Genomic DNA, 57671 nt, shown 5'->3' on the forward strand with positions numbered 1-57671 from the left:
CTTGCTCAGCTTTCCATCAAATTTAACTTAAACCGCTAGTTTTTGCAGCAATATGAAGCCTTCCGCTTCAAGAACAGGACGTAATGCCTGTGTACTTTCATCCATTAATAAACAATATGCAAAATCTAGCTCATTAGAATGCGTGATTTCTGCTTGGTTATTTATCAGCCATACCGTTCTTCTGGCTATCGCCGAACCTGAATCAATGAATCTTGTTCCATTAGGTAAGACTTTTTCTAGCTCTTCTATTAATAGAGGGAAATGCGTGCAACCTAAAATAACCGTATCCGGTGGCTCAGACATTCTTAGCCACGGTCTTACCGCTTGAGCAACTTCATCTAATAATAACGTTTCGCCATGCAATTTCCTTTCAGCAAGTTGAACTAACTCCGCCGAACCTAATGAAACCACATTGCAATCTGTCGCAAAGCGTTCAATGAGCTCTTTGGTGTATTCTCGATTTACCGTACCTTTTGTTGCTAATAACCCAACAACCCCATTTCGCGTCAGTTTAGTTGCTGGCTTTATTGCTGGTACCACTCCCACCACCGGAAAACTGAAGTGGGCACGGAGATTAGGTAAACTGACGGTACTTGCTGTATTACAAGCGATGATGGTGATAGTGAGTGGATGCTTTTGCGCGACGGCATTAACGATTTGGTAAACCCTATCGATAATGAATTGCTCACTTTTTTCACCATAAGGGAATGCTTCATTGTCGAATACATATATATAGTGCGCATTCGGGATCAATTTTTTGACTTCACGATAAACAGATAACCCGCCCACTCCTGAGTCAAACACAAGAATGGTCGGGCGAATAGATAGGTTGTTATCAGAAGTTGTAGCTTCCTGTAAGGAAATATTCTCTTCCAGCGGTGCGATAACCATACGCGGTCTCATAGTCTTTATCGAACATATTAGCTATTTTACCACGAATTGTGAGATGTGAAGTAACTGGATATGCGGCGGTTAGATCCCAAAGGCTAACGCCGCCGACTTTGATACGTTGACCATTACCCATTTTGTCATAGCGAGACCCTATATATTGATAAGTCAGTCCCATGTCTACGTCATAAATAGCCCAATCAAGTTGGTATTTTACTTGCTGTTTTGCTCTTCTCAGTAAAACTTCATCTTTTTCTTTATCTCTTGGGTCAGTATATTGATAAGTTACTTGATGATGGAATATTCCCGTCTCGACTTCACCAACCCACTCAACTCCTTTAATTTTCGCTTTACCAATATTTTCATAAGTACTAATTGGATAACCATATTTATAGTCAATTAAATTATCGATATCATTATGGTATGCATTAACTTGCCAAAATAATGGTCCTGTCTTACCTTCAAATCCTATTTCCCACTGTTTACTCTCTTCGGGTTTTAAATTTGGGTTACCTACAGTTGTGCCATATATCGATGATGAGTATGCATATAACTGACTTAAATTAGGTGCTTTATAAGCCGTTGCATATGAACCTACAAGTTTATACCCTTCATAAAATTCCCAACTCAATCCTGATTGCCAAGTCGTATGCCAATTAAATTCAGAATGATGGTCTGAACGAACAGCCGCTTCGGCTACCACTGAGTCTATCAATGTATATTGCCCAGTTAAATAAAGTCCTGTGTTATTTAACGTTTGTTTATCACTTATCATTGTATAGCTACTTGGTTCGATGCTCTGACGTTGATAGTCAATACCGGTACTAATATTGCCCTTATCTAGAAGATAATTATTTCCCCACTGAAGATTATATTGCTTAGATTCATCTAAATTCGAGAATGTTCCATACTGGCCATATTTTGGATCATAGTTATAATCTTTTGTTGTGCTGTAACTACCCATCAATGAGGTTGAGTATTTATCATTATGATATTTCAAACCAGTTTCATAGGTACGGCTATATAATTTACGGGTATCAACTTGAGAATCCGCAGATTTATCATAATAAGCGTCATAGTCGGTTCTATTGTCGTATCCATATGCTCTCGCATAAGCCACAATATCTGATGAAAACTGATGTTCAACACCCAACCATAATGATTTACTCAAAAAACCATCTTTATCTGGCTGCACCCTATCACCACTAAATCCCCTAGCCTCAATATCAAACCCTGTTGTATGCATATAAGCAGCCGCAGCCGTCACAGTGGTATTTTCACCGACTTTTTGCTGTGTTGACCCATTATAATTTTGATAGCCATGAGAACCAATGCCTGCATTTAAGGTTGTGCCATCGTCATTACGACGTGTGATAATATTGACCACACCGCCAATAGCATCAGAACCATAAACGGCTGAACGGGCACCGCGAATATATTCAATACGCTGAACCAGTGAAATTGGAATTTGGCTCATATCTGAAGAACCCGAAATACCCGCTTGATTAAGCCGAACCCCATCAATCATAACTAAAACATGCCGCGATTCCGTTCCCCGGATAAATAGCGAGCTTTGTTGCCCCATTCCGCCATTTTGTGCCACATCCACACCTGGCAACCGTCTCAACACATCAATCACGGTATTTGATTGCCAATGGTCAATTTCTTCACGCGTCACAACCGTTACAGGGGCTAATATAGAAGAAAGTGGTTGTTCAAAGCGATTTGCTGAGACAACTAACTCGTCAGACTTATTATTTGCATTTGCACTTGCCAGAGAGGAAATACCACACAACACGGCTATAGCAGCGACCGATAATGGCAGCAACTTTTTATTGTTCATTATTATTACACTCGGAAAATCAATAAAATTAAAATTTCCGCGAGGCCGAATATAAGGTTCGCGCTAATATTCAACGAAGCGATTTGAAACGTGGCAGGTATCGGACTCATAAGTTTACAAGCTTTATTTCTATATTGAATTGAGTGAAAACGAGGCTTGCTATATCCCCTAAATAATTCAAGTTACATGTAGGCGGCAAGCGAAGATATCCCTAGGAGCATACTGGAGTATGTGACTAGGGTAGCTGAGAGATGCCAACACCCATGTAGTTTGAAGTATGACGGGGATATCCTTAATAACCGTTGCGCGTCAGCTTTGGATTCGCACCAAATTCCCTAAAACCACGAACTATTATCCTAAGTTGAATGACGCTCAGTGTCTACGGATGCATAATGAAAACTGGACATCTTCGTCGCTTTCCCTACAATTTCGCCCCTGATACGAATTTTACTGTTTTATGGGGCCTATATCATGCACAACACGTTGCCTACCAAAGATTATGAACTGCAACTGGCAGGAAAAGTTGACCGATTAAAAACGATGATGGCCCCTTATGCAGCGCCTGAACCTGAAATTTTTTCATCACCAAAATCCCATTACCGGATGCGAGCCGAGTTCAGGCTGTGGCATGACAATGATGACCTATTCCATATTATGTTTGATAAAGAAACAAAAGAACGTATCTATATTGATCAGTTTCCTGTGGCTAGCCAATTAATTAATCGAATGATGACTGAGCTTTTGCCATTAATTAAACAAAGTGAACTTCTACGTCATAAACTCTTTCAGGTCGATTACCTCTCAACCTTAAGCAATAAGCTGATAGTCTCTTTGCTGTATCACAAAAAGCTAGGGGAAGAGTGGGAGCTTGAAGCCAAAGAACTAAAAGCGACATTAATTGCCAAAGGTTTTGATGTGCAGGTTATTGGTCGCGCGTCTAAAACAAAAATCATGTTGGATAATGATTATGTGGATGAGGTTTTACCGATTAATGGTAAAGAAATGATTTATCGCCAAGTTGAAAATAGCTTCACTCAACCAAATGCACATGTAAATATTAAAATGTTGGAGTGGGCAATCTCAGCAACCCAAAATTCTACTGGTGATTTATTAGAACTCTATTGTGGCAATGGTAATTTTTCGTTGGCATTAGCTCAAAACTTTAACCGCGTATTAGCCACTGAAATCGCCAAACCGTCGGTATCCGCAGCTCAATATAATATAGAAGCCAACAATATTGATAACGTGCAAATTATCCGAATGTCTGCAGAAGACTTTACTCAAGCGATGCGTGGTGCCCGTGAATTTAGACGTTTAGAAGGAATTAATCTTTCTGATTACCAATGCAATACTATTTTTGTTGACCCCCCTCGTAGTGGGCTAGATGACAAAACAGTGCAGTTAGTACAGGAATACGACAATATCCTTTATATTTCCTGTAACCCTGAAACTTTGTGCGATAATTTAACTACGCTGAATGAAACCCATAAAATAGAAAAATTGGCACTGTTTGATCAGTTCCCTTATACACACCATATGGAAAGCGGCGTTTTACTAACTCGTCGCTAGAAGCTGTTTGCCTTAAAATAAAAATGCCGCAACTCAAAATATGAACTGCGGCATTTTTATTTTTTAGAATTCGACGAAATTAATTTTCAGCCTCTTGTTCCAACGCTAATTCTAATTGTTCTCTTTTACGTGCTTTCCAACTGGTATACATCCATAGAGCTAAAATGACAATCACCGTTGAAGGGATGAAATTGGAGCCAACCTCAGGATGCTGAACGCGTAAAATCGCCGCATAACCAAAAATACCAATAAAGAAACTACCTGCAACAAATTTTGGTAATCCCATCGGCATCGCCTGATGTAAATAACGTTGGTGTAAACAATAAACAGCGAGCACTAAAGCGATGACTGGAAAGATAGAAAATTCGACAAGAGAGTTGAACAATGCAGAGAAAGTTCCATGCGTCGATAGGCCAATCACTAATGCTAGGAGTAATGTACTTCTTTCATAACTTTTGTGATCCATCATTGATTCTCCTTTATTATTTGTTTAGATCTGGGGCAGTTTGATTTTGTTTTTCTTGTTCGCGGCGATACCAGTAATAAGCACCCTTTGCGATCATTCTTAACTGTAGTACCAAGCGTTCTTCAAGGTACTGCCGCTTTTCTTCATCGATATCAAGCGCTTCAGCACCGGCGCTAAATACAATTGTCACCATGGCTTCTGCCTGCATCTCGGTAAAATGGCGTGGCATATGGTTTTCTAACTCAAGGTAATCGGCTAGTTCGGCAATAAAATGCTGGATTTCTCTGGCAACGGCGGCACGAAACTCCGCAGATGTCCCTGAACGCTCACGCAATAATAACCTAAAGGCATTTGGGTTATTACCAATAAACTCCATAAAGGTTGAGATTGATGTACGGATCACACTCCCACCTTTTGCAATACGTTGACGAGCTTGTCGCATAAGCTGACGCAACATAAGCCCACTTTCATCAACCATTGTTAACCCGAGCTCATCGACATCTTTGAAATGACGATAAAATGAAGTGGGTGCAATACCAGCTTCTCGTGCGACTTCTCGTAAGCTAAGACTAGTAAAACTTCGTTCAGCACTTAATTGGCTAAATGCAGCTTCGACGAGCGAACGACGAGTTTTTTCTTTTTGTTTTGCTCTAACGCCAATAGTGTTACTCACGATGTTCCTAATTTCTATGTTATTTATACTCTTAAGGGACCAAATTATGTGGTTGTAAGCGACATGTATTTTGAATCATTTTGAGTATAAACATTAATGAATATACCAATAATAAACATTTTGAATGCAATACTCTCCTTAGCATACCTGAAATTTATTATTCTGGTTCAGGGAAAAGATGACTCTATAGAGCAAATACCTGATTTTCAGATTTTGACTTACTCTCTTTTCGTTCTATAAATGAAAAAATATTCCTCTACCATAGCGTAGCGCCCAAAAATAGATTCACCAAAAATGCACTGTGTTTCTTTTACTGGATTTGAATAGAGACAAGGCGGCAAAATTGCAGCCAACGCTGTATCTATTTGAAAGACGACGAGGATTAGGTTAAATATGCAACTGATGATAAGATAATGTTGTCATTTTGTACTAAAAGCAGGTCTTACCTCATGCAACATACCCATTTTGATGCAATTGTCATTGGTTCTGGTCCTGGTGGTGAAGGTGCCGCTATGGGACTCGTGAAACAAGGAAAAAACGTTGCTGTTATAGAACGTTATAATAATGTCGGCGGTGGCTGTACCCATTGGGGAACCATTCCCTCTAAGTCACTCCGTCACGCGGTTAGTCGAATTATCGAATTTAATCAAAACCCTCTTTATAGTGATAACTCCCGCAGTTTGCGATCGTCTTTTGCTGAAATCCTTACCCATGCTGAAACAGTTATTAGTCAGCAAACGCGTATGCGCCAAGGGTTTTATGAACGTAACGGTTGCCAAATGTTTTCTGGTGAAGCAACTTTTATTGATGACCAGCATGTTAGTGTTCGCTATACCGATGGAAGCTGTGATGTCCTGAGCGCTGATAAAATTATTATCGCCACAGGGTCTCGCCCTTATTGCCCTTCAGATGTCGACTTTAATCATTCCCGAATTTATAACAGTGACACTATTCTTAATCTAACTCATGAACCTCGCCATGTAATTATTTATGGTGCGGGTGTTATTGGTTGTGAATATGCCTCTATATTTCGTGGATTAGGTGTCAAAGTTGATCTTATTAATACTCGAGATCACTTGCTAGCATTTCTTGATCAGGAAATGTCAGACGCCTTGTCGTATCATTTTTGGAATAGTGGCGTTGTTATTCGCCATAATGAAGAATATGAAAAAATCGAAGGGTTAGATGACGGTGTTATTGTTCACCTGAAATCAGGTAAAAAAGTCAAAGCAGATTGCTTACTTTATGCCAACGGCAGAACAGGTAATACCGACGGTATAGGTCTAGCGAATGTCGGTATTGAAGCTGATGGCCGTGGTTTAGTGAAAGTTGATCATGCATATCGAACAACCAATGAGCACATTTATGCGGTCGGCGATGTGATTGGTTACCCAAGCTTAGCTTCTGCTGCTTATGACCAAGGCCGTATCGCTGCACGCGCGATCACTTGCGGTTTAGGTAATGCACACTTAGTTGAAGATATTCCGACGGGAATTTACACCATTCCTGAAATTAGTTCTGTCGGTAAAACTGAGCAGCAATTAACTGCGATGAAAATACCTTATGAAGTAGGTCGTGCCCAATTTAAACATTTAGCACGAGCTCAAATTGCAGGTATGAATGTGGGTAGTTTAAAAATCTTATTCCATCGAGAAACGCTACAAATTCTCGGTATTCACTGTTTTGGTGAAAGAGCGGCAGAAATTATTCATATCGGCCAAGCTATCATGGAGCAAAAAGGTGAAGGGAATACGATCGAGTACTTCGTGAATACAACATTTAACTACCCAACGATGGCGGAAGCCTTTCGCGTTGCAGCATTGAATGGTTTAAATCGATTATTCTAGCTACCTTCAATTAATGGTTGCCGGCACAACTGGCAACCATCATGTTTTTCTTCTTTAATTTGTTTAATTACACCTACATTTTATTTTTATAGTAATTATCCATCGAATTATAGATAGTTTCTGCTAATTGTTCGTAACGACCACGTAATGGTGAGCCTGGGCGGTAAACTAAGACAACGGTGCGTTTGGGTTCAGGTTCAATGCAGTTTAAATAACAAACCCCATCACGACATGCTTCATTTGGCACAGCCAAGTCAGGTAATAATGTAATTCCACTTCCCGCTGCAACCATATTCCTCAACGTTTCTAAGCTCGTTGCTCTGAAATGTGTATCCTCTTTTGCCCCAGCTTGAAAACAAAAACCCATTGCTTGGTCACGTAAACAGTGACCATCTTCCAACATTAATAGCTTTTCGCCCGCTAATTCGCCCATTTCAACCGTGTGGCGGTCATGCCACGGATGGCTTTCATAAATAGCCAACTTCATTGGCTCTTCAAATAAAGGCACGACAATAAAAGGTGCCGTTTCTTTTACTTCCGCAAGGATTGCACAATCTAATTTACCGCTATCTAACTGAGCCAATAATTGTTGGGTTTGTGCCTCATGTAGATATATTTCAAGCTTTGGATGAGCTTGGTGTAATTGAGGAATAATATGCGGTAATAAATAAGGGGCAACCGTCGGAATTAACCCAATATGCAAAGGGCCAGACATGCTTTCACCTTGTAATGCTGCCATTTCTTGCAATACTTTAATTTCACGCAAAATTGTTCTGGCTTGTTCAACAAGTAATAAACCTTGCTGGGTAAAAAGAACTTTACGGCTTGTTCTTTCTAAAAGCATTACACCTAATTCATCTTCTAACTTACGAATTTGACCACTTAATGTCGGTTGACTTACATGGCAAGAGTCAGCTGCACGTCTAAAGTGTTTATGTTCGGCAAGTGCAACTAGGTACTCCAAGTCTCGAATGTTCATATCTCTTTTCCTTTGGTCAATTCTTGGGTAAACTCTATTCAAGATAGATAATACCAATCACTATAGCGATATTGTATTGTTTTATCTATTGATATGTTGATAAAAGTACCTAAAGTGATACCTTAAATAGAATTAATAGCCACCATTTGAAACAAATTGTAATATTTAGAAACAAAATGTATCAGCTTGAATTGTTCATAAATAACATTTCGTCATCAAATATATAAATTTTATTTAACATATATAAGGTAAGTATAATCGCACGGTTAGAATTAAAAAATTTTTATGGCAGCAATAAACTAATTACCTATTTTTAAGTGACATGAGCGATGTGAATCATAAAATAAAAAAAATTATAAAAGGTTCGATTTAAATAAACGATAACCATTAAAATAATCTACACACTCACTTTCAGTTAATATCACTAAAATTATCAATTTAACAAAGTTTTATACATATTTATTCACACTTCAATTATTCCATTCCCAAGCATTTTTATATTATAATTTACGTAGAGAAAAATAAAAAATTCCAATTAAATCATGCAACTTTATGATTTCATCAATTTAGCGGATTCCGAAAAGCTCTTTCACTCACAATGATCTAGCACAGGAGAAAACGCTATGCGCACCACCAAAACTGTCCACTTCCATTCACTCTTTACCAAGTTATCGGTATTAACACTTGTATCATTATTATCTCTAAGCCCATATGCAGCATCTAAAGAATATTCGGGGACAGTTACTTTCACTGGAAATATCGTTCATACACCATGTTTAATTCATCAGGAAACTACTGAGGATCTACGATTCTCTTGCCTAGATAATCACGCGAACATGCAAACAAGTTATATTGATACTAGCACGCTTATGAATACGACTAAGAAAGCAATGCTCTCAAACCAGCTAGGAAGCTATGAAGTTGAGTGGGTCAAGAACGACCACAATAAAGGACTCGTAAAAATCCAATACCAATAGTCTGAGTAAAAGAGTTTGCTACTTATAGGGGATTCATCAATAAGAATCCCCTTTTATCAAAAATACGCATCAAGTGTGTTTAATTGAATTCAATGTTACATTTTTTAATATATTTTTAATATATTTTTAATTTTCACTATTGATATATAACTATAGCGTGAGGAACATGACTATATTCGATTGTTCTAATCAATTACTGAAACATTTTGTTATATTTCCTTTCACTTATAATTAAACTTTGTAAGTTTTTATATAAAAGTAAATAAAAAATCGTAAAGTAATTTTGTTAATACCAACCAAAATCACGGCTACAAACCCCTAACCTAATAAGACAACCTGGTAGATTAATCTAATAAAACCGTATTAAAAACCTCAAACTCGGGGTATTTAGTGTCAATTACACAGATTAATCAGCATATTACTTCATCTGGCTTTGGGTTAATCCTTCATGAAAATTCAATTACATTCACAAGTTTTCTTTATATTTTAATACATTTCCTTGTTAAGATTTACACCTTAAACGGGATTTTGCCTTTATAATCCATCCCATCAAAAGCACTACGATAATTTAATTCGCCTTACCTTAATAACTAGATTCAGAAACTTAAAGTTTTTTACTTAAAACACACAGCAAGTTGATTATTCAAAATCAGCGATAGGATACTATTATGAAAAATTTATTATCAATGACTAAAAAAGTATTTATTATTTCATTAACTGCATTATTATTAATTCCTGTACTTAGCACAATGAGTGCTCATGCAGAAACTAACCAACACTCGGGAACGATTAACTTTAGCGGGTCAATTGTTCATCCACCGTGCTTCAATGAAATTAATGAGCAAAAAATTACACTAAACTGTCTTAATGACAAAGCAGATATGACGAGTAGCCATTTAGATCTTAATCATGTAACGAAGACTGAAGGTTGGAAAGTGATTAATGATGGACGAGGTGAGTATACTTATAACTGGGTCAATGAAGAGCAAAAATTAGGTATGTTAACGATTAAATATATCTAAAAAACTCGTGTTATGGGAATTGGGGTAGCATCGCTACCCCCCATTTTTTCTAGCGACAATCAATTACATCCCTAAGCGACTTTTCGCATCCTCAATCGCTTTTGCAACCTGCTTCTGTGATACCCCACCCTTCGCAAGTCTTTTATCTAAACAGGACTGCAGCGATAAAATTTCATACACATCAAGCTCGATAGTCTCACTGAATTTTTGTAAATCACTTAATGCCATTTCTTCTAATGCTTTTCCTTGGCCTATCGCAGTAACAACGGCTTCGCCCACAATATGGTGCGCTTCACGAAATGGAACACCCTTGGCCACTAAATAATCCGCCAGTTCAGTAGCATTTGCGTAGCCTTGTTTCGCGGCTTCTTCACAGCGCCCACGACGCAGTTGAATACCCTCCAAAACTAAAGCGGCCATATGCATACAATCTAACCAAGTATCAAGGGCATCAAATAACCCCTCTTTGTCTTCTTGCATATCTTTGTTATAAGCCAGTGGCAACCCTTTAAGGGTCATCATCATGCCGGTAAGCGCACCTTGTACACGCCCACATTTGCCACGAATAAGCTCCAATGCATCGGGATTTTTCTTTTGCGGCATCAATGAAGAACCCGAGGTTACTTTGTCCGAAAGCTCAACAAACCCTGCTTCACCGCTATTAAAGAAAATTAAATCTTCAGCAAAACGTGATAAATGCACCATCCCAATACTGGCGTCAGATAACAGCTCAAGGACATGGTCTCTGTCAGAAACGGTATCAAGGCTGTTACGTGTTGCCGATGAAAAACCTAACCATGATGCGAGTTGATCACGATCGATATCATAAGCTGTTCCTGCTAAAGCGCCACAACCTAACGGGCTGACATCCAAACGTTTGAGGGTATCTTGCAAACGGCTTTCATCACGGGATAGCATTTCACTGTAAGCCAAGCACCAATGTGCAAAAGTAACCGGCTGAGCGCGTTGTAAATGTGTATAACCTGGCATCACCGCATCTTGATTATTTTCAGCGGTGATCACTAATGCTTTTTGTAGTTCGCTTACCGCTTCAAGTAACAGCGCTACCTGATCTTTACACCACAATTTTAAGTCAGTCGCGACTTGGTCATTACGGCTACGACCGGTATGCAATTTCTTACCTAAATCACCAACTTTATCAATCAGTTTGCCTTCAACCCAGCTATGGATATCTTCTGCGTCACTTTGCAATACAATCTCAGGATTATCTTGCACTTCTTTCAATAGGGCATTTAATGCCTGCTCCAGAGATTGTTGTTCATCTTGAGACAAAACACCCACGGTGACCAACGCTTTTGACCACGCCACTGAGCCGATAATGTCTTGTTGCGCTAAGCGATAATCAAAACGCAATGAATCATTAAATTGTTTAAACCGCTGATCGGCTTGTTGACTAAAACGTCCACCCCAAAGTGCCATAACTGATCCCTACCTGATTGATAAAATAAGTTTTGCGCCCGACAGCGAAACTCACTGTCGGGGTATTACACGAATAGATTTACTTCGCTTTGTTTTGCTCTTTCAACGCACGGATACGTGAAGACAATGAATATAAACGAATAAAACCACCAGCATGGCTGTGATCGTAAACTTCATCTTCACCAAAGGTGGCGAATTCTTCAGAGTACAAGCTTTTATCTGCTTTTTTCTGAATCGCACTGACTTGGCCTTTATACAGTTTCAGAACAACTTCACCGGTAACATCTTGCGCTAATGATTCCGCAGCGGCTTGTAATGAATGACGTAAAGGCGCAAACCAGCGTCCGTCATACACCACATATGACATTTCAAGACCTAGCTGCTCACGCCATTTAAAGCAATCACGGTCTAAAACGAGTTGCTCTACGCCACGTAGTGCCGCCATCATGATAGTGCCGCCGGGGGTTTCATAACAACCACGTGATTTCATACCCACTAAACGGTTTTCAACGATATCGATACGACCTACACCGTGTTTTGCGCCTAATGTATTTAATGTTTCTAAACAACCGAGTGGAGACAATGTTTTACCGTTAACAGAAACAACTTCGCCGTGTTTCACGCCGACCGTAACCAATTCAGCTTCATCAGGTGCATTTTGTGGATCAACGGTCCATACCCAGCAATCTTGGTTAGCCGCATTCCACGTACTTTCTAATACACCGCCTTCTGTTGAGATATGCCATGCGTTTTCATCACGGCTATAAATTTTTTCAAGACTTGCGGTGGTTGGAATATTACGCTCTTTTAAGTAATCAAGCAGCGCTTCACGGGAACGCAAATCCCACTCACGCCATGGAGCCACAACTTGCAGCTGTGGTGCCAGTGCGGTGTAAGTGCTTTCGAAACGGACTTGGTCATTACCTTTACCCGTTGCGCCATGCGCTACCGCATCTGCGCCCACTTTTAATGCAAGCTCAACTTGCGCTTTCGCAATAATAGGGCGGGCCATCGACGTTCCCAACAAATAACTGCCTTCATACAAAGCGCCCGTTTTCAGTACCGGATAAATATAGTCTTTGATGAATTCTTCACGTAAATCAGCAATGTAACATTCAGATGCACCGGATTGCAGCGCTTTTTGCTCTACGCCAACCAACTCTTCTCTGTCTTGCCCCACGTCAGCAACAAATGCGATAACTTCGCAGTCGTCATAGTTTTCTTTCAACCATGGAATAATTGCTGATGTATCTAGACCACCTGAGTATGCTAATACAATCTTTTTAATGCCCTTTTTCATAACGTACCTATCCCGCTTAATTAATATTTAATTCCATGGCTCAATTAAGATGCCAAGATCCTTGTTCCTATTGCCGTTCCATTGAACAGCTCAGGAAGTTGTTCTGCATGACGCCAACTCGCAATATCCACTGGGCGTCGCAATGTAGTCGCTGCATCTAAGGCCGCGTTTACCTTCACTATCATTCCATCGGTGATAATGCCTTGTTCAATCAATTTTTGGGCTTTTTGGGTGGTCATCTCATCAATTTTTTGACCTTTGCCATCCAAAATACCGCTCACATCCGATAACAAAACAAGGTCTGCATCCAGTGCTTGCGCAATCGCCGTCGCAGCTTGGTCGGCATTAACATTCATCAATTCCCCTTCTGGCGTGATACCGATGGAACTGATAATGGGTAAATACCCTGCACTCAGTAATAATTTGAGTAACTTTGCATCTCCCGGCTTAGCATTACCAACATGACCGAGCTCATCATTCAATTTAGTCACAACTGCACTTTGCCCATCACCTAAAGATAGCCCAACCGCGTGTAACTTAAATTTTATTGCCCACGCTAAGAGTGTCTTATTTGCGGTGCCTGCAAGTGCTCCTGTGATGATGTCGATTTGATCAGCTGGAGTGACGCGTAACCCTTGCTTTTTGACAACTGGTAATTGCAACTTTTGCATCAGCTCATCAACCAAGCAACCACCGCCATGAACAATGACTAGCTCACGCTGATGAACCTGACGATAACGTTGAATGGCAGTAAATAATCTTTCCAGTGCTTCTTCGCTATCGAGTAACACGCCACCTAATTTAATCACTAAGGGTTGCATGGGGTTTTGTCCTTAATAAAATTTTTTGCCCACAAGAGCATTAAAGTAATGACTCTGTTTCATCAAAACCGAAACGAATATTCATGCACTGAACGGCTTGCGCTGCGGCCCCTTTCAATAAATTATCTTCTGTGCCGACTAAAATCAGGTGCTCACCTTTCAATGCAAAACCAATATCGCAAAACGGTGTACCGACGACTGATTTCAATGCCGGAATGCCTTTATCATATAAACGTACTAACGGTTTATTCTGATAGGCTTGTTTAAACGTTTGGCTAATTTGTTCTGCGGTAACGCCTGATTTCACTTTACACGTAATTGTCGCCAGTATACCCCGGGCAAAATTACCTAGATGAGGGGTGAAAATGACGTCTCTACCCAAGTGTGTCGCAATTTCAGGTTGATGACGATGAGTGAAAAGCCCATAAGGCTGTAAGCTCACTTCACAAAAGCTGTTAGCCATCGATGCCTTACGTCCTGCGCCTGAAACACCGCTGGTAGCATTAATGACTGGCCACATGTTTTCATCGAGTAAATCAGCGTCAATCAAAGGCTTAAGTGCGAGTTGTGAAACGGTTGGGTAACATCCTGGCACTGCAATCAGCTGTGCTTGGCTAATTTTATCTGCTTGCCACTCAGCCAAACCGTACACTGCTTGCATTAGCCATTGTGTATTTGTATGTTCGAAGCCATAGTATTGAGGATAAAAAGCCGCATCTTGTACACGATAAGCGCCAGAAAGGTCGAATACCACGCAACCTGCTTCAAGAAACTGAGGGGCGATGTCATGGCTAACTTCATGAGCGGTTGCAAGAAATACAATATCAATCCCCTTTGTCGCCGCAGCCACATCGGTTAATGGTTGTACTGGAAGGTCAATGACCCCTTTATACTGAGGATGTAAGTCAGCAAAGCATTTACCCGCATCCACACTTTGTGCTGAAACCATCAGTCCTTGAAGGTTTATTTTAGGGTGACGTTGTAAATAAGCAGCTAATTCCGCTCCAGTATAGCCACTGGCTCCGATAATGATTGCGTTCAACATAAGTATTCTACCTTGTACTCGTGACCCAAATAGTTGAATGTGTATTTTTATTCATATAAAGTGAATGAATATTGATACTATTAAGCATAAAGGCTGTCAACAGTGAATATTAAATTACCTGCATTTATTGAGATTTATCGTCAATTAATTGCCACTCCGTCGATTAGTGCGACTGATTCTCATCTTGATCAGAGCAATAAAGCCCTTATTGAATTATTAGGGGGATGGTTTGAGACGCTTGGATTTTCAGTCAATATCCAACCCGTCCCTGAAACTCGAGATAAATATAATCTTCTCGCCTCTATTGGCGGAGGAAATGGTGGGTTGATGCTTTGTGGTCATACCGATACCGTACCATTTGATGATGGCCGCTGGAGCAAAAACCCCTTTGAGCTCACAGAGCACGATGGCAAGTTGTATGGCTTGGGTACTGCCGATATGAAAGGCTTTTTTGCTTTTATTCTCGATGCATTGCGCGACCTAGATTTAACCAAACTCAAGCACCCTCTTCATATATTAGCCACTGCGGATGAAGAAACATCCATGGCTGGTGCCCGCTATTTTGCAGCGAATACCACGCTACGGCCAGATTTTGCCATTATCGGTGAGCCAACTTCACTACAACCTATTCGTGCACACAAAGGCCATATCTCCAATGCGATCCGCATAACGGGTCAGTCAGGTCATTCAAGTGATCCTGATCGCGGTGTCAATGCCATTGAATTAATGCATGAGTCTATTTCGCATTTAATGGCTTTGCGAAACACCCTCAAAGAGCGTTTTAATAATCCGGCGTTTATGATCCCTTATCCCACCATGAACTTTGGTCATATTCATGGTGGGGATGCCGCAAACCGAATTTGTGGATGCTGTGAATTACATATGGATATCCGCCCATTGCCGGGACTGACATTGCAAGATTTGGATGAGCTATTAAATGAGGCTCTTGAACCCGTAAAAACCAAATGGCCCGGCAGGTTAGCAATCGAATCGATGCATCCACCAATCCCAGGTTATGAATGCCCAACAGACCATAAAATGGTTGCCGTCATAGAGCAATTATTAGGTCAGAAAGCGGATACTGTGAATTATTGCACCGAAGCCCCCTTTATTCAGGCGCTGTGTCCTACCCTTGTTTTAGGCCCAGGTTCAATAGAGCAAGCTCATCAGCCTGATGAGTTTATTGATATGCGATTTATTGAGCCAACCCGTCAGCTCATTAGTCAGATGGTCGAGCATTTCTGTTTAACGGAATAATCCCTCCTCTTTAAGCATGGGCTCTGACTGAGTCCGTGCTTTTCATCATGAATATTTTTCATTTCGCTGTTGAAAATTCATCAGACTCGTATTTGATTTAAGTGTTGACTCTAAATAAATATCCGGTAATCTCTATTTAGCCGTCTAAACGTATAGACGCACAAATGAATATAATAATTAATGGATGAAATGGCTAGTTTAAAGTCACGAGGGTACAGGGTATGAGTTTCTTTCACGTAAACCAACGCGAAGCGTTGAACCAAAGTTTAGCTGAGTTAGATGGACAAATTAACGTCTCTTTTGAATTTTTTCCACCACGCTCAGAAGAGATGGAACAGACTTTATGGAAATCCATCGACAGGCTCAAAAACCTTAAACCTAACTTCGTGTCAGTAACCTACGGGGCAAACTCAGGTGAGCGTAATAGAACCCATAGTATTATTAAAGATATCAAAGATAAAACAGGTTTGATTGCCGCCCCGCACCTGACCTGTATTGATGCTAGCCGTGACGAGCTCAAAGAAATTGCCCGTGATTATTGGAATAATGGTATTCGCCATATTGTCGCTTTGCGTGGCGATTTACCGGATAATAGCCGCAAACCTGATATGTATGCGACAGACTTAGTTGAATTACTCAAAGCCGAAGCCGATTTTGATATTTCCGTTGCGGCTTACCCCGAAGTTCACCCTGAAGCCAAAAGTGCTCAGGCGGACTTAATTAGCTTAAAAAAGAAAATTGATGCCGGAGCTAACCGCGCTATTACTCAATTTTTCTTTGATGTTGAAAGTTATCTACGCTTTCGTGACCGCTGCGTAGCAACCGGTATCGATGTAGAAATCGTACCCGGTATTTTGCCGGTTTCTAACTTTCGCCAACTGGATCGTTTTGCCAAAATGACCAATGTCCGCATTCCTTCTTGGATGCGAAAAATGTATGAAGGGTTAGATGATGACCCAGAAAGCCGTAATCTGGTTGGTGCATCTATCGCCATGGATATGGTCAAAATTCTCAGCCGTGAAGGGGTTAAAGACTTTCATTTTTATACCTTAAACCGCTCTGAGCTGACTTATGCTATCTGCCATACATTAGGTGTTAGACCTTAATATGCAAAATACCCAGAGCTGCGATGACAGCTTTGGGCATATTAACAATTTATATTCCACTCACATCAGGAAGATTCACTTGGATAAAAACGGGTGCTTTTTCGTTTTTAAAGCCTTCTAGGGTAAATTTTTGATAGTTAAGGTTATTGTATCCTCGAAAATACAAAATTCCCCTTTGTAAGTCTGTCAGCACCGTCCACACGGAAAATTCGGTTAAATAAAGTTTAAAAACTTCGTCCTCACCTAACATTGGGTCTACCGATGCATTTTTCGGGCGATCAAATTTATTCATCACATGCGCTAATTCAATGAGCTGAACATCAGGGTCAATAACTTGATGATAATAAGTCGAATAATAAACCGCGCGTACAAACCGGCCAACAGAGGTATCTGCATTAGGTACAGCGGCTAATGCAATCCCACTATCTGGCTGGCTCACTTTAATATTACCCAAGGTACTTGAAGAAACATCTACGTTCGTCAATTGAGTGTAATTGTTTAAGTTAGTTAAATGCCATGGGAACTCTGGCCCATTGGTCATACAACGCGTTGGGTTATCATAAATATGTAACTTGCCACCAGAAACTTCAACCACAATACATGCGCCCGTTTTATCATAAAAAGCATAATGGAATGGACTTGGCATACCCCGCAATAAAAGCAATTTTTGTGACCAGAAGGCGGTTTTAGGGATTGCTTTTTTAAGCTCAGCGATTGTTGCATACTGCGATAATGCCCATTCACCAATAGAAGCGATGGGCACTGCTTTTGAATATTTCAAAGGGCTTAATGGTGCAAGCTCAGAGTCTGTGATCATATTTAAGCTAAATGATAATCCCCCTGAGTTCACACCTTGTAAGACATCCTTTGCACCGTTAAAACTCACAGCTGACGTTATCGCAATAAAAGGGTACTTAACCTTGTATTTTAATCCAAGTGACCCGTTAGGAGCCTGACGTTGAAAAATATGATTTTTGGGATAATAAGACAAAATAGAAGCAGGTTCATCTGACGAAAATTCAAGTGTTCTCCCATGATAAATATTATTTTCTTTATCCGTGATAGCCAATGTAGTACAAGCAAAAATTCGATTGTTGGTGCTATTTTTTAGCATTTCATTCACCTTAGTTAGATAAAAATTAATAATAAAATATTACTAACTATCAAAATAACTCCCAGTTCAATTTAATAATAACCATAAAATAACGCTCTATTTTAATTTATAATACATAAATACAACCAGGTAAAACAGTTATATAAAAATTACGTTATTTTTCGTTATCATAAAGTGAGTAATTATCTATAAATATACAAAAATGATGTTCTCAATTAAATTTCCATATGAAAATGAAACGTTAACATTCTATAAAAACATTATATTAACCTTGTTATCTTTATAATTTCATATTTATCATGATATTACACCAAATGCCCAGCCAGACATAACCACATGAATAATAATGATTATTTTTATTAAACCAAAAAACCACATTAAATCAATAGCATTTGAGCATTACTGCAAATCAAATAACGATTAAATAATTAAATTAAATCAATCCCAGACAAAATAAACTCACCAAATATATTCCAATTAAGACATTTAACGTAAATATTTATATATTATTTTGTTAAATTCAAATATGTGGTTTATATTTAATAGGAAACTTAATATTCAACTACAGTAATTAACACTTCGTTATTAAGGGAATTACAGATATGAGTAAGAAGTCATTAACACCAAACTACAGTGAACTTGATGATGTATATGCATCATTTGATTTATCGCAATCATTACCTAAAACTCAGTTTCCATTGAAAGAACGAGATCCACGTAATGTATATAGTGCAGTTCGTGATGAATTAATGCTTGATGGCAACTCAAGGCAAAACTTAGCGACATTTTGTCAAACTTGGGTTGATGATGAAATTCGTGAATTAATGGATTTGTCTATCGATAAAAATATGATCGATAAAGATGAATACCCACAAACGGCTGAAATTGAGAATCGCTGCGTTCATATGCTTGCCGACCTTTGGCATTCTCCGGATGCGGAAAATACACTCGGTTGCTCAACAATTGGCTCATCAGAAGCCGCCATGTTAGGTGGACTAGCCTTAAAATGGCAATGGCGTAAAAAACAAGCAGCAAAAGGTAAACCAACAGATAAACCAAACCTTATTTGTGGTCCCGTTCAAGTTTGCTGGCACAAATTTGCACGCTACTTCGATGTTGAACTCAGAGAGATTCCCCTTGAAGGGGATCGTTTAATCATGAGTCCAGAAGAAGTACTCAAACGCGTTGATGAAAATACCATTGGTGTTGTACCTACTTTAGGCGTCACATTCACTTGCCAATATGAGCCGGTTAAAGCCGTGCATGATGCATTGGATAAACTGCAAAAAGAAACTGGACTCGATATTCCTATCCATGTGGATGGCGCGAGTGGCGGTTTCCTTGCACCCTTCTGCGCACCTGATTTGCCATGGGATTTCCGTTTACCACGTGTTAAATCAATCAACTCTTCTGGTCATAAATTCGGTTTAGCACCTTTAGGTGCCGGCTGGGTAATTTGGCGTGAAGCAAAAGATTTACCGGAAGAACTAATTTTCAATGTGAATTATTTAGGTGGCAATATGCCAACTTTCGCACTGAATTTCTCACGTCCGGGCGGTCAAATCATTGCGCAATACTATAACTTCCTGCGTCTTGGTCGCGAAGGTTATGCAAAAATTCATAATGCGTGTTACGCCACGGCACAATACCTTGCGCGTGAAATTGAAAAGCTCGGTCCTTTCGAAATGATTTTTGATGGTGATAGTCAAAAAGGGATCCCAGCTATCGCATGGAAACTAAAAGAAGGCGCAGCTTCCAGTAATTATTCTTTATACGATATTGCTGACAAGTTACGCAGTCGTGGCTGGCAGGTACCGGCTTATTCAATGCCTGCTAATCGTGAAGACCTTGTTGTTCAGCGTATTCTCGTTCGTCATGGGGTCAGCTTAGATCTCGCCGCACTATTAATTGAAGATTTTAAACGTACTTTAGATTACTTCAATGAACATCCAGTCAGTAAGCCCCTAACTGAAAAAGAAGGTGGTGGTTTCAACCACAGCTAATCGTTGTGTTATTTACTAAGCCAAAAAATCTGACGGTTTTTTGGCTTGTTGCGTGATCAGTCCTGTAACGACTGATTTTATTCAATGTTTAGGAGAACTCGTATGGCGACAACAACCGCGCCAGCAGCAAAACAGCTGACTTTATTAGGCTTTTTTGCGATCACTGCCTCTATGGTTATGGCAGTTTATGAATATCCAACATTCGCCACCTCCGGTTTTAGCTTGGTCTTTTTTCTCTTATTAGGGGGCTTGTTATGGTTTATTCCAGTTGCCCTATGTGCTGCCGAAATGGCAACAGTGGAAGGCTGGGAAGAAGGTGGGATTTTTGCTTGGGTTTCTAATACATTAGGTGAACGCTGGGGGTTTGCAGCCATTTCCTTTGGTTATCTGCAAATTGCCATCGGTTTTATTCCGATGCTCTATTTCGTTTTAGGCGCACTTTCTTATATTCTGAACTGGCCAGAGCTTAATACTGACCCAATTATTAAAACGATTGCCGCTTTAATTATTTTATGGGGGCTCGCATTTACACAATTCGGTGGAACAAAATACACCGCAACTATCGCTAAAGTCGGCTTTTTTGCGGGTATTTTATTACCTGCGTTAATTTTAGTTTGCTTAGCTATCAGCTACCTTGTCAGCGGTGCGCCGTTAGCGATTGAAATCAGTACATCGACCTTTATTCCCGACTTTACACAAATAGGAACACTGGTTGTTTTCGTGGCCTTTATTTTAAGTTATATGGGTGTTGAAGCATCAGCAACACACGTTAATGAAATGAAGAATCCGGGTAGAGATTACCCTGCTGCAATGTTTTTATTAATGATAGCAGCCATCTGTTTAAGTTCGATTGGTGGTCTATCGGTTGCGGCGGTTATACCCAATAGCGAAATTAATCTGTCAGCTGGCGTAGTACAAACATTCAATGTACTAGTGACACACTTTAATTCGACGCTTGAATGGGTTGCACGTATTATCGCCGCTTTATTGTTACTGGGTGTGTTAGCCGAAATCGCATCATGGATTGTGGGACCATCACGAGGCATGTATGTGGCCGCACAGAAAGGAATTTTGCCGCAAAGTTTTGCGAAAGTGAATAAAAATGGTGTGCCAGTCACCTTAGTTATCGCTCAATTATTAATTACTACCATTGCAATCATTGTTCTCACCAATACGGGTGGCGGCGGAAATATGTCGTTCCTGATTGCGTTAGCGCTGACTGTGGTTATTTATCTCTGTAGCTACTTTATGTTGTTCCTTGGCTACATGCATTTAGTTTGTAAACAACCAGAGAAGAAACGCGCATTTAATATTCCTGGTGGTAAAGGCTTTAAGTTATTGCTCGCATCCGCAGGGCTGATTGTTTCTGTTCTTGCCTTCGTCATTTCATTCTTTCCTCCTAGCTCATTACCGGGTGGAGGAAGCGATGATACGTATGTCACGCTACTTGCGGTAAGTTTTGTGATTATCTTTTTACTGCCGTTTATTGTCTATGCATTTCATGACAAACGCGGTAAAAAAACCGGTGTTTCTATGGTACATATCAAAACCCATAATGCGCCTGTAAATCACTTCTTTATCCACCCGCGTGCCCGTTCTGCTTATCATTTAGTTCATGATGATAAGCCAACAACTGAAACTGCGGATAAAAAATAGTTTTACGTTGTACAAAAAAGGCTGCCAAATTGGCAGCCTTACTTTTTGAGTCAATTTATCGCTAGCCCGTATTACGCATACCTGCAGCAACACCGGCGATTGTCACCATCAACGCTTGCTCGACCCGAGGATCTGGATGCGCTTGTTGACGTGAGCGATGTAGTAGCTCTGCTTGCAGTACGTTAAGGGGATCGGTGTAGACATTACGTAATGCGATAGATTCTGCAATCCAAGGCAAATCTGCCATTAAGGCTTCATCTTTCGAGACCGCCAACACACTTTTAATATCTTCAGATAGTTGATCTCGTAATTTTAACCCAAGCGGCCACAAACGTTCTTCGACTAAGCGATGGTCATAGTATTCCGCCAGCCATAAATCTGCTTTCGCATACACCATCTCTAGCATCGCAATACGTGTAGTGAAAAATGGCCATTGCTGCCACATTTCATCTAGAACCGCTTGTTTACCTTCTTTTTCAATAACATGTTTTAGTGCTGCACCAGCACCTAGCCATGCGGGTAACATTAAACGGTTTTGTGTCCATGCAAAGATCCAAGGGATTGCACGTAACGTTTCTACGCCACCCGTTGGACGTCTTTTAGCTGGACGTGAACCTAATGGTAATTTTCCTAATTCTAATTCAGGGGTAGCCGAACGGAAGTAAGGCACAAAATCAGGCTGCTCACGCACATAGTCACGATACATGGCACAAGAGACATCAGACAGCGAATCCATGACGGATTTCCATTCATTTTTTGGCTCTGGCGGTGGTAATAAGTTCGCTTCTAAAATAGCACTCGCATACATGGCAAGACTGCTAATGGTGACTTGCGGCAAACCAAATTTAAAGCGGATCATTTCCCCTTGTTCGGTGACTCGCAGACCCCCTTTCAGGCTCCCTGGCGGTTGAGACAATAATGCCGAATGCGCAGGTGCGCCGCCACGACCAATCGTACCACCACGACCATGGAATAAGGTTAATTTAACGCCTTCTTTCTCACACAGTTTAATCAATGAATCTTGTGCGCGATATTGCGCCCATGATGCTGCCATAACACCGGCATCTTTCGCTGAGTCTGAGTAGCCAATCATCACCATTTGACGATCATCAATCAATTCGCGATACCACTCAATACTGAGCAGTTTTTCCATCACACTTTCGGCATTATTTAAATCTTCAAGTGTTTCAAATAATGGTGCCACCGGTAGACGAACTGACGCACCATTTTCTTTCAGTAGTAATTTCACGGCTAAAACATCTGATGGCACTTTTGCCATTGAAATCACATAAGCGGCGACCGAATCATTTTTAGCTTTTGCAATCACACGACACGTTTCGAAAACTTCTTGTGTTTCTGGGCTTGGTTGCCAATCTTGTGGAATTAATGGACGTAAAGATTGAAGTTCCGCCAGCAAAAATTGCTGCTTTTCCTCTTCTGACCACTGCGCGTAATCACCGAGACCTAAATACTGGGTTAATTCAGCAATCGCGTCGGTATGACGAGTGCTCTCCTGTCGCACATCAATGCGCACCAGCTGTAAGCCAAAGCTACGTATACGACGCAAAGTATCAAGCAGTTGTCCATTGGCGATGATCTTCATATTACATGCGAGCAATGATTGATAGCAGGCATATAATGGATCCCACAACTGTGCGTTATCCGTGAGTAAATCAGCAGGCGGCAGAACTTGCTCACCTTTTACGCGACGTTCTAAATATTCGAGTGTTGAGTACAATTGGCTGCGTAGATTTTTAGCAATCTGACGATAAGGCTCATCAACATCATCGCCGCCTGCTAATGCACGTAATTCTGGGGTCGCTTCTGTCATTGATAACTCGGAGACCAGAACCTGAATATCCTTCAGGAATAGGTCTGCGGCCTTCCAACGGCTAAGCAGCAAGACATGGCGCGTGACATCTGCGGTCACATTTGGGTTACCATCACGGTCGCCCCCCATCCACGATGTAAATCGAATGGGGTTTGCTTCTACAGGTAATACCGCACCCACAGATTCTTCCAGCTGTTCGTTGAATTCACGTAAGAAAGCAGGAACCCCTTCCCATAATGAATTTTCAACAACAGCAAAACCCCATTTAGCTTCATCAATTGGCGTTGGGCGAATTTTACGAATTTCATCAGTGTGCCATGACTGAGCCACTAATTGGCGCAGACGACGCATAATATTATTGCGTTCATAGTCCGCAATATCATCATGATCGAGTTGTGCTAAACAGGTATTCACTTCAACCAGTTTATGGATCAGAGTACGACGTGCAATTTCTGTTGGATGTGCAGTCAAAACTAATTCAATAGACAGCTGTTCAACCGCTTTATGAATATCCGTGTCGGTAAAATTTTTATCTTTTAAACGATTAAAGAGGTTTTTTAAACCAACAGGATTACTTGCCGCTTCACCATGGGGGGAAATACTATGATATTGCTCAGCGACGTTAGTCAGATTCAAAAACTGATTAAATGCCCTTGCCACCGGTAATAACTCATCATTTGAGAGATTCTGCAAAGTAACCAGCAGCTTTTGTCGTTGGGCTTCATTACCTGCACGGGATGACTTAGACAATTTACGGATTGATTCGACTTTATCGAGTATGTCCTCGCCTAAAGCTTCCTTGATGGTATCGCCGAGTAGTTTACCCAGCATACTGACATTACTGCGCATTGCGGAATATTGCTGATTCATGGGACTCCTGACCTTGTGCTTCGAGCAGAGCGCTATCCCGCGTCTATTTCACGGTTAACAAACTGCAACCTATTTTTCCTGTAACAAAATTTCAGCTGACTGATGCGAGTATTATATTTTTGTGATGCAGGCCGCTAAATTTACCCTTAACACTCTATTCATATCAGAAAAAAAGCGCTTTGGGGGATTTTTATGAAATTTAATTACAGCCCTATTTTTATTAATTTTTCTTATTTAAGTATTGTTTCAGCGCAATATATCGTCGATTCAGCACTTTAAAGACATGAATATTGCTTAAGAATTGAATTGTCAGAATAAAAAGATAGAAAAATAGGATGTTCTGCAAAAAATGGAAGCTGTGCATTGTTAACAATATTCAAAATATCAATACCAATGCACAGGGAAAGTGATTATAGCAGTTGAGAAAGGCGGTTTAAGTCTGACTGAATAGCACCCGCAGTCACATCGCGCCCAGCCCCCGGACCACGGATCACTAATGGGTTATCTCGATACCAGCGGCTTTCAATCGCAAACACATTGTCTCCCGGCAATAATGAAGCTAATGGATGCTCTGGCTTCACGGCTTCAACGCCCACTTTAGCTTTACGTTTTACGGCATCAAAACGGGCCACATAACGCAAGACTAGCCCCATTTCTTGAGCGGCTTCCAAACGTTGTTGCATTTGTTCATTGATTACCGCGCTGTTTTCAAAAAATGAATCCAGAGAACCGGTACTGGCCAGCGTAGGAACGAGTGATTCCACACGCACATCATCGGGTTCGATATCATAACCCGCTTCACGCGCTAAAATAATTAACTTACGCATGACGTCTTGGCCTGATAAATCAATACGCGGATCAGGCTCTGTTAGCCCTTGTTGCCATGCCTGCTCAACTAAATCGCTAAAGGGTACTGAACCGTCAAACTGTAAAAATAACCACGATAATGTGCCCGAAAAAATACCGCTAATAGACAATATTGAATCACCACTTTCTTTCAAATCACGGACAGCATAGTTAATCGGTAACCCTGCACCAACAGTGGCATTGTATAACCAATGACGCCCTGTTTTTGCAAATGCATCACGAATTTGGCGATACTGCTGTGTTTGCGCTGCACCCGCAATTTTATTGGCACTAATAACATGGAAGCCATAGCTAGCAAAATCGACATAAAGATCCGCTAAAGCTTCACTGGCGGTGACATCAAGCACAATCAAATCGTCATAGGGGTGTGCTCGCATCCACAGAAATAGATTATCATCTTCGTGTTCAATCGCTTCATCATCAAAGAAAGCTAAAGCACGGCTCGGGTCAATACCTTGATAATTCAGCAAACTACGACGACTATCGACAACGCCTGCCAGCACAAAATCAAAATCACTGCGGGCAGAGATATTGTGTTGCTCGGCGGCGAATAATTCTAACCAACGCGCGCCGATATTACCCTTACCAAACAACACTAAACCTATGCGTTTTTCTGCACGAAATAGGCTTTGATGCATTCCTTGAATAATATGCTCAGTTTGGTTAGTGCGTAATACCGCAACCAAACTGATGCTATCTTCTGAATGCCAAATAAATTCAACAGGTTGTCCTTTTAATTCTTCATAGAATCGATGACTATGCAGCGGTTTTTTACACACACCCGCCCCAACTAAAGCCACAAGAGAAAAACCCTCACGTAGAGAAAGCGTTCCCGGCAATGCCGCTTCTTCAAGCACATTTAAAGCACTTTCAACAATTTCCGAGGTATAGCATAGCTGAAGAATTGACCTGTCATGATGAATCCCCCGTGCTAGCGGGCGTAATTGCACTCGTTTCAATAATAAATCAATATCTTTGCATAATTGATTAAAGTCGCGCCCTGCCGCAATCCGTAGCTCAATCAGGCACACATCATCATGGCTGGTCACAATTTTCGCCCCAGCCCCTGATGCTAAAACTCGTTCAATTTTGGTTGAGCCTTGCTCTGGCTGATAACTGCATCTGAGTTGTAGATCGATATTACTCACCGAAACCGGTTGTAGGGTTCGAGTATGTAGTACTGGCGCGGCCAAACGAGCCAGCTCGCTAGCTTCATCGAGTCGTAATAGGGGTAACAAACATGCGTCTTTCACTTTTCGAGGATCTGCGCTGTATACCCCAGCAACATCACTCCAAATAGTCACTTTACTGACATCCGCTAACGCACCCACTTGTGTGGCGGAGTAGTCACTGCCGTTACGCCCTAATAACACCGTTTCCCCTTGCTGATTGCGGGAGATAAAGCCGGTCACAACTAAACGGCGATTTGGGTATTGGACTAATAATTGCTTCAGTAACGGCCTTGATTGTGATTCATCAACCTGAGGTTGAGCGGCCCTTTCTGCACGCAAAAAAGTTCGCGCATCTAACCACGAACTGGGCATATCAACCTGTTCTAATACGGCAGACATCAAACGTGCCGACCAGATTTCACCGTGCCCAACGACTTCTGCATAGGAGGCATCATTAATGGGCTTATCCAGTAGCACACTTAGCCGTTCTAAATCTTCAACAAATAGCCGTTTGAGCTCATCCGCTTTATTTTCAGGCAGTAAATCGCTAATGAGCTCTTGCTGATAGCGGCGTAAAGATTGCTGAACCTGATGTGCGGATATACGATCACTTTGGCTCAGTTTTAGCCAGCTAATCAGCTGATTTGTGGTGCTACCCGCAGCGGAAACCACCATTAAATCGCCGGGTTGACTGTAGTTAGCCATGATTGCTGCAACTCGCTGATAACACTTTGCATCAGCTAAACTACTTCCCCCAAACTTATGTAACTGTCGGTAGCAAGGTGGTGCTACCTCAACCGCTGTTAGTACACTCATCAAAAAAACTCCGCTAACGTTGTGCTGCTACCTTAAATGCATGACTCAAATCTGCAATTAAATCCTCGGGATCTTCAATTCCGACTGAGATACGAAGTAAACTATCGGTAATACCTGCCTCTGCACGTGCTTCCGCGGACATTCCCGCATGCGTCATTGTCGCTGTGTGCGATATCAATGTTTCAACACCACCAAGAGATTCCGCTAAGGTGAACAATGTTAGCGCATTTAAAAAGCGACGTATTTGTTGTTCGTCACCCTCAAATTCAAAACTTAACATCGCCCCAAACCCTTTTTGTTGCCTCACTGCAATTTCATGACCGGGATGATCTTTCAATGCAGGATAATACAATTTTTTCACTAAAGGCTGAGCTTTAAGATATTTTACGATTTCGTGGGCATTTGCTTGCTGTTGTTTGATACGAGGAGACAGCGTTCTTATTCCTCTTAATAACAAGTAACTATCAAACCCACCACCTGTTACGCCAATATTATTCGCCCACCAGGCTAATTCTATTGCCCATTTATCCTCTTTTGCAATCACTGCACCTGCAATAATATCTGAATGACCATTCAGATATTTTGTACAGGAATGCACAACAAAATCAGCACCAAGCGCTAACGGCTGTTGCAATATAGGGCTCAGGAACGTGTTATCAACCACAACCAGTGCCCCCACATCATGAGCAAGTTGTGCAATATGCTGAATATCAAAAATTCGCAATAGCGGGTTACTTGGTGTTTCAATTAAAACTAATTTAGGTTTTTTACTCAGCGCCGCTTTTAATTCAGTTTCATTACTTTGATCAACAAATTGAACCTGATAAGCCCCTTTTTGGCTTTGACTATTGAATAGTCGATAACTCCCGCCATAGCAATCATGTGGAGCAACCAGCAAATCCCCCGGTTGTAAAAAAACCGTGCACAGAAGATGGATAGCCGACATGCCGCTATTTGTCATCACCGCCCCACTACCACCTTCAAGTTGTGCAAGGGTTTTTTGCACAATATCGCGCCCAGGATTTCCTCGACGTGAGTAATCATGTACTCGAGGCTCATTAAAATCAGTAAAGTTATAGGTACTGGATAAGTAAATGGGCGGAACAACACAGCCAAATTGTTGGTCTTCATTTAATCCATTATGAATTGCGATAGTTGACGGTTTGTGGGCCATAAACACTTCTCCTGATAGACAATAGCTCAAATCATACCCACTGGAGTTCCGGACGTCAATATATCTAGACGTCTAAACCTCTTTACGTTTATATCAACTAATGGAATAATCATCCCTAATAATTATGTGTTCATTGGCTATCAATGATACAAAAAAATCTAGCTCATTCATTTCACAAGAAAAGTTGTGCTAAAATGAGCAAAGTTAATTCTAGCTTATATGCAAATTTTACTGATTAGTGTTTTATATTAAGCGACGCTAAAAAGTAAAGTGCATATTATTTTTATCCCTAATGAAAATATCCAAGGTAACTCATGGCTGAATGGAACGGTGAATATGTCAGTCCGTATGCTGAACATGGCAAAAAAAGTGAGCAAGTAAAGAAAATTACAGTATCGATTCCTCTAAAGGTACTGAAAATCTTAACCGATGAGCGCACTCGCCGTCAGATTAATAACTTACGTCATGCCACTAACAGTGAATTACTGTGTGAAGCTTTTTTGCATGCGTTTACCGGACAACCGCTGCCGAACGATGAAGACCTGCGTAAAGAACGCAGTGATGAAATTCCGGAAGCAGCAAAAGAAATCATGCGAGAATTAGGTATTGACCCAGAAACTTGGGAATACTAACCGTTTTGATGACTTTTTAGCCTGCCAAATTATTGAACCTCACTTTACTTGCCAATATCTCTCGATCGCGCCGGTAAAGTGATGTCGACCCTTTTTGTACTTATTAATCCCTTGAGTAAAAACATCATTACCTCATTAATAGATTACTCTTATTTGTTTCTCTTTCAGAATTGCCCTCAAGTTTTATCTTCCGCATTTATCTACACTGAGTGACATAAATTGATAACGACACTCAACAATAAAAACAATGAAGGATTATGCGATGAATAAATACAGTAAGGCGCTAATTGGCCTGCTCGGTGGCACTTTGCTCGTAACGGCTGGCTGTACATCGTACCCAAGACACTCCCAAGATCTCTCAAAAGAAATTTCCGAATCCTCTTCATCGGCAAAAAAGCTTGGCACCAAATGGGGGGAAGATGTTAACTCTTCAGTGGAAACCGTCCCCGCAACACGGTTAACAAGCTCACCTTATGGCACCACTGCCATCTATTATCGTGGTGAACGCATCCCTAACCATGTTAATAAACTCTCTACCGTTTCATTATCCCCTATTGAAGTTAAAGTAATGGACGATAATGGACGAACTTTACCGATGTATCGCAATAATCAGGGGCGATATATTCTGCCGGCTCAAGAAGGTCAACGTTATCAATTGCTGATAGAAAATATCGATAAAAACCGAACCTATGAAGTCGTAACAACCGTTGATGGCATTGATGTATTGAATGGCCGAGCGGGGTCATATCAAAATAGCGGATACCTAGTACGCCCAAATAGTAAGCTCACGATCGAGGGTTTCCGTAAAAATAGTAGCCAAGTCGCTGCTTTCCGTTTTGCTGCACCGGAAGAATCATACGTTAACCAAAACGTGCAGGGTGATGAACGCAATATAGGCGTCATTGGCGTAGCAATATTTGAAGTAAAAGAAGAATTGCCCGAGTGTGAAGCAAACCCATTCCCGGGAGATAATGGTTATGCTCCGGCGCCATGTCGTAAGCGCTAGATGATAAAATTTAAGCCATAAAAAAACCTGCTCACAAAAATGAGCAGGTTTTTTTTCAACAGCATTTTTTGAACTTGGTTAGCTTGCGCTATCTCATTCAATGCATCAAAAGAAGGGAGTTTATACTTCCCCCCTTTATGGGCTAAATTATTTTTTAGCGCCTGGGATGCTGAAACGCTGGTTGAAGCGATCAACACGACCACCAGAAGCCACGTCACGTTGTTTACCTGTATAGAACGGGTGGCAATTACCACAAACGTCCAGGTTCAGTGAATGACCAGCAGTTGAATTAACTTTCATTACATTACCGCATGAACAAGTTGCAGTAATTTCTTCGTATTTAGGGTGAATACCTTTTTTCATGGGAAAACCTCTTTAAGGCCGTGTCGCCATTCCAGCCCTAACGCCGGACACCACACGTCGTGTTGATTGAATTTAATGTATTGGCAATAATTAATATTTTAAAAAATTAACGATACCAAAGGCGGCGGATCATACAGAAATTCTGTTTACCACGCAATGAAAACTATGTGGTTTTTGTGTTATTCTATTAAAATTATTGTTCTATCATCGCATAAAAAATAGACGGAAATCCAGTTATGATCGTCGTTCAGGTGGCTTTACCTGTCCCTTTAAATCGCACATTTGATTATCGCTTACCCGAAAATATGCCACTACCCGTGATTGGTAGCCGCGTAATGGTGCCCTTTGGTAAACGCCAAGCCCTTGGAGTGGTGGTAAATCATAGCGATAAAAGTGAATTTTCAGAGGATCAATTAAAATCCATCGAACAAGTGCTCGACTCACAAACGCTATTCCCTGATGACCTGTGGCAACTATTGCTCTGGTCATCCCAATACTATCACTACCCCCTTGGTGAAGTGTTATTTCATGCGATGCCAACATTACTTCGCCAAGGTAAAGCCGCTGAATTCACGCCAATTTGGCAATGGCAAGTCACACCCGAGGGGTTATCTGTTGATATTAATGAACTTAAACGTTCGCCAAAACAACAACAAGCCCTCGCGTTACTACGTCGTCATCCTATTTATCGCCATCAAATTAGTGAATTGGAAATCAGTGAAAGCGCACTACAAGCATTAAAGAAAAAAATGTACGCAGAACTACATCCAATCCAACCAATAACCGAAAAATGGCAACCTACGTTTACGGTTTGTGGTGAACGCCTGCGTTTAAACAGCGAGCAAGCGACTGCTGTTGGGGCTATCCGAGCACAAGATGACCAATTTTCACCTTGGTTACTCGCAGGGATCACAGGCTCCGGAAAAACAGAAATCTATCTCAGTGTATTAGAAAATGTACTTGCTCAAGGAAAACAAGCCCTTGTTTTAGTGCCTGAGATTGGCTTAACGCCACAAACAATTAACCGTTTTCGTGAGCGGTTTAATGCCCCGGTGGATGTACTGCACTCAGGACTCAATGATAGCGAACGCCTCGCAGTTTGGTTACGTGCTAAACAAGGCGCTAACGCGATTATCATTGGTACCCGTTCTGCACTCTTCACGCCATTTGCACGCTTAGGCATTATTATTATCGATGAAGAGCATGATAGCTCTTACAAGCAACAAGATGGCTGGCGCTATCACGCGCGTGACCTCGCCGTTTTTCGCGCGAAAAAAGAAAACATTCCGATTGTTATGGGGACAGCAACACCGTCTTTAGAGACTCTGTGTAACGTACAACAGGGCAAATATCGCCAATTAGAGCTGACTATCCGAGCGGGTAATGCACGCCCTGCAACACAGCATTTGATTGATTTAAAAGGACAACCGCTTAAGCATGGTTTATCTCACCTGCTTATCAATCATATTAAAGAACATTTGGCAAAAAATAACCAAGTTATCTTGTTTTTAAATCGCCGTGGCTATTCTCCCGCCTTAATTTGTCATGAATGTGGATGGATTGCAGAATGCCAACGTTGCGACCACTATTACACCCTTCACCAAAACTTTCGCCAACTACGCTGCCATCACTGTGATAGCCAGCGCCCTGTTCCGCACCAATGTCCACAATGTGGCTCAAGCAACCTTGTCCCGGTTGGGATGGGAACAGAACAGCTCGAAGAAGGCATCTCTGAATTATTTCCTGATACACCTGTAACCCGTATTGACCGTGATACCACCAGCCGAAAAGGGGAGCTTGAACAACATTTAAATGAAATCCATGCTGGCGGTGCGCGTATCTTAATTGGTACGCAAATGCTAGCCAAAGGGCATCACTTTCCTGATGTGACTTTGGTGGCATTGTTAGATGTCGATGGGGCGCTATTTTCGAGTGATTTCAGGGCAGCAGAACGTTTTGCTCAACTTTATGTTCAAGTTTCAGGCCGTGCTGGGCGAGCAGGTAAACAGGGAGAGGTATTTCTACAAACTCATCATCCCGAGCACCCTTTGTTGCTCACCTTATTAGAAAGTGGTTACAACGCGTTTTCCCAAGAAGCAATGGAAGAACGACGCATTGCCATGCTGCCCCCATACACCAGCCATATTTTAATTCGTTCGGAAGACCATAATAATCACGATTCACGGCAGTTTTTACAAAACGTAAGGCAGTATGTGTCCCAACATCCCCAAAGCGATGCACGGCTATGGATCTTAGGTCCAATGCCATCTATTCAAGCTAAACGCGGTGGACGCTTTCGCTGGCAGCTATTACTACAGCACCCTTCCCGTGCCTATCTTCAACAATTTACAGCTCAACTTTTACCTGAGTTACTCAAGCAGCCTGAAAGTCGCAAAGTAAAATGGAATATTGATGTTGACCCAACTGATGGTTAAATCAAATTATTTTGCCTTAAATAGAAAGCACAATATATTTGGCTAATTTTCGCTCAGTAAAGATTTGGCTTAAGTTTTTACACCTCAATTATTTTCAAAATTTGCGAACCAGCTCTAAAAAATGACGCAAGTCACAGTTTTTATGCAAACTAGGTAACAGATATTGTTGTGAAACGGATTAGAATGACTTCTAATCAGAAATAATGACGTGTTCGCGCCATTCAAAAAAAGCAAACGATTAAATAACCCTAAGGAAGGCGTTGTGGAAAATCAAAAACACAATAACACTGCAACGATGAAAGACGTTGCAAGTGCGGCGGGCGTATCGACAGCAACGGTCTCCAGAACATTAATGAACCCTGAGAAAGTTTCGCTACAAACTCGCCAAAAGGTCGAACAAGCCGTCATGGATGTCGGTTACTACCCTCATAACCTTTCGAGAAGCTACAAACGTAATGAATCAAAAACGATTCTCGTGATCGTGCCAAATATTCGAGATCCTTTCTTTAGTGATGTGATCTGTGGTATTGAAGAGATCGCCGCACAAGAAGGCTATTTCGTTTTGATCGGTGACTGTAAACATCAACAAAAACAAGAAAATGCGTTTATTAATCTGATCATTACCAAACAAATTGATGGCATGGTGCTATTAGGGTCAAATATTCCCTTTGATATTTCAACCGAAGAACAGAAAAATCTGCCACCTATCGTGATGGCCAATGAATTCGCACCAGAGCTAAAACTGCCAACCGTGCATATCGATAACTTAACCGCGGCATTTAATGCAACTCATTACCTGCAAAAACAAGGTCATAAGCGCATTGCCTGTATTGCTGGCCCTGATTATATGCCTCTCAGTCAATACCGCTTAGAAGGTTATAAAAAAGCCATGTTAAGAACAGGCGAAAGGTTACGTGAAAGTTATATTGTAAGAGGTGATTTCACTCATGAAGGCGGTGCTGAAGCACTAAAATCACTGTTAGCACTTCCTGAGCCCCCAACTGCAATTTTTTGCCACAGTGACATTATGGCAATCGGTGCGATGTGGCAGGCGAAAAAGATGGGCTTAACGCTACCTGACGACCTTTCTTTTGTTGGCTTCGATAACTTAGAGCAAGCTAAATATACCATACCGGCACTGACAACAATTGATCAACCTCGTGCAGAAATTGGTCATCACGCAATGCAATTGCTACTTGAACAAATTCAAGGAAATAATGTCACGCCAGGTTCACGTCTCCTTGATTCTGATTTAATCATCAGAGAGAGCACAAAAGCGCCTAAAAGCTAGGGTTACAAGCCGCTTAACCTGTCTAACGGGCTTTTGCTTTGAACAAAAATTGACCCTTATCGGTCAACAGCCCTAGGCAAAATCGTTCAGGTTAAGTAACATGTGAAACCAAATGACGACTAACGATTGATTAACTAGCGAATTAATAGCGTGGCACAAAAAGATTATGTAGCTCGAGGGCGTTCATCTGCCCGTAAGAAAGGCAAAGGTAAAGGGAAGAAAGCACCAGGACTACCGATCACGACATTGGTTGTCGCTGTGGCTATTGTCATACTCTTTGTGGGTGGCTTGTTTTATATTACCCACAATAAGAAAGAAGCCCCTCAAACTCATAGCGCAGTAACACCAACACCTCCGGGAAGCACCCTACCACCAAAACCTGAAGATCGTTGGAAATACATCAAAGAACTCGAACGTCGAGGCGTTGACTTACCCAGTATTCAGCAACCTAATGCGGGTACCGGCGGTAATAATATTCGTCAATCTGATTTAACCTCAGAGCAACGCCAACTCCTTGAGCAAATTGACTCCGATAGACGTCAACCAGTGACTAACCTGCAAGAAATTCCATTTAATGGTAAGCCTGTTCCGCGTTCTCAAGTCATTATTAACGAGCCGACTCAACCGATTGAGCCACCAGCGCAAAGAAAACCCGTTATATCCAATGAACCGAAACCAGAAACTCGCCCTACAGCACCTGTTCAGCAAGCTCAACCAGAGAAAAAACCTGAAAGCAAGCCTGTAAATAGTATGCAAAATATGATGGTGCAATGCGGTTCATTCCGTACCTCAGAGCAAGCAGAGTCAGTCCGAGCAACACTGGCATTCGCCGGTATTGAAAGCCGCGTAGCCGCCGGAGGGGGTTGGCATCGTATCGTTCTTGGGCCTTATTCTAAGTCTACGGCTGAAAAAATGCGTGATCGCGCTGCCGGTGTTGGGGTTTCCGGTTGTATTCTTCGTGCTTCTGGGGGTTGAAAAACTAAAACCCCCACCCCATCTACTACTTTAACGTACTCATAAGCAGCTTTTTTGTTTTCAATACGTTTCAAGTGAGCATTAACTGACAACGCTCACTTGAAATTTTTGCTATCAAAAATAAAAAATAACTGCATTTTTTGTAATAGAAACTAGGGGCTAACTCATGACAACAATCGTAAGTGTTCGCCGTAATGGCCAAGTTGTAATTGGTGGTGATGGACAGGCGACGATGGGTAATACCGTCATGAAAGGCAATGTCCGCAAAGTTCGTCGCTTATATAACGACAAAGTCATTGCAGGATTTGCTGGTGGCACCGCAGACGCATTCACACTTTTTGAGCTGTTTGAGCGTAAACTTGAACTGCATCAAGGGCATTTAACCAAGGCAGCTGTTGAATTAGCGAAAGACTGGCGTACCGACCGTATGTTGCGCAAGCTTGAAGCGCTACTGGCTGTCGCAGATGAACACACATCGCTCATTATCACCGGTAATGGGGATGTGGTTCAGCCAGAAAATGATTTAATTGCTATCGGTTCCGGCGGTCCATATGCGCAATCTGCAGCTCGCGCACTATTAGAAAATACAGATTTAAGTGCAAAAGAAATTGCTGAAAAAGCACTCACCATTGCCGGTGATATCTGTATTTACACCAACCATAATGTCAACTTTGAAGAAATTTCTTCAAAATCATAAGGATTGTTAGTATGTCCGAAATGACTCCACGTGAAATTGTCAGCGAACTCGACAATTATATTATTGGCCAAAATAAGGCTAAACGTTCTGTTGCGATTGCTTTGCGTAACCGCTGGCGCCGTATGCAGTTAAATGAAGCCTTACGCCATGAAGTAACCCCTAAAAATATTCTAATGATTGGCCCTACAGGGGTCGGTAAAACAGAAATTGCTCGTCGTCTGGCTAAACTGGCGAATGCACCTTTTATCAAAGTAGAAGCGACCAAATTTACTGAAGTGGGTTATGTCGGTAAAGAAGTTGACTCTATCATTCGTGATTTGACAGATGCTGCCGTTAAAATGGTACGTCTACAATCTATCGAAAAAAATCGCTATCGTGCTGAAGAGATGGCTGAAGAGCGTATTCTTGACGTTTTGATCCCACCAGCAAAAAATAACTGGGGGCAATCAGAGCCTGTTGATGAACAATCTCCAGCACGTCAAACTTTCCGTAAAAAATTACGTGAAGGCCAGCTAGACGATAAAGAAATTGAGATTGAAGTGTCAGCTTCGCCAATGGGTGTTGAAATTATGGCACCTCCTGGTATGGAAGAAATGACTAACCAGCTGCAATCAATGTTCCAAAATCTAGCAGGGCAAAAACAAAAACCGCGTAAAATGAAAATCAAAGAAGCCTTTAAGCTTTTGATTGAAGAAGAAGCGGCAAAATTAGTTAATCCTGAAGAATTAAAAGAGCAAGCGATTGAAGCGGTTGAACAAAATGGTATCGTATTTATTGATGAATTCGATAAAATTTGTAAACGTGGTGGTCAAAGCTCTGGCCCTGACGTCTCTCGTGAAGGTGTACAACGTGACTTACTGCCATTAATTGAAGGCTGTACGGTCTCTACGAAACACGGCATGGTGAAAACTGACCATATCCTGTTTATCGCCTCAGGGGCTTTCCAAGTGTCTAGTCCATCAGACCTAATCCCTGAATTACAAGGTCGTTTACCTATTCGTGTTGAATTGCAACCGCTGACAACTGAAGACTTTGTGCGTATTTTAACTGAGCCTAGTGCATCATTAACTGAACAGTACAAAGCATTGATGGCGACCGAAGGTGTGAATATCGAATTCACCGAAGATGGTATCCGTAAAATTGCCGAGTCTGCATGGCAAGTTAATGAATCAACAGAAAATATTGGTGCGCGTCGTCTTCACACAGTCTTAGAGCGCTTGATGGAAGATATCTCTTACGATGCCAGCGAGCGTAACGGACAAAGCATCATAATTGATGCTAGTTATGTGAAACAGTACTTAGATGAACTGGTCGCAGACGAAGACTTGAGTAGATTTATTTTATAATCTTATTAATTATCAGGTTTTCATGTATCCTTAATATACATTCGATAAAGTGCAGCAATCTGGCTGCACTTTTGACAAACGCATTCGACCCATCAATAAAAGAATGCAAATGTATTTATTAATATGATGGGTTATTTAACTTGTTAAGAACATTGACTCAAAATAGTTCAACTTATCGCTAAACCACAATAACGGCTATAATTTGAAGCATGAAGAGTATAGACCTGTGAATAATTAAATGAATTCAACCACCATTAGCCGTAAACAGGCTTGGCTAGAAAGTTTGCGGCCGAAGACCCTTCCTTTAGGGGTTATTGCAATCATTACTGGTTCTGCATTAACGTATTTAACTGGCAATTTTAAATGGCCAGTTGCCCTGTTATCCATCATTACTGCAGGTTTACTGCAAATTTTATCTAACCTCGCCAATGACTACGGTGATGCGGTGAAAGGTTCCGATACTGCGGAACGAATTGGCCCTTTACGCGGTATGCAAAAAGGGATTATCACCCAAGCGGATATGAAAAAAGCGCTAAAATTTAATATTATCGCTGCGTGTATTTCCGGCATATTATTAATTATTGTCGCGTGTGAAAAACCAGAAGACGCCATCGGCTTTTTAGCCTTAGGCTTAATTGCTATTCTTGCTGCGATCACCTATACCGTTGGTAAAAAACCGTATGGCTATTTAGGCTTAGGTGATATTTCTGTTCTGGTCTTTTTTGGCTGGCTGAGTGTAATAGGCACCTTTTATCTACAAGCTCATAGCTTCAATGTGATCACTATTTTACCGGCTACTGCCTGTGGGCTTCTTTCTGTCGCGGTTTTAAATATCAATAATATGCGCGATATCGAAAATGATGTAAAAGCGGGGAAAAATACCTTAGCCGTTCGATTAGGTCCTCAGGGCGCACGAATTTATCATACCATTATCATTTTGGTTGCTATCCTGTGCTTTGCCTTCTTTAATCTATTATATCTGCAAGGTTGGAGTGGTTGGCTATTTTTGCTTGCTGTGCCAATGTTGATGAACCATATTCGCCGTGTGCTTGCTGATCCAACCCCAGAAGGTATGCGTCCAATGTTAGAAAACATGGTAAAAGCGGCGCTTTTAACCAATGTACTTTTCTCCATCGGCGTAGTGATGAGCAAATAATATCAAATAGTTGCTTATTTTTTGACTTACTCCGCCTATTTTTGGGCGGGGAATTTTGCCAATCACTGTTGAAAAGGGATATACTGATCCCCTCTTGCAGCAAAAAAAGACCTAAATCCCATGAAATATGATACTTCCGAGCTCTGCGACGTCTACCAAGAAAGCGTTAATGTGGTAGAACCTTTATTCTCCAACTTTGGTGGACGTACTTCATTTGGCGGTCAAATCATTACAGTTAAATGCTTTGAAGATAATGGCATTCTGTATGATTTGCTGGAAGAAGATGGCCAAGGGCGCATATTACTTATTGATGGCGGTGGCTCTGTCCGTAAAGCACTGATTGACGCAGAACTTGCCGAGCTGGCTTTCAATAGCCATTGGGAAGGCATCGTTGTTTATGGTTCAGTTCGTCAAGTCGATGCACTGATGGAGCTCGACCTCGGTATTCAGGCACTTGCCGCTATTCCAGCCGGTTGCCCTGATGAAGGTATTGGTGAAAGTGATATTCGCGTCAACTTTGGTGGTGTAACCTTCTTCTCCGGTGATTATCTGTATGCGGATAACACAGGAATGATCCTTTCTGAAGAGCCACTGACTGCCCCAGAAACTGATGAATTTGAAGAAGTTGAAGCTATCGACGAATAATTGTTAATTAAAAAATTCAATAAATAAGGGCAGATATTACTATCTGCCCTTATTTTTTATTCGTGTTTCTACTCTAAATAACTCGCATTGCAGGTAGGCGGCAAATGAAGCCAACCCCCTACAATACGAAGTATGACGAGGAAATTAAACTTCTTCCATCTTACCGAGCAACGTCCGTAACCGCTCCTGCCATACCTGCTGCTCTTGCTTAAGTTGCTCATTCTCACGCACTAGTGACTCAGTACCTGATTTTGCACTCTCAACTTCTTGGGCAAGCGCACCATTTTTATCTTTTAATTCATCGATTTCCATTTGCAGTAGTGTAATGGTATCGATCGCTTGTTGAACTTTGGCTTCTAGTTTCTCAAATACTTCAAATGACATGTTTCCAATCTCCCTTGTAAGCTTTTAACAGATTGTAAGTAGCATGATCCTCTGTGTCCAGTTCCTTACGTCTGAATCGTTATAATATTGATTTCAAAACACTGGTCAGATCACATTGCAAAGGTCGATTACATCACTATTTTTGGTTGTTTTCTTTCGCTTTAGTGATGTAACACACATTTTTCAATTTCGATATTTCTCGTTTATGTTCATTAACGATAAATTCACACTATAGGTTTTCGATAAGAAAATCTTACCTTGCAAAAATATTACAATAATTTTAATTTTCGTAGGATAGATATATGAGCCAAATGACCTCAACTACACTCACCGGTCAGTGTATTTCGGAATGTCTCGGAACTGCACTCCTCGTCTTTTTTGGTTTAGGCTGCGTCGCCGCAGTCCGTATCGCAGGGGCACAGCTTGGCCTCTGGGAAATCAGTGTCATCTGGGGCTTTGGAGTTGCCCTCGCGGTTTACTTAACTGCCGGGATCTCTGGCGCTCACTTAAACCCGGCCGTTACACTCGCTTTGTGGCTATTTGCTTGCTTTGATAAGCGTAAAGTTGTCCCATACATTATCGCACAAATGCTCGGTGGTTTTTTCGCCGCAGCCCTCGTATATGCAATGTACTCTCCTGTTTTCCTTGATTATGATCAGGTACATAATATCATTCGAGGTACACAAGAAAGCTTATTTACTGCCGGCGTATTCTCAACCTACCCAGCCCCTCAAATTAGTGAACTACATGCCTTCTTTATTGAAGTTGTCATTGGTGCAATCTTAGTTTGCCTAATTTTAGCGCTTACTGATGACGGTAATGGAGTCCCTCGCGGGCCTTTAGCACCTCTCCTCATTGGTATTTTGATTGCGGTTATCGGTGGGTCATTTGGGCCACTAACAGGGTTCGCACTTAACCCAGCCCGAGACTTTGGACCGAAAATTGTCGCTTATCTTGCAGGATGGGGGGATATCGCCTTAACCGGTGGACGTGAAATCCCTTACTTCCTAATTCCATTAACCGCCCCAATCGTCGGTGGTTTATTAGGTGCATTCGCTTACCGTAAACTGATCGGCCGCCACTTACCTTGTATGGTCTGTGAAGACGAACCGGAAGAAGAAAAAAAACCATTAACTAAAAACGCTTAATTATTACTAGAACAGGTTTAAATTATGACAACAGAAACAAATATCGAAAAAAAATATATTGTCGCTCTTGATCAAGGAACAACCAGTTCACGAGCAGTCGTACTTGATCACGAAGCCAATATTGTGAGTGTTTCTCAACGTGAGTTTAGCCAAATTTATCCAAAACCAGGCTGGGTTGAGCATGACCCAATGGAAATTTGGGCATCACAAAGCTCAACACTGGTTGAAGTGCTAGCGAAAGCCGACATTCGTACTGATGAAGTTGCGAGTATCGGTATCACCAACCAACGTGAAACTACCATTATTTGGGAAAAAGAAACGGGTAAGCCCATTTACAATGCAATTGTATGGCAATGCCGCCGTACTGCTGATTTTTGCACACACTTAAAGCAAAATGATAAAGATTTAGAAGAGTACATTCGCCAAAATACTGGCCTCGTTGTTGACCCCTATTTTTCAGGAACCAAAGTTAAATGGATCCTCGACCATGTTGAGGGGGCGCGTGAACGCGCAGAAAAAGGCGAATTACTGTTTGGTACTGTCGACACGTGGTTAGTTTGGAAAATGACGCAAGGACGTGTTCACGTTACCGACTTTACCAATGCCTCTCGTACCATGTTATTTAATATTCGTAATCTCGAATGGGATGACAAGATATTAAAAGCATTGAATATCCCGCGCGCTATGTTGCCTGAAGTTCGCTCTTCATCCGAAGTTTATGGACAAACTAACATTGGGGGTAAAGGCGGCACACGTATTCCAATTTCTGGCATTGCAGGAGACCAGCAAGCGGCACTGTATGGCCAGCTTTGTGTGAAATCAGGCATGGCAAAAAACACCTATGGAACAGGCTGTTTCTTACTGATGAATACCGGAGATACGGCGGTACGCTCTAACCATGGACTGCTCACCACGATTGCCTGTGGCCCGCGCGGTGAAGTGAACTATGCTCTCGAAGGGGCTGTATTTGTCGGCGGTGCATCGATTCAATGGCTACGCGATGAACTAAAACTCATCGATGAAGCCACTGACTCTGAATACTTTGCCACTAAAGTTAAAGACAGCAATGGCGTTTATGTTGTTCCTGCCTTTACTGGCTTAGGCGCACCTTACTGGGACCCGTATGCACGTGGAGCCATTTTTGGCTTAACACGTGGTGCGAACCGTAATCACATCATTCGTGCAACACTTGAGTCGATTGCTTATCAAACCCGCGATGTACTGGATGCGATGCAAGCAGACTCCGGTGAGCGTTTAAAAGCGCTGCGTGTGGATGGCGGTGCCGTTGCAAACAACTTCTTAATGCAATTCCAATCCGATATCTTAGGGACGCCAGTAGAGCGCCCTGCAGTACGTGAAAGTACAGCGCTGGGTGCCGCTTACCTTGCCGGTCTGGCTGTTGGCTTTTGGAGTAGCCTTGATGAGTTACAAAGTAAAGCAACCATCGAGCGTGTCTTTAAGCCCGGTATTGAAACAACTGAACGTAACTTTAAATATGAAGGTTGGAAAAAAGCGGTTGCCCGTGCGCAAGAGTGGGAAGACAGAGGTTAATTTTTCTGTATAACCCCAATTTATTGCTAAATAGATAATCATAGCAGTGCTTCGGCACTGCTTTTTTATATTCACAATAAAACTAATTAGCTAGTAAATGAAATCACAACAACCAGAACAATAATAAATTAGATTGCACCAATGACTTTATTTAGAATTCCCTATGATATGAATTCATTAATCGTTACTTAAAGGAAATAAGGTTATGGATAACCGAAAAACTCAACCACACGATAAACTGGGTCAATACAATAAAAACACTTACGGCTTCGCAGTAAAAACGCACTCAGCCGCCCCCTTCAACCCTAATCATTTTGTTTTTGAACAAACTGTTTTGCTTACTGATATACGCAACCAGACTAGCTCACTGAAAAATAAACAACAAACCACCGTGTGGGTATACGAAGCAGTGATCACTTCGCCTAAATATGGCTCACTAACCTTCATGGTTGATAAACACAATTGCCAATTTGCAATCGACATACAGGGAAAAAAAAGCAATCTTACTCCACAAGATAGCTTTGAACAAATAACCCTAGATAATCTTCAGGAAGGAGAACAGATTAAGGTTACATTGACAGCAACTACGGATGGTTCCGTACCCATTTTTCGTTTTTTATGGGATGCAAGCAATGATATATCCCATATTCCTGACCAAACCATTTATCCATTAATCCCGACTCATCCCTCTACTGGCATCAATAATAATACAATAAAATCAGCGCCTATTAATTATACCCGCGTCCACAATGCATTAACTGACCAAATGTCTGATAGTAATTTACGACTTGGAAATTATAAGAATCGCGGAAGGATATCGATAGTTCATAGAAACTCTCGAATACTAAAAGCATTAACAGGTAATCCTGAACACTCTGTAAATAGCCAAGCTTCTTTTAATTGGATAAATTGGTTAGTTGGCAAGCCTCGGATATCAGGCGAAAACAAACAAAGCAATTTACTGAGCCTCTCTGATTCAACGCTTTTTTCTGGATCCAACATCCACCACAATCAAAATTTATTTGTTGAGAGTTTTAATTCGCCTCATGTATGGAAAGAAGGTGAATCGCGTGCAAAAGATCAAATCTCGGATTTACTCTTACCCAGCGGGCAATGGCATCGCCACTATGACACCGTCATTATTCCCGCGAATGCTAATGATCAGCAGATAGAATTAATTCGTCATTGGCTCGAATTAACAGGTGGAAGTGTCATTATCATTCAAGACAAAAAAATACAGCGCTCGACTCATGTACAACAATTTATCGATGATATTGATTGGATACCAAAAAAGAACATGATGTTAACGCAATCAGATAAGCCGATAACGCTTATTGACCCAACCAATATCCAAGAAAAAATGATATTTGAAAATAATGATGCTTCCCTCGAATTAACCCGCCCTCTCGTCATGACCAAGCAGGCTTTCAATATTCATGGTTTTCAACAAGTTATTTCTTTACCATCCAAATCAATCAACGCGTTGAATTTAACAAACAAAGAATTAGAAAATGCAGAGTATTTTTCAATTACAATTAATAGCTCAAGACAAAAAACATTATTGAAATTAGATGATATCCCACTGTCTAAACATGATTCCTGGGACTCATTAGCCCAAGAAATAGAAAGTAAAGTTAATCAGCAACTTGTTCCACTTTCACAGCCCTCGATTAAGATACGCTATAAAAATAATCAGCTGGTTATTTATGGTAACAGACAGATTTTTTCTCAGTTTCAACTTAAAAAAAATCAGACGATTCATCATATAAAAGATCGCAATGAACTTAAAATATCAAATGAAAATAACCAAACCATTTACAAAATCGATTTGAATAAGGATTATGCGAATAGCTGGACGCATTTATCATTCAAATTAATAGACAGTAATAACTGTATGACCGGCGTATATCAAGAGCAATTTAAGCACCTTGGAACTCAATTTAATACTCCAGAACAATTCGCAGAATACCTTCAGCGATATTTACATTCAAAATTAGACGATGAGTCTATTCAAGTTTATTGGGATGAAAGAGGCAACAATCTATGTGTTGTCGACGCTAAAAATAGGGAACTTGAAGAATTCCAATTTAGTTATAACAACCAAATAATTCCCATTGTTGTTGCAGAAAATCCGACTGCTATCCCACATAAATTAGTGGTAGGAGCCGTCACGGGAATATTGCCTAACCATGAAGATATCGATGAATTTCAATTAATTGAAAAACCACAATTTGGCGAAATACAACTCAATTCAAAAACGGGAAAATGGCAATATAATCCCGACAAAGAAAGGCTATTCTCAGGGGCTGAACAATTTGATTTCATCGCAAAAATGAAAGATGGCAGTATATCTGCACCAATGTCAATTCAACTTCAGGCTGAGACCGCCCCGATAGTCTCTATTCCCGGAAAAAGAACTTTTTCAATTAAAGACCCTATTTATCATGAACCTCAGCCTAGATATTATTCAGCTCCAGCTGATATGCAAATTCATCATATACAACTTGCTCAAACACACTTACAGCGCCCCGATAGCCCATATTTTAATTTAACTGCTAATCGCTGGGCACTACTAAAAGTTGACATCACCAGTCTATCTTTGGCAAATGCACCTGATTTCGTAGCTATCATTACAGATAAACAAGGAAATGAATTAGGCCGAGTTAGACTCACTGGCCCTGATAAATTACCACAGTCATTATTACCTATACCAAATACACCACATATCGCAGCCAGTGAATTACACCAACAAAGTTATACAGCACCATTAAAAGGTGAGTGGATGCAGCCCGATATCCAAGTACGCATTATGGCAAATAACCAGCCAATAACGATGCCTTACACAGATGAAAACGGATTTTTTGCATTAAATATAAAACCTGATAACCACCTAATATCACATGTCACGAATACAAGTCTTTATCAGCAAGGTCATGGAATTTATGCTTACTCCCCACTTAATTGGGGACTTGAGGCTGCAAATAAATTACCGGTAACACAATTCACGCTTTATAGTTACCCCGCAACGCCTGATTTTCCAGCTTTACCCATTTATATGTATCCACATTTCTACGACCGTACGCTGGTTAATCCTCAATATGATAATGCAACAACTCACCCTTACCTTGTCGATGCACAAATAGCTTGGGCTTATCTAAATAGTAAAATGTCACTAGATAGAAATAGTCTGAACTCTGAATTCTATTATTCCTCTATTAATAAGCTCATGCCGCCATCAATGAAAACTAAAATATTAGGATTAGGGCAAATTCATCATAGTGGAGGCGAATCAAAATCCGGGGTGTTATTTCATGAGTTATATGGTCATGGATTAAAATTACCCCATACAACAGACACTCAATACCCTTTTTCTAGCAAGAGTCATGGCGATAATATTGGCTATGACCAACAGCGACAGCAATACACCACTTATCGCTATACTTCAGATAATGATAATAAAATTAATGAATCTCAACCGACCATGTATCCTCAATATTCGCCTCATACCACCGACCAGTATGATGCTTTTTTAGCCCACTCAGACTATTTCACTTTGGAAATACAAAAATTCTTAATGGATGAAATGCGCTGGCAGCCTAATGCTGTAATAGACCAAGATACTGAAGATAATGGGTTTGTAGGGGAAGGTTTCTATCAAAAATGGTCAAGTAAAGATAAGAAATGGATAACACTCAATAATCAGAATTTCACACAATATTATAGAGAAGAACAACAGCATTTATTGATACATAAAAGAGATGTCCCTATTTATTGGATACGAGGGCAATTTATAAAAACCCCGACGAATAATAAACTTCATCCCTATAGCGCTGTAAATGTTATTCGCTCTGTTGGTCATTTACCCGCCGATTACCATAATTTAATCACCCATGAAGGCCGCCCTTTTCATCCTTATTACCGCTATGCACTGCAAGTCACCTATGCCACCGAAACTGGCCTACTGACCGAGAAATTACAAATTCCCTTAATGTACGATGAAATAAGTATGAATATTCCCGATAAAGGGGAACTCGTCAAATTTGATATACTTGAAATTAATAAAAATAAGCAAACAGTAAGCACTTTCTACCATTACTCAAATCCTGAATCACTGGCCAATCGAATGCTCATCCATAGCGATGGTCAGACATTACCAAAAACATTACAGCTGGATAATTATTGGCGTGGCAGTAAATTATTTTGGTCTGCAACTGATAAAAACATGATTGATTTCCCAACAGGAAAATTGAATTATCAACGTATTAACGCGCAAAGTGCGATTTGTGCAAGCTGGGTAGAAAACGGGCAATTACACCAACAATATTTTTCATTGAATGACCCATTCGGTAAAAATAATAAAGTTGATACAACCAATATTTTCCAACCAATTAATCATTTTGATATACAAAATAATGAACGGAATATAGCAGACGTTCATTTAAATGTTCTTTCTGAGACTCGGCTACTTTCTGATGTACATATCAACCAACAAATTGACATTCGAAAACTGGGTTTAATCGAAAAAAATAATCAATATTGGGCGACTCTGGTTATTTATGATGAACAAGGCAATATGCAAGAAAAAATGCCATTGGAGACTTGGTTTTTATCCGTAAATCAAAATATACTTTCAGTCAAAGGGACAATAGACAGCACCCCTGGGTTAAAAATCGCAGGAATTAAAGTCTATATCGACCAACACCTGCATGATGATGTGGCGGCCAGCTCAATTTGGATCCATCAAAATACCCAAGAGACATTGGCTGAAAATACCAAGTTGCTCGATTATGATCGCCCGGTAATCTTTAATTCGATCGAACATCAGCCTGAATTATTGGCGTCACTCCCTAAACATGAAGATAGCTTGATAGGTAGAGAAAAAGCCAATTTCCACATCCCTTCAACGATTGTCCCTATGCCAATCGCAGTCTAAATTTGACGGCATAAAAAACGCATCAAAACAAACACGTCAGGTAGCTAAATAATAGCTGCCTGACCATTTTAATTTTAGACTGTCCGCTCAGTATGATCCATTCGACGCGCTAAAGGTAGCCAACACAGCAACACCAGCGTTGACATTAAAAACATCAATAGTCCTAGGCTAAATTGCCCATTTTGTGGCAATAAAGCCGAGACCCACGTTGCGACCCCAGAACCCACATTTTGCAATCCTCCCACTAAAGCACCCGCAGCCCCTGCAAGATAAGGAAAAGGTTCCATCGCGCCAGTTGTCGCAAGGGGAAATAACATCCCTGCACCAAAGAAAAAGACTGCTGCGGGAACCAGCAATGTCCAAATATTCATGATACCGAACCAACTTGGTATCCACATCATCGCACCCGCTAATAAGCAAACAATCACCGAATGCCACATCAAAGTATAAAAACTTTTTCCTTCACGCCCTGCATACCAAGCACCAAAAAATGCGGCAGGTATCGGTAAAATAAACAGAACACTCACCGTGATACTGCTAAGACCTAATACCCCACCCATCAATACACCGCTACTTGATTCAAATACGGCAATTCCTGCTAATGCACCAATTAGCATCGCTAAATAAGATAAAAATGGCCCATTTGATAACAATTCACAATATGACGCGATCATTTTACGCTTTTCAGGTGATATAGGACGCGTTTCTGGCAACCAGCGATACATGCTTAATAATACTGAAGCACCTAAGACAAATAGGAAAATATAACAAGCATGCCAGCCAAAGAAATGCGCCAGTATTCCACCAAACATCGGCGCTAATAATGGACTAACTAACACCCCCATATTTAATAAACTATTGGCGTAGCGTAGTGCCGTTCCTTTATACAAGTCACGAGGCATCGTTCTTGCCATCACGCCCGCAACCCCAGTTCCTAAACCTTGCAAGCCACTTGCGATTGTCAAAACCGTCAATGTAGGAGCAAAAATGGCCACGATGGTCGATAAAAGGAAAATAGATAAGCCCGCTAAAATGACAGGCCGACGACCAATTTGGTCTGACAATGGGCCATACACTAATTGCGAAAAGCCATAAGAGAATAAATAGGCGGCCATCACTTTCTGTACAGAGCCTGAAGGCTCATCAAAATAAACAGCAATTTCTGCAATTACAGGTACATAGATAGTTTGAGTCATTTGACCGACCGCAGCCAAAGCAATCAACATTAACAGCAGATTAAAATGTTCCAGTTTTCTCATTTTCTTCTCAAACAAAATATTAATTCCGCACACACACGCACTGCATTATTAAGATTTAATAATGCTTGGGTATAGTTTCAGAATTAAATAACAAATAATTATCGAATGTTTTTGATTAGCTCAGACTCAGAAAGTCTGTAATAAACCAACTTTATTCTAATGTGACTAAGATAACAAAAATTATTATTTTTTCGAGCCAGAGCTCCATTTTATTTTATTCATCTATGGCAGCCATATTCGCCACTAGTGTCAACATAATTGTACATTAAATTTAATAATGTACTAATTTTAAGAATAAATCACTGGAACACATTATCGATAAGAACAAACAATGAACTGCTTTAGTATTAAATCCTAATATATGCGCAGCGAAGTATCACTTAATTAATTTACGCTGTGCCACGAAAGATTATAAATATCAAAAAAATTAGAGGTGAGTATTTATGGCTAATTGGGTTACTGGGAAAGTCATTGAAGCAAAATTTTGGACCGATTCCTTATTTAGTCTTGTGATCAACGCACCGATAAAACCATTTACTGCCGGTCAATATGCTAAGTTAGCGCTAGAAATTGACGGAGAGCGTATTCAGCGCGCTTACTCTTATGTCAATGCCCCAAGTGATAATCGCCTCGAGTTTTATTTTGTTATTGTACCTAATGGGAAACTAAGCCCAAAGCTAGCGCAATTACAATCCGGGGATGAGTTACAAATCACAGATGAAGCAACAGGCTTCTTTGTATTAGATGAAATCCCTGAATGTAAAAATTTATGGATGCTATCAACAGGTACAGCCATAGGGCCATTTTTGTCTATATTACAAGAGGGTATAGGCCTTGAGCGTTTCGAAAAAATGGTACTCCTTCACGCGGTTCGCTATGAAAAAGATCTCAGTTACCTGCCTCTAATGAAAAAACTTGAACAGCGATATCAAGGTAAACTGCAAATTGTTACCGTGGTGAGCCGTGAGCAATGTGAGGGGTCGCTGTATGGTCGCGTACCCGCTTTAATTGAAAGTCAGGCTCTCGAAAATGCAGTTGGTATTCCTTTAACCCCTGAAACCTGCCACGTTATGCTATGCGGTAATCCTGAAATGGTCAAAGATACGCGTGAAACATTGAAAAATACTCGCGGAATGGTTAAGCACTTACGCCGTAAACCTGGCCATATTTCGAGTGAGCAATATTGGTAATTGTTCACAAATGCTACCCTGATAAGCCGATAAAACAGGACGTTCTGGGTAGCAAAAGGCAGTTATAAATAATCAACCGGCTCGGTTTTTAATCCAAACTTATTTTCACTGTCCATGCCGACAAAAACCCCGCAATCCAGCAGCATAATCATTGCGATAAATAGGGGTAAAAATCGGCCTATTCCCCACTGCCAAATGGACGCTAATTGGCTAACATCGATAGAGGCTAACGCAAATGCTAAAATAATTAAGGCAAACCAACCTCCAGGTTTTCCTCTATCATGCAAGCGCTTAGTAAAAATAGCGGCTAATGGGTATAGCAAGAGTAAAAATAAAATAGCAACGAATGCATCAGGCAATAAAAATGCATTTTGCAAAAGCACAATCACCGTCATCAAAATAAAGCAGGCCGCTATCCCTGCCCAAAATGGTCGACGACCGATGCGGCCTTTGAATGAAAAAGCCCATTGTTGTAATGTCATTAGACGTAATCCTGATACAATGTTAGCAACTAAAAAGTGAGTGGCAAAAGTATGATCCAACCTATATTTCGGTCAATTAACGTTATCATAACCGTTTTCACGCTCAGTTTGCCACAATTGGCACTCGCGCAAAAAGTGCCTACATTACCCGATACCGATTTTGAAGTGGCCTATTTATCCCCTGATGCCCCTTCATTTGACCTGACAATCCCAGTGCTACGTACCCAATTCAATCAAACTTATGAAGATTTGTATCTACATGAATACAAAGTGATTGCGAGCCAAGATATTTCAGCCCCTTATATACGCGCTGCCTCTCGGATTAACCAGCAAATTTATTCATCTGCCGTTTTAGAGCGAGGCAGTGAAAAAATCAAAAGCCTACAAATTACCTTGCTGCCGACTGATAACCAAAAAGAAGCTGAAGAAAGCAGGCAATTGATTGAACGATATATTATTGCACTTATTCATCAATTTGATCCTAATGTTTCCCTAGATAAAGCCCCCGAACTTACCGCAGCGCTGAATAAATTTATGGCGGATAAAGCACCAACCCGTGCGGAAGAAGCAAGATTAGGAAGTCTGCGCTATATTTTAGTAAAAAGTGACAATAATGTGCTTACTTTTGCTGTTGAACCGATTAAGCTAGAGCAACAAACCCCCTAAACGGATTCGGATCACAGGGATTAGAACAAGCATGATGAAAAGCAAAGCTATTCTCACCCATTGTTCTTATAATATGTAGAGTGAATGGCGATAGAAAACTGTTTCGTTACGCATAAAAAACTGACCGCGTAATGAATAACTCATTGATTAATCATTCAAACTTTCTGGTTGGAGGAAACAACATGCGACATCCATTAGTAATGGGTAACTGGAAACTCAACGGTAGCACCCATATGGTCAATGACCTGATCGCAGGTCTACGCAATGAACTTAGTAGCGTTGATGGCTGTGACGTAGCAATTGCACCACCTGCTATCTACCTGAACCAAGCTAAACATGCCCTTGCAGGTAGCCGTATTGAATTAGGTGCACAAAATATTGATGTGAACCTATCAGGCGCATTCACGGGTGAAACTTCCGCTGAAATGCTAAAAGATGTTGGTGCAAAATATATCATCATCGGCCATTCAGAGCGTCGTACCTACCATCATGAAAGTGATGAATTCGTTGCTAAAAAATTCGCAGTATTAAAAGAACAAGGTTTAATCCCTGTTCTTTGCATCGGTGAAACCGAAGCAGAAAATGAAGCCGGTAAAACGGAAGAAGTTTGTGCTCGTCAAATTGACGCTGTTCTGAATTTACTGGGCGCAGAAGCTTTCCAAGGCGCCGTTATCGCTTATGAGCCAATTTGGGCTATCGGTACCGGTAAATCTGCAACTCCAGCACAAGCTCAAGCTATCCATAAATTTATTCGTACTCATGTGGCGAAGAAAGATGCCGCTGTCGCTGAACAAGTTATTATCCAATACGGTGGCTCAGTGAATGCGAGCAACGCAGCGGAATTATTCACTCAGCCAGATATTGATGGCGCATTAGTGGGTGGCGCATCACTAAAAGCGGATGCTTTTGCTGTGATTGTTAAAGCGGCTGCCGCAGCTAAAAAAGCAAAATAATTAAATTTTGCTGTAATATTATTCTCGTAAACCGCCAACAAAGGCGGTTTTTTTGTCCAATGAATATCGGGTCAATCGCCCCCTATCTTGAAAATAATAACATCAAGCTATACTTCACTGCATAATTGATAGCATCAATTATTTTTCCAGAAAAAATAAGTCATACTCATTTCCAATCAATTTTTAACATTTATCGCTATAATTTCCATTTCGTAATGGCACTAAAGTCCTAAATTTGATTTATAGAGCATAAACCCTACACTTTAACCTTTAATCCAGACGAATAATTTATTCGCCTATATTTTCAGCATAGATCACAATTCAAAATAATACCAAAGCAAGATTATTCCCTATAAAAATTACTTATTCTGATAATTTAATTATTTAAAATCAAATAGGTAATCATAAAATCATAATTTGACTATTAGTGCGATATTCTTTTACGCTTAAAAATAAGAATAATCTCAACTGTGATTTTCCTCACATCATAAATACGAATCGCTACTTATTATTCTTCGAAAAATAACTAAGGAATAATAAAATGAAGACACTTACCTTACTTTCTGCCTGTATTTTTAGTGCAATATCAATGGCAGACCCACTCACCCAAACACAACTCAATGACTTGTGGAAAGATAAACAGAAATCTGCTGATGAAATTGTGAGAAACATGTCTGAAGCAGAAAAAATCGGCCAGCTCTTCATGCTAGATTTTAGATATTGGAATAAAGATAAAAACGGTGAGCCTGCGGCGTTTTTAGCGATGAACGATGAGGTGTCTAAAGTCATTAACCAATATCATTTAGGCTCTGTCATTTTATTTCGCGAAAATTTGATTAATACACCACAAACGGTTGAGCTGATTAATCAATTACAATCTTCTCGCAGCAACCTGCCACTTTTTATTGGCACTGACCAAGAAGGCGGCTACGTCACACGTTTACGTGTTGGGACAGAAATGCCTGGCAATATGGCATTAGGCGCAACACGTAACCCCGCACTTGCTGAATTAACAGGAATGATCCATGGATATGAATTATCCAGTCTAGGGTTCAACATTAACTTTGGTCCCGTTGTGGATGTGAATAACAACCAAAATAACCCTGTCATTGGTGTTCGCTCATATTCAGACAATAAATCCCTTGTTGAGCAGCTATCGACTAACTACGTCAAAGGGATCCATAAATACAACCTACTAACGTCATTAAAGCATTTTCCAGGACATGGTAATGTGTCCTCTGACTCCCACGTTGATTTACCCGTTGTAAACTCTGACGCCAAAACATGGCGCTCAACAGAATTACCACCATTCAAATATGCACTCGCTCATGGTGCAGATGCAGTCATGACTGCCCATATCATCGTTCCCGCTCTCGATAGCAATAAAATCAAAACATTAACTGGCAAAGAAGTGGGTACACCAGCCACACTTTCAAAACCTATCTTGCATAATATTTTACGTGAAGAGCTGAAATATGATGGTTTAATCGTCACCGATGCCATGGATATGGGGGCAATTGCTGATAACTTTGATATGAATTGGGCTGTTGAAACATCGTTACTTGCAGGTTCTGACATTGTGCTGATGCCAATCAAAATGTGGGATAGCGAGGCTGTTAGTCGCCTTGATAATATGTATCGCCACTTAGAGATTCAGGCAAAAGAAAACCCTGAGCTGCAAAAACGCATTGATGAATCTGCAAAACGTGTCGTCCTGAAGAAGCTTCAACAAGAAATCACCGCACAACCGATTAATTTAACTATTGCAGAGCAGGTTGTGGCGTCGAAAAGCCATAAAGACCTTGAAAACATGGTCTCTGAGCAAGCTATCACGCTCATCAAAAATGAAAATATCCTACCTTATGTGCTGAAATCGAATAATCATATTCTGGTTATTTCTGATGAAAAACCGCGTAATACGCTAATTCAAAAACACCTCAGCGATATCGAACAACAAACAAATGTGAGTATTCAAACCAGCGACAGCGTAGTGAAATTAAATGAAAATACACTGACGCCAAGCGAAGCTAAAAAACTCGTCAAAAACCAAGATCTTATTCTACTGACCACTTACAATCTGAAAGATAATCCAGCTAATGCTCAGCTTATTATTGATGAAGCTAACAAGGCGAAAATACCATTAGTGGTTATCTCATCACGTAACCCTTATGACATTGCTTACCTGAAAGAGGTTAAAGCCAATATCGCTATTTATGGCATTACAGGTTTTGATGTGACAAATAATAACCGTAATTCACTGGAAACCAATATTCGCAGTGGTTTACGTACCCTTTTTGCCGATAGCCATGCTCAGCCACTCAACCCACCTAAAGGGTTGCTACCCGTCAACATCAAAAACCCACAAGGCAATAAAATTTTATTCCCTTATGGTCACGGTGAAACTTACAACACCGCAGGTTAACAACTTCAAGCACGCCCTTAATAAAAAAGCATTAACCCGCCTTTATGCCCCCTTCGGTATAAAGGACGGGTTCTGACATCCTCAAAAAGGATGTTCAACAAAAATAAATTTATATAAATAATTAAAATTAAAGGTTTATTATGAAAACTTCACTAAATGGTTTAATTCTCCTCACCGCCACGAGTCTCACTACCTCTGCTTTCGCAGCAGATCAAGTTAATAATGACTATTGGCGAGTATCTTCAAACGTTTATATGGAATTGGAAAAATTTGAGGGTCACCACAATAGCAGTGACCGCAAAGTCTTTGATAAGACGACAATGATTGGCCAACTGTTCTTATCTAATCCAGAATCTAAATGGAGTTTCTTTCTTGAACATAAAGAATCTCTAAGAAGCTACAACCACGACTTTTCAACGTCTAAAGATTCATTTATTCGTAACCGTACTCAAATTGGCGCAACCCGAAAAATGTATTCAAGCGATATTGGGCAGTTCAACCTGAATGTGACTTACCGTAAAGAGTCCAACGATTCCGCACCGGGAACACAGGCTCGCCCTTCCAATACGCTATTTTGGTTAATGCCTAGTGGTACATATAATTTCAATGATAAATGGGCATTTAATTTCTGGGATGCGTTCTATCATTACGACAACTTCCATGCTGCCAATAGTTACGAGTGGGAGTCTGAACACGGTATCGTGTACAAAGTAAATGATTCGGCTACCGCAAAATTATATATGTATACCGACTGGACTTGGGATAAAGACTTCAATAAGACTTGGGAACAAAACCAAATCAGGGGTTATTTCCCTATCACGCTTAACCAAGATTGGAGTGTGATGCCTTATTTCCGTTACTACTTGAATGAGCACAACTATGACAGTAATCAGCGCACCACTCAAAAAGTCAAAGATGGCTACCGTGTCGGTACACAAGTATTCTATAACCTCACACCAAAGCTCACACTATGGGGTGGCTTTGCCGTTGAACCTAGCACATGGGAAAACCCAAAAAATGCCGGTATCACATCAGGCAGCAACAACCACCAAACTTTCTACCTTGGCCAATTAGGTGTCAAATACCAATGGCAATAAATTAATAAAAATCTCCCAGTCTGCCCCTTACAGGCTGGGAGCGATTCAATTTAATATTTATTATCAATATGTTAAATAATTTAAAGCTGATCAAACGATACGAGTATGTGACCCGAGTAGCTGAGAGCAGACAACAACGCTATAACTCGAAGTATGACGAGTATTATGATGAGTAGTATGACGAATATTAGCGGCGGATAATCTCATCAAACACCCCACCATTGGCAAAATGCGTTGCTTGAGCCGCTTTCCAGCCGCCAAAATTCTCATCGACGGTTAGCAACTTCAATTGTGGAAATTGTTGTTGATATTTTGCTGAAACTTCTGTATTTCGTGGGCGATAGTAGTTTTTCGCAGCAAGTTCTTGCCCTTTTGGTGAGTAGAGATATTCAAGATAGGCTTGAGCAACCTCTCGATGGTCACGTTTATCCACTGTTTTATCGACAATCGCTACCGTAGGTTCCGCTAAAATAGAGATACTTGGAGTGATAACTTCAAACTGGCCATTTTCACCTAATTCATTAATGGCCAATAATGCTTCATTTTCCCAAGCAATCAACACATCACCAATACCACGCTCAACAAAGCTATTGGTTGCTCCACGCGCTCCGGAGTCGAGCACTTCAACATTTTGATAAAGCTGTTTAACAAATTGCTTCGCTTTTTCAGCATCTTGCTGATTTTTATCTAATGCATATCCCCACGCAGCTAAATAATTCCAACGCGCTCCCCCCGAAGTTTTAGGATTAGGGGTGACCACAGAGACATCTTGGCGAATAAGATCATCCCAATCATGAATATTTTTTGGGTTGTCTTTGCGAACTAAAAATACAATAGTTGAAGTGTAAGGTGCTGAATTATCAGGAAGGCGCTTTATCCAGTTATGATCGATTCGACCGCTATCCGCGATAGCATCAACATCATAAGCCAGTGCGAGTGTCACCACGTCGGCTTCCAAACCATTCATCACTGAAATAGCTTGCTTACCAGAGCCCCCGTGAGATTGACGCACAGTAACGGTATCTCCGGTCTTTTCCTTCCAGTGGTCGCTAAAGGCTTGATTGTATTGCTGATAAAATTCTCGGGTCGGGTCATAAGAGACATTCAACAACTGAATGTTTTTCGCCCACGCTCCGGTAGTGAGAACCAATAAAAGTGCTGTCGCTAATTGAGATTTCGTCACCTGCCATAAACTTGCCATTATTCCATCCCTCATCAAATTGATTACAGGATCAGGCTGACAGATAGCATAAATAACTGGAAATAATTAAAAAGCAAAACTTATTCACTTAGGGAATATGTAGGCGATATCAGAGAGGAAGGTTGAGAAGCTAAGCCCTAACTATTTTCAAAAGTATTAGGGCTAGCGATTTCATCATGTTAGATAACAAATAAGGGGCTGAAACTAGTACAGTTTTTTCGCTGTTTCAAACCAATCTTTCTTAAAGACACGCTTCATATTCATGACGGCATCAACGATATCATGATGAACTAATTTCTCATTCTGCGTACCCACACAACGGCCACCATAGCCTTCGAGCAGTAACTGAATAGAATAAGCCCCCATACGTGATGCAAGAATACGGTCATAAGCAACGGGCGAACCGCCGCGTTGAATATGCCCTAACACAGTTGCACGAGTTTCATGGCGCGTTTCTTGTTCAATATATTTTGCCAATTCATCAACATCACAAACGTGCTCAGTGATCGCGACAATCGCGTGCCGCTTGCCTTTTTCGATACCACGTTTGATTTCTGACAATAATTCTTCACGGTCAAATGCCATTTCTTGCTCAGGAAGAACTAAGAATTCACACCCCCCCGCAATCGCTGCAGATAAGGTTAAATCACCACAGTAACGCCCCATCACTTCAACAATGGAAATACGTTTATGAGAAGTCGAGGTATCACGTAGGCGGTCAATCGCTTCAACAACGGTCTCTAATGCGGTGAAGTAGCCGATGGTATAGTCCGTACCTGCAACATCATTATCAATCGTGCCCGGTAAACCGATACATGGGAAACCAGCTTCAGTTAGTGCTTTTGCACCTAAATAAGAACCATCACCACCAATAACCACCAGCGCATCAATATGATTTTTCTTCAGATTTTCAATTGCAATTTCACGTACTTTTTCATCACGGAATTGAGGAAAACGAGCAGAGCCTAAGAAAGTGCCACCGCGATTAATCATATCCGAAACGCTATATCGGTCTAATTGCTTCATGCGATTTTCATATAAGCCGAGGTATCCATCATAAATACCCATCACTTCCAAGCCTTCACCGAGAGCCGCCCGTACAA

General features: G+C 40.9%; 44 protein-coding genes and 1 riboswitch (1 of these 45 running past the window's edge). Of the genes, 25 read left to right on the forward strand and 19 right to left on the reverse strand.

What is annotated here, in order from left to right:
- Positions 1 to 27: 27 nt before the first annotated feature.
- Positions 28 to 891 carry a glutamate racemase gene (gene murI, locus M998_RS09860; protein ID WP_068908638.1) on the reverse strand — a complete coding sequence of 288 codons (864 nt, stop codon included), beginning with the start codon at positions 889 to 891 and terminating at the stop codon, positions 28 to 30.
- The gene (btuB, locus tag M998_RS09865; RefSeq protein WP_068908639.1) at positions 836 to 2731 is read right to left on the reverse strand and encodes a TonB-dependent vitamin B12 receptor BtuB; all 1896 of its coding nucleotides are present in this window, start codon (positions 2729 to 2731) and stop codon (positions 836 to 838) included. Before btuB ends, murI begins: the two co-directional genes overlap by 56 nt.
- 75 nt (positions 2732 to 2806) lie before the next feature.
- Positions 2807 to 3092: riboswitch (cobalamin riboswitch) on the reverse strand.
- A gap of 110 nt (positions 3093 to 3202) precedes the next feature.
- Here btuB and trmA point away from each other — a divergent pair.
- A complete protein-coding gene (gene trmA / locus M998_RS09870; RefSeq protein WP_068908641.1) occupies positions 3203 to 4300 on the forward strand; it encodes a tRNA (uridine(54)-C5)-methyltransferase TrmA in 1098 nt (365 codons plus the stop codon).
- 79 nt (positions 4301 to 4379) lie between these two features.
- On the opposite strand, the gene M998_RS09875 is transcribed toward trmA, so the two are convergent.
- On the reverse strand, positions 4380 to 4769 hold the full coding sequence (locus M998_RS09875) for a YijD family membrane protein (RefSeq protein WP_068438270.1): 390 nt from the start codon (positions 4767 to 4769) through the stop codon (positions 4380 to 4382).
- A gap of 13 nt (positions 4770 to 4782) precedes the next feature.
- Entirely contained in the window at positions 4783 to 5439 is a 657-nt protein-coding gene (gene fabR, locus M998_RS09880; protein ID WP_068438267.1) for an HTH-type transcriptional repressor FabR, read from the reverse strand.
- Positions 5440 to 5888: 449 nt separating this feature from the next.
- Between fabR and sthA the strand changes: the two genes are divergently transcribed.
- The gene (gene sthA / locus M998_RS09885) at positions 5889 to 7286 is read left to right on the forward strand and encodes a Si-specific NAD(P)(+) transhydrogenase (RefSeq protein WP_068438264.1); all 1398 of its coding nucleotides are present in this window, start codon (positions 5889 to 5891) and stop codon (positions 7284 to 7286) included.
- Between the two features lie 73 nt (positions 7287 to 7359).
- On the opposite strand, the gene oxyR is transcribed toward sthA, so the two are convergent.
- Positions 7360 to 8265, reverse strand: a complete 906-nt coding sequence (oxyR, locus tag M998_RS09890; protein ID WP_068438261.1) for a DNA-binding transcriptional regulator OxyR — start codon at positions 8263 to 8265, stop codon at positions 7360 to 7362.
- A 623-nt stretch (positions 8266 to 8888) separates the two neighbouring features.
- Here oxyR and M998_RS20215 point away from each other — a divergent pair.
- Positions 8889 to 9242, forward strand: a complete 354-nt coding sequence (locus M998_RS20215; RefSeq protein ID WP_068908643.1) for a YmdA family protein — start codon at positions 8889 to 8891, stop codon at positions 9240 to 9242.
- Between the two features lie 668 nt (positions 9243 to 9910).
- Positions 9911 to 10264, forward strand: a complete 354-nt coding sequence (locus M998_RS09900; RefSeq protein ID WP_068908645.1) for a YmdA family protein — start codon at positions 9911 to 9913, stop codon at positions 10262 to 10264.
- A 63-nt stretch (positions 10265 to 10327) separates the two neighbouring features.
- On the opposite strand, the gene argH is transcribed toward M998_RS09900, so the two are convergent.
- From argH to argC, 4 genes are all read right to left on the reverse strand, one after another.
- The gene (gene argH / locus M998_RS09905; RefSeq protein WP_068908646.1) at positions 10328 to 11704 is read right to left on the reverse strand and encodes an argininosuccinate lyase; all 1377 of its coding nucleotides are present in this window, start codon (positions 11702 to 11704) and stop codon (positions 10328 to 10330) included.
- Between the two features lie 79 nt (positions 11705 to 11783).
- Positions 11784 to 13004 (reverse strand): argininosuccinate synthase, encoded by a 1221-nt coding sequence (locus tag M998_RS09910; RefSeq protein WP_068438249.1) that lies wholly within the window; start codon positions 13002 to 13004, stop codon positions 11784 to 11786.
- A gap of 44 nt (positions 13005 to 13048) precedes the next feature.
- A complete protein-coding gene (gene argB / locus M998_RS09915; RefSeq protein WP_068908648.1) occupies positions 13049 to 13825 on the reverse strand; it encodes an acetylglutamate kinase in 777 nt (258 codons plus the stop codon).
- Between the two features lie 40 nt (positions 13826 to 13865).
- A complete protein-coding gene (argC, locus tag M998_RS09920) occupies positions 13866 to 14870 on the reverse strand; it encodes an N-acetyl-gamma-glutamyl-phosphate reductase (RefSeq protein ID WP_068438243.1) in 1005 nt (334 codons plus the stop codon).
- A 102-nt stretch (positions 14871 to 14972) separates the two neighbouring features.
- Between argC and argE the strand changes: the two genes are divergently transcribed.
- Positions 14973 to 16127 carry an acetylornithine deacetylase gene (gene argE, locus M998_RS09925; RefSeq protein ID WP_068908650.1) on the forward strand — a complete coding sequence of 385 codons (1155 nt, stop codon included), beginning with the start codon at positions 14973 to 14975 and terminating at the stop codon, positions 16125 to 16127.
- A 221-nt stretch (positions 16128 to 16348) separates the two neighbouring features.
- Positions 16349 to 17233 (forward strand): methylenetetrahydrofolate reductase, encoded by an 885-nt coding sequence (gene metF / locus M998_RS09930; RefSeq protein ID WP_068438237.1) that lies wholly within the window; start codon positions 16349 to 16351, stop codon positions 17231 to 17233.
- Between the two features lie 49 nt (positions 17234 to 17282).
- Here the strand turns inward: metF and M998_RS09935 are convergent, their stop codons facing one another.
- Positions 17283 to 18347 carry a linear amide C-N hydrolase gene (locus tag M998_RS09935; protein WP_068438234.1) on the reverse strand — a complete coding sequence of 355 codons (1065 nt, stop codon included), beginning with the start codon at positions 18345 to 18347 and terminating at the stop codon, positions 17283 to 17285.
- 602 nt (positions 18348 to 18949) lie between these two features.
- Between M998_RS09935 and gad the strand changes: the two genes are divergently transcribed.
- Both gad and gadC read left to right on the forward strand, forming a co-directional pair.
- A complete protein-coding gene (gene gad / locus M998_RS09940; RefSeq protein WP_068908652.1) occupies positions 18950 to 20350 on the forward strand; it encodes a glutamate decarboxylase in 1401 nt (466 codons plus the stop codon).
- A 102-nt stretch (positions 20351 to 20452) separates the two neighbouring features.
- Complete coding sequence (gene gadC, locus M998_RS09945; protein WP_068438229.1) at positions 20453 to 22006, forward strand: glutamate/gamma-aminobutyrate antiporter; 1554 nt, start codon at positions 20453 to 20455, stop codon at positions 22004 to 22006.
- A gap of 61 nt (positions 22007 to 22067) precedes the next feature.
- On the opposite strand, the gene ppc is transcribed toward gadC, so the two are convergent.
- The 3 genes from ppc to metB form a co-directional block, all read right to left on the reverse strand.
- A complete protein-coding gene (gene ppc, locus M998_RS09950) occupies positions 22068 to 24707 on the reverse strand; it encodes a phosphoenolpyruvate carboxylase (RefSeq protein ID WP_068438226.1) in 2640 nt (879 codons plus the stop codon).
- 410 nt (positions 24708 to 25117) lie between these two features.
- Positions 25118 to 27562, reverse strand: a complete 2445-nt coding sequence (locus M998_RS09955) for a bifunctional aspartate kinase/homoserine dehydrogenase II (RefSeq protein ID WP_068438223.1) — start codon at positions 27560 to 27562, stop codon at positions 25118 to 25120.
- Between the two features lie 13 nt (positions 27563 to 27575).
- A complete protein-coding gene (metB, locus tag M998_RS09960; RefSeq protein ID WP_068908653.1) occupies positions 27576 to 28736 on the reverse strand; it encodes a cystathionine gamma-synthase in 1161 nt (386 codons plus the stop codon).
- Positions 28737 to 29050: 314 nt separating this feature from the next.
- Between metB and metJ the strand changes: the two genes are divergently transcribed.
- Both metJ and M998_RS09970 read left to right on the forward strand, forming a co-directional pair.
- On the forward strand, positions 29051 to 29368 hold the full coding sequence (gene metJ, locus M998_RS09965; RefSeq protein ID WP_068438218.1) for a met regulon transcriptional regulator MetJ: 318 nt from the start codon (positions 29051 to 29053) through the stop codon (positions 29366 to 29368).
- A gap of 262 nt (positions 29369 to 29630) precedes the next feature.
- Entirely contained in the window at positions 29631 to 30374 is a 744-nt protein-coding gene (locus M998_RS09970; RefSeq protein WP_068438216.1) for a hypothetical protein, read from the forward strand.
- Positions 30375 to 30521: 147 nt separating this feature from the next.
- On the opposite strand, the gene rpmE is transcribed toward M998_RS09970, so the two are convergent.
- Complete coding sequence (gene rpmE, locus M998_RS09975) at positions 30522 to 30737, reverse strand: 50S ribosomal protein L31 (RefSeq protein ID WP_068438214.1); 216 nt, start codon at positions 30735 to 30737, stop codon at positions 30522 to 30524.
- A gap of 236 nt (positions 30738 to 30973) precedes the next feature.
- On the opposite strand from rpmE, the gene priA reads away from it, so the two are divergent.
- From priA to rraA, 7 genes are all read left to right on the forward strand, one after another.
- The gene (priA, locus tag M998_RS09980; RefSeq protein WP_068908655.1) at positions 30974 to 33172 is read left to right on the forward strand and encodes a primosomal protein N'; all 2199 of its coding nucleotides are present in this window, start codon (positions 30974 to 30976) and stop codon (positions 33170 to 33172) included.
- A 262-nt stretch (positions 33173 to 33434) separates the two neighbouring features.
- Complete coding sequence (gene cytR / locus M998_RS09985) at positions 33435 to 34463, forward strand: DNA-binding transcriptional regulator CytR (protein ID WP_068908657.1); 1029 nt, start codon at positions 33435 to 33437, stop codon at positions 34461 to 34463.
- A 150-nt stretch (positions 34464 to 34613) separates the two neighbouring features.
- Positions 34614 to 35438: a cell division protein FtsN gene (gene ftsN / locus M998_RS09990; protein ID WP_068438209.1), complete on the forward strand. Its 825-nt coding sequence runs from the start codon at positions 34614 to 34616 to the stop codon at positions 35436 to 35438.
- A 166-nt stretch (positions 35439 to 35604) separates the two neighbouring features.
- Positions 35605 to 36135 (forward strand): ATP-dependent protease subunit HslV, encoded by a 531-nt coding sequence (gene hslV / locus M998_RS09995; RefSeq protein WP_068438207.1) that lies wholly within the window; start codon positions 35605 to 35607, stop codon positions 36133 to 36135.
- Positions 36136 to 36146: 11 nt separating this feature from the next.
- Entirely contained in the window at positions 36147 to 37481 is a 1335-nt protein-coding gene (gene hslU / locus M998_RS10000) for an ATP-dependent protease ATPase subunit HslU (protein ID WP_068908659.1), read from the forward strand.
- A gap of 238 nt (positions 37482 to 37719) precedes the next feature.
- Positions 37720 to 38637, forward strand: a complete 918-nt coding sequence (locus M998_RS10005; protein ID WP_068438202.1) for a 1,4-dihydroxy-2-naphthoate polyprenyltransferase — start codon at positions 37720 to 37722, stop codon at positions 38635 to 38637.
- Positions 38638 to 38757: 120 nt separating this feature from the next.
- On the forward strand, positions 38758 to 39282 hold the full coding sequence (gene rraA / locus M998_RS10010) for a ribonuclease E activity regulator RraA (RefSeq protein ID WP_068438198.1): 525 nt from the start codon (positions 38758 to 38760) through the stop codon (positions 39280 to 39282).
- Positions 39283 to 39426: 144 nt separating this feature from the next.
- Here rraA and zapB read toward each other — a convergent pair whose 3' ends face one another.
- The gene (gene zapB, locus M998_RS10015; protein WP_068438195.1) at positions 39427 to 39666 is read right to left on the reverse strand and encodes a cell division protein ZapB; all 240 of its coding nucleotides are present in this window, start codon (positions 39664 to 39666) and stop codon (positions 39427 to 39429) included.
- Between the two features lie 302 nt (positions 39667 to 39968).
- Here zapB and M998_RS10020 point away from each other — a divergent pair, with 302 nt between their 5' ends.
- From M998_RS10020 to M998_RS10030, 3 genes are all read left to right on the forward strand, one after another.
- Positions 39969 to 40814 (forward strand): MIP/aquaporin family protein, encoded by an 846-nt coding sequence (locus tag M998_RS10020; RefSeq protein WP_068438193.1) that lies wholly within the window; start codon positions 39969 to 39971, stop codon positions 40812 to 40814.
- A 24-nt stretch (positions 40815 to 40838) separates the two neighbouring features.
- Positions 40839 to 42365: a glycerol kinase GlpK gene (glpK, locus tag M998_RS10025; RefSeq protein ID WP_068438190.1), complete on the forward strand. Its 1527-nt coding sequence runs from the start codon at positions 40839 to 40841 to the stop codon at positions 42363 to 42365.
- A 205-nt stretch (positions 42366 to 42570) separates the two neighbouring features.
- On the forward strand, positions 42571 to 47298 hold the full coding sequence (locus tag M998_RS10030; protein WP_068908661.1) for a hypothetical protein: 4728 nt from the start codon (positions 42571 to 42573) through the stop codon (positions 47296 to 47298).
- Between the two features lie 74 nt (positions 47299 to 47372).
- On the opposite strand, the gene emrD is transcribed toward M998_RS10030, so the two are convergent.
- Positions 47373 to 48557 carry a multidrug efflux MFS transporter EmrD gene (gene emrD / locus M998_RS10035; RefSeq protein WP_068908663.1) on the reverse strand — a complete coding sequence of 395 codons (1185 nt, stop codon included), beginning with the start codon at positions 48555 to 48557 and terminating at the stop codon, positions 47373 to 47375.
- A 443-nt stretch (positions 48558 to 49000) separates the two neighbouring features.
- On the opposite strand from emrD, the gene fpr reads away from it, so the two are divergent.
- Positions 49001 to 49747: a ferredoxin--NADP(+) reductase gene (fpr, locus tag M998_RS10040; protein ID WP_068438183.1), complete on the forward strand. Its 747-nt coding sequence runs from the start codon at positions 49001 to 49003 to the stop codon at positions 49745 to 49747.
- Between the two features lie 62 nt (positions 49748 to 49809).
- Here fpr and M998_RS10045 read toward each other — a convergent pair whose 3' ends face one another.
- Positions 49810 to 50229, reverse strand: coding sequence for a DUF805 domain-containing protein (locus M998_RS10045; RefSeq protein ID WP_068438178.1), 420 nt, complete (start codon positions 50227 to 50229; stop codon positions 49810 to 49812).
- A 51-nt stretch (positions 50230 to 50280) separates the two neighbouring features.
- On the opposite strand from M998_RS10045, the gene M998_RS10050 reads away from it, so the two are divergent.
- The 4 genes from M998_RS10050 (at position 50281) to M998_RS10065 (ending at position 55367) form a co-directional block, all read left to right on the forward strand.
- Complete coding sequence (locus tag M998_RS10050; protein ID WP_068908665.1) at positions 50281 to 50895, forward strand: DUF1454 family protein; 615 nt, start codon at positions 50281 to 50283, stop codon at positions 50893 to 50895.
- A 182-nt stretch (positions 50896 to 51077) separates the two neighbouring features.
- Positions 51078 to 51848, forward strand: coding sequence for a triose-phosphate isomerase (gene tpiA / locus M998_RS10055; protein WP_068908667.1), 771 nt, complete (start codon positions 51078 to 51080; stop codon positions 51846 to 51848).
- A 541-nt stretch (positions 51849 to 52389) separates the two neighbouring features.
- Positions 52390 to 54270, forward strand: coding sequence for a glycoside hydrolase family 3 protein (locus tag M998_RS10060; protein ID WP_068908669.1), 1881 nt, complete (start codon positions 52390 to 52392; stop codon positions 54268 to 54270).
- A 140-nt stretch (positions 54271 to 54410) separates the two neighbouring features.
- Positions 54411 to 55367, forward strand: a complete 957-nt coding sequence (locus M998_RS10065) for a porin family protein (RefSeq protein ID WP_068438164.1) — start codon at positions 54411 to 54413, stop codon at positions 55365 to 55367.
- 187 nt (positions 55368 to 55554) lie between these two features.
- Here M998_RS10065 and M998_RS10070 read toward each other — a convergent pair whose 3' ends face one another.
- Positions 55555 to 56568 (reverse strand): sulfate ABC transporter substrate-binding protein, encoded by a 1014-nt coding sequence (locus M998_RS10070; protein WP_068438162.1) that lies wholly within the window; start codon positions 56566 to 56568, stop codon positions 55555 to 55557.
- A gap of 204 nt (positions 56569 to 56772) precedes the next feature.
- On the reverse strand, positions 56773 to 57671 hold the 3' portion of the coding sequence (pfkA, locus tag M998_RS10075; RefSeq protein ID WP_068438160.1) for a 6-phosphofructokinase. It continues 79 nt past the right edge of the window; the window shows 899 of its 978 coding nt (coding positions 80-978); its start codon lies off the right edge, out of view; the stop codon is at positions 56773 to 56775.

The sequence above is a fragment of the Providencia heimbachae ATCC 35613 genome (assembly GCF_001655055.1).
Lineage (GTDB): Bacteria > Pseudomonadota > Gammaproteobacteria > Enterobacterales > Enterobacteriaceae > Providencia > Providencia heimbachae.

Excerpts from the sequence above, each read along its gene's own strand:
- murI (WP_068908638.1), bottom strand. The coding sequence starts at position 891 with ATGGTTATCGCACCGCTGGAAGAGAATATTTCCTTACAGGAAGCTACA.
- btuB (WP_068908639.1), bottom strand. The coding sequence starts at position 2,731 with ATGAACAATAAAAAGTTGCTGCCATTATCGGTCGCTGCTATAGCCGTG.
- trmA (WP_068908641.1), top strand. The coding sequence starts at position 3,203 with ATGCACAACACGTTGCCTACCAAAGATTATGAACTGCAACTGGCAGGA.
- M998_RS09875 (WP_068438270.1), bottom strand. The coding sequence starts at position 4,769 with ATGATGGATCACAAAAGTTATGAAAGAAGTACATTACTCCTAGCATTA.
- sthA (WP_068438264.1), top strand. The coding sequence starts at position 5,889 with ATGCAACATACCCATTTTGATGCAATTGTCATTGGTTCTGGTCCTGGT.
- oxyR (WP_068438261.1), bottom strand. The coding sequence starts at position 8,265 with ATGAACATTCGAGACTTGGAGTACCTAGTTGCACTTGCCGAACATAAA.
- M998_RS20215 (WP_068908643.1), top strand. The coding sequence starts at position 8,889 with ATGCGCACCACCAAAACTGTCCACTTCCATTCACTCTTTACCAAGTTA.
- M998_RS09900 (WP_068908645.1), top strand. The coding sequence starts at position 9,911 with ATGAAAAATTTATTATCAATGACTAAAAAAGTATTTATTATTTCATTA.
- argH (WP_068908646.1), bottom strand. The coding sequence starts at position 11,704 with ATGGCACTTTGGGGTGGACGTTTTAGTCAACAAGCCGATCAGCGGTTT.
- M998_RS09910 (WP_068438249.1), bottom strand. The coding sequence starts at position 13,004 with ATGAAAAAGGGCATTAAAAAGATTGTATTAGCATACTCAGGTGGTCTA.
- argB (WP_068908648.1), bottom strand. The coding sequence starts at position 13,825 with ATGCAACCCTTAGTGATTAAATTAGGTGGCGTGTTACTCGATAGCGAA.
- argC (WP_068438243.1), bottom strand. The coding sequence starts at position 14,870 with ATGTTGAACGCAATCATTATCGGAGCCAGTGGCTATACTGGAGCGGAA.
- metF (WP_068438237.1), top strand. The coding sequence starts at position 16,349 with ATGAGTTTCTTTCACGTAAACCAACGCGAAGCGTTGAACCAAAGTTTA.
- M998_RS09935 (WP_068438234.1), bottom strand. The coding sequence starts at position 18,347 with ATGCTAAAAAATAGCACCAACAATCGAATTTTTGCTTGTACTACATTG.
- gad (WP_068908652.1), top strand. The coding sequence starts at position 18,950 with ATGAGTAAGAAGTCATTAACACCAAACTACAGTGAACTTGATGATGTA.
- gadC (WP_068438229.1), top strand. The coding sequence starts at position 20,453 with ATGGCGACAACAACCGCGCCAGCAGCAAAACAGCTGACTTTATTAGGC.
- ppc (WP_068438226.1), bottom strand. The coding sequence starts at position 24,707 with ATGAATCAGCAATATTCCGCAATGCGCAGTAATGTCAGTATGCTGGGT.
- M998_RS09955 (WP_068438223.1), bottom strand. The coding sequence starts at position 27,562 with ATGAGTGTACTAACAGCGGTTGAGGTAGCACCACCTTGCTACCGACAG.
- metB (WP_068908653.1), bottom strand. The coding sequence starts at position 28,736 with ATGGCCCACAAACCGTCAACTATCGCAATTCATAATGGATTAAATGAA.
- metJ (WP_068438218.1), top strand. The coding sequence starts at position 29,051 with ATGGCTGAATGGAACGGTGAATATGTCAGTCCGTATGCTGAACATGGC.
- M998_RS09970 (WP_068438216.1), top strand. The coding sequence starts at position 29,631 with ATGAATAAATACAGTAAGGCGCTAATTGGCCTGCTCGGTGGCACTTTG.
- rpmE (WP_068438214.1), bottom strand. The coding sequence starts at position 30,737 with ATGAAAAAAGGTATTCACCCTAAATACGAAGAAATTACTGCAACTTGT.
- priA (WP_068908655.1), top strand. The coding sequence starts at position 30,974 with ATGATCGTCGTTCAGGTGGCTTTACCTGTCCCTTTAAATCGCACATTT.
- hslV (WP_068438207.1), top strand. The coding sequence starts at position 35,605 with ATGACAACAATCGTAAGTGTTCGCCGTAATGGCCAAGTTGTAATTGGT.
- hslU (WP_068908659.1), top strand. The coding sequence starts at position 36,147 with ATGTCCGAAATGACTCCACGTGAAATTGTCAGCGAACTCGACAATTAT.
- M998_RS10005 (WP_068438202.1), top strand. The coding sequence starts at position 37,720 with ATGAATTCAACCACCATTAGCCGTAAACAGGCTTGGCTAGAAAGTTTG.
- rraA (WP_068438198.1), top strand. The coding sequence starts at position 38,758 with ATGAAATATGATACTTCCGAGCTCTGCGACGTCTACCAAGAAAGCGTT.
- zapB (WP_068438195.1), bottom strand. The coding sequence starts at position 39,666 with ATGTCATTTGAAGTATTTGAGAAACTAGAAGCCAAAGTTCAACAAGCG.
- M998_RS10020 (WP_068438193.1), top strand. The coding sequence starts at position 39,969 with ATGAGCCAAATGACCTCAACTACACTCACCGGTCAGTGTATTTCGGAA.
- glpK (WP_068438190.1), top strand. The coding sequence starts at position 40,839 with ATGACAACAGAAACAAATATCGAAAAAAAATATATTGTCGCTCTTGAT.
- M998_RS10030 (WP_068908661.1), top strand. The coding sequence starts at position 42,571 with ATGGATAACCGAAAAACTCAACCACACGATAAACTGGGTCAATACAAT.
- emrD (WP_068908663.1), bottom strand. The coding sequence starts at position 48,557 with ATGAGAAAACTGGAACATTTTAATCTGCTGTTAATGTTGATTGCTTTG.
- fpr (WP_068438183.1), top strand. The coding sequence starts at position 49,001 with ATGGCTAATTGGGTTACTGGGAAAGTCATTGAAGCAAAATTTTGGACC.
- M998_RS10045 (WP_068438178.1), bottom strand. The coding sequence starts at position 50,229 with ATGACATTACAACAATGGGCTTTTTCATTCAAAGGCCGCATCGGTCGT.
- M998_RS10050 (WP_068908665.1), top strand. The coding sequence starts at position 50,281 with ATGATCCAACCTATATTTCGGTCAATTAACGTTATCATAACCGTTTTC.
- tpiA (WP_068908667.1), top strand. The coding sequence starts at position 51,078 with ATGCGACATCCATTAGTAATGGGTAACTGGAAACTCAACGGTAGCACC.
- M998_RS10060 (WP_068908669.1), top strand. The coding sequence starts at position 52,390 with ATGAAGACACTTACCTTACTTTCTGCCTGTATTTTTAGTGCAATATCA.
- M998_RS10065 (WP_068438164.1), top strand. The coding sequence starts at position 54,411 with ATGAAAACTTCACTAAATGGTTTAATTCTCCTCACCGCCACGAGTCTC.
- M998_RS10070 (WP_068438162.1), bottom strand. The coding sequence starts at position 56,568 with ATGGCAAGTTTATGGCAGGTGACGAAATCTCAATTAGCGACAGCACTT.